Genomic DNA, 51,570 nt, shown 5'->3' with positions numbered 1-51,570 from the left:
CGGGCCGCTCCCAAGGCAGGCCCAGCCCCCTCGGGGGGCAGCGACCCGCGCAGCGACGGAGCGTGGGGGCCACAGGGCCAGCCGCCGGGCCGCTCCCATGGCAGGCCCAGCCCCCTCGGGGGGCAGCGACTCGCGCAGCGGCGGAGCGTGGGGGCTTTTCCTACATTCCAGCGTAGTTGGGGCCGCCGCCACCTTCCGGGGTCACCCAGACGATGTTCTGCGTGGGGTCCTTGATGTCGCAGGTCTTGCAGTGCACGCAATTCTGCGCGTTGATCTGCAGCCGGTCCTGTCCTGCCTCGGTCTTCACGTACTCGTATACGCCGGCCGGGCAGTAGCGGCTCTCGGGCCCGGCGTATTTCGCGAGGTTGATGCTCACCGGCACGCTGGCGTCTTTGAGCGTGAGGTGCGCCGGCTGCTGCTCTTCGTGGTTGGTGTTGGAGACGAACACACTGGAGAGCCGGTCGAAAGTGAGCTTGCCGTCGGGCTTGGGGTAGCTGATCTGCGGCATGTCAGCGGCTGGGCGCAGCATGGTGTGATCCGCTTGCGTGCGGTGAATGGTCCAGGGCGGTGTGCTCACGCCGATCTTGGGCAGGAACCACTGCTCGATGCCGGTCATGAGTGCGCCCATGGTGGCACCCTTCTTGAACCACTGCTTGAAGTTGCGCGACTGGTGCAATTCGGTGTGCAGCCAGCTTTTTTCGAACGCGGTGGGGAAGGCACTGAGTTCGTCGCTGCTGCGTCCGACCGCCAGTGCGTCGAATGCGGCTTCGGCCACCAGCATGCCGCTCTTGATCGCGGCGTGGCTGCCCTTGATGCGGGCCGCGTTGAGAAAGCCCGCATCGCAGCCCACCAAGGCACCACCCGGGAACACCGTCTTGGGCAACGAAAGCAGGCCACCGGCGGTGATCGCGCGCGCGCCATAGCCTAGGCGCTTGCCGCCTTCGATATGCGCCTTGATGGCGGGGTGGGTTTTCCAGCGCTGCATCTCTTCGAACGGCGAGAGCCAGGGGTTCTTGTAGTCCAGACCGGTGACGAAGCCCAGCGTGACCTTGTTGTCTTCCAGGTGGTAGAGGAAACCGCCGCCGTAGGTGTCGCTGTCCATCGGCCAGCCAGCGGTGTGAACCACCTTGCCGGGTTGCGCCTTGTCGGTTGGTACTTCCCACAGTTCCTTGATGCCAATGGCGTAGCTTTGCGGGTCCTTGCCTTCGTCGAGCTTGAACTTCGCGATCAGCTGCTTGCCGAGGTGGCCGCGTGCGCCTTCGGCGAACACGGTGTACTTGGCGTGCAGCTCCATGCCGAGCTGGAAGTTCTCGGTCGGTTCGCCGTCTTTTCCGACGCCGAGGTTGCCGGTGGCGACGCCTTTGACCGCACCCTTCTCGTCGTACAACACCTCGGCTGCTGCGAAGCCTGGAAAGATCTCCACGCCCGCGGCCTCGGCCTGCTCGCCCAGCCACTTGGTGACCGCACCCAGGCTGATGACATAGTTGCCATGGTTGTGAAAATTGCGCGGCACCAGAAAGTCGGGCGTGCGCTTCTGGCCAGATTCGGAGAGGAACAGCACATCGTCGCTGGTCACCGGCTGGTTCAGGGGCGCTCCACGTTCTTTCCAGTCAGGGAACAGCTCGGTCAGCGCTTGCGGGTCCATCACCGCGCCGCTCAGGATGTGAGCGCCGGGTTCCGAACCTTTTTCCAGCACGCACACGTTGCACTCGCTGCCCTTCTCGGAGGCGAGTTGCTTGAGGCGGATGGCGGTGGCCAGTCCTGCGGGACCACCACCGATCACGACCACGTCGTACTCCATGGCTTCGCGGGGCCCGTGGGCGGCGAGGATCTCGTCTTGCGTCATGCTGTGTGCTTTCTCTCTGGGTGCGGGACTGGTGGCAACCCACCGTGGCTTGTTGCGCGCAGACCCGCAGGTTCATCGTGCCTTGCAGGCAGGCTGTGTCTGGCTCGAGACCGATTCTAGAGGTGAAGCAGGCACAATCGTTGTCACTCAGGGCGTGTCACCGGACACGCCTGCCGTCTTTTGAGGAGTCTCTCTAATGGCATACAGCCTGGATCTGTCGGGGCGCGTGGCGCTGATCACTGGGGCATCGGGTGGCTTGGGCGAGCAGTTCGCCAAAACGCTGGCCAAGGCGGGCGCGGCCGTCGTGCTGGCGAGTCGGCGCACCGATCGCCTCATGGCCTTGCGCGCGCACATCGAAGCCGAGGGTGGCGACGCGCACGTGGTGGCACTCGACGTGACCAATCTTGCATCGATCCGATCGGCGGTGGCCCATGCCGAGACCGAGGTCGGCGCGATCGATATCCTGATCAACAACTCGGGCGTGAGCACCACGCAGCGATTGCAGGATGTGACCGAAGAAGACTACGACTTCATCTTCAACACCAACACCAAAGGCGCTTTTTTTGTGGCGCAGGAAGTGGCCAAGCGCATGCTGGCCCGGGCCAAGGGCGCTGCGCCCGGCACCTACGTGGGTGGACGCATCATCAACATCGCGTCGATGGCCGGCTTGAAGGTGTTGCCACAAATCGGTGTGTACTGCATGAGCAAGGCAGCGGTGGTCCAGATGACGAAGGCCATGGCAGTGGAGTGGGGCCGTTTCGGCATCAACGTCAATGCGATCTGCCCGGGCTACATCGACACCGAGATCAACCACCACCACTGGACCACCGAGCAGGGACAGAAGCTCATCAGCATGCTGCCGCGCAAGCGGGTGGGCCAGCCGAGCGATCTGGATGCCCTGCTGGTGATGCTGTGTGCCAGTGAAAGCCATTTCATCAATGGCGCGGTGATTGCAGCCGATGATGGCTTTGGGGCTTGAGGATCCCCCCGCGCCGCCTGCGGCGTCACCCCCCAGGTGGTGGCGCTGGCCGACTGGCGAAGCCAGGTCGGCGGCGCCCTGAAACAGACCTCTCTCGCCGCAAGCGCCTTCACTCAAAGCTTTTCCGCTTCGCCTGCGGTGCTCAGATTTGACGCTTTTACACGCTTGAATTGATTTGAACTCCTCCACGGTTTCGATAACGCCAGGCCTGCCCACAGGCATGACCGCCGGCGTGCTCGCCGGTCTGGGTGCGGGGGCGTTCTGGGGCATGGCTTTTGTGGCGCCGCTGATGGCGCCGGGCTTCAGCGCGGTCGATATCACGGTGGGGCGTTACCTGGCCTGCGCGGCCTTGTCGATCGTGCTCATGGGGTGGGCGGCACTGCGCGGCGCGGGGCTGGTGCCGACCTGGCGCCAGGCGGCGGCTGCGCTGGGCCTCAGTGTGCTGGGCTACACGGGCTACTACTTGTTGCTCGCGATGGCCATCCAGACTGCGGGCGCCACGCTGCCGGTACTGGTGATCGGCACCATCCCACTGTGGATGATGCTGCTGGGCAAGCCGGCGCACCTGCGCTGGGCCTCCCTGTTGCCCGGCCTTCTGCTGACCGCCGCCGGCATGGGGCTGATGATGCAAGCCACGGCACAGGGACTGGGTGCGCTGCCCGGCGGGCCACAGGTCTGGCTGGGCGTGTTCTACGCGGCGCTGGCGACCGCGTCCTGGGTTTTGTTTGGCCTGCTCAATGCACGCTGGTTGGCCCATCACCCGGAGGTGAACTCCACCCAGTGGGCCAACTGGCTGGGTGTAGCCGCTGGGCTCGGCGCCTTGCTGATCTGGGCCGTGGCCGGCACCGATCTGGCCACGCTGTCTCAGCAGCCTGGCTTCGGTAGCTTTGTGCTGGTCTGCGTGGTCACCGGGATTGGCGCGGCCTGGGTCGCGTCGGTGCTGTGGAACATGGCCAGTCGCCGCTTGAGTGGCAGCCTGGCGGGGCAGCTCATCGTGAGCGAGACCGTGTTTGGGCTGCTCTATGGCTTCCTCTGGTTTGCCCACTGGCCGGCGCTGGTTCAGTGGCTGGCTTGTGGTTTGTTCCTGGCCGGGCTGCTGGCCTCCATGCGCGCGCATCGATGAAACTCGAACTCCCTGTTCACAAGAAGCTGGTCTTCAGCATGACCCTGCCCATTCGCTGGGGCGACATGGACGCCATGGGTCACGTCAACAACACGGTGTACTTCCGCTATCTGGAAATCGTGCGCATCGAGTGGATGCGCGCCATCGGCTGCGAGCCCGATCCACGCGGCGAAGGGCCGGTGATCGTCAATGCCTTCTGCAACTTCCACAAGCAGCTGGAGTACCCGGGCGATGTGCTGGCCACGCTGTTCGTGAGTGATCCGGGCCGCAGCAGCTTCGAGAGCTGGTGCACGCTCTCGCGCAGCGACGACCCCGACACCTTGTACGCCTCGGGTGGCGCGACCACCGTATGGGTCAACTTTCCGTTGCAGAAATCTGCGCCCCTTCCTGATCACATGCGCACGCTGCTCACCTGAGCTCACCAATGCTTGCCCCGGCTTGACGCGCTAGGTCCCGTCACATCTTTCAGGCGTTGGAGTCTTCAGCGCACTTGCTGCAGCGCTGATCATGAGCGGCTGGCTCCTGGGCTGCGGGGGGACGTCGACTCCGCAGCGCCAGCTGATGGTAGCTGCCCAACCAGCGCCCGTGCAGCGCGCCTTTGTGCCCAATCTGGGCGCCGTGAGCACTTCCAAGTTCACCAGTGGTCTGGCCAGCCCCTGGTGCCTGGCGTTCCTGCCCGATGGCCGTATGCTGGTGACGCGAAAAGCTGGGCAATTGCTGCTGCTCAGCGCCAGCGGATTGCCGGCAGTGGGCGGGGTAGGGCAGGGGAGCTTGCCGGACGCTGTCGTTGATCGGGCGTTCGCCCGCAACCGGCGCATCTGCTTCAGCTTTTCCGAAGCCAATGCGGGCAGCGCCGCGCTCAACGGCACAGCGGTGGCACGCGCCGAGCTTGATGCCGCCGCGCTGCGGCTGGTGAATCTGAGCGTGATCTGCCGCCAGAGGCCGAAGGTCGGGAGCAGCGGCCATCGAGGTTACCGTCTGGTTTTCGACGGTCATCGTGAGGTCGGGCGTGAGCGCCTGCGGTGCAGCCTGGGCCAGCGCATCCGCGATGTGCGCCAGGGACCAGACGACCAGCTCTACCTGCTGAGCGATGACGCCAGCAATGCCCGATTGCTCCGCGTGAGCGTGGTCAGCCCCGAGGCGTCTCAGCGCGTGTTGCGGGCCGCCAGGCTGGCAACCGCTTGCAGTCGGCCCATTGCGGTCGCTCTCAACGCCTTCACCCGCCGGTTGACCAGCCGGGCACCGAACATCCAGCTCAGTCGCCCGCGCAGGCCCAGGCGCTCACGCTGCTGGGGCACCTGGCTGTAGAACTGGTAGGGGTCATCGAACGGCCCCCAGTCATGCACCGGCAAGCTGGCGGGGTGGTCGGCCACAAAGGGTGCAAACGCTTGCTGCTGGCCATCCCAGTCGGTCGCACCCCGGCGGTGCATGCCATAGCCGAGATCCCGGTTCTCTTCATCCAGGCGTGCCAGGGCCGCGCGTGCCAGCAGCGGGTCCATCACGTGGCTGTCGACCGCGATCCATCGGCCCTCGATCAGCACCTCGACGCAGCAGTGTTCGATCGGCAGCGCACCCAGATCGATCACACCCCGCAGGAAATCGGCTCGCAGCGTGACGAAGCGCAGTCGAGAAGGGATCTGGATGGCGCGCAGCAGCGCCACCAGCAGGGTTGACTTGGTGTGGCAGTCGCCCCTGCCGCGCCGCAGCACGGTCAGGGCCGAGACGCTGTTGCCGTCGGGCAGACAGGCAAACGGCAGCTCGCGCACATGCTCAAAAAGGGCCAGCGCCTTGTGTCGATCTCCCTGTTGCAGCTGAGTGAGGCGAAGCGCCAGCAGCCGAATCTTGGGATGCTCGATGTCAAGCAGCGGTGTGTTGACCAGCCATCGCCCGGGTGAGTCTTGATCCCGTGCGCTCTGCTGCGCGTCGGGCTGGTGGCTGAGCAAACCGGAACGATTCATGACTGCGTTTGTACCGCTGCCGACAGCTGTTGCGGACGGAGGCCAGCGGATATTCCCGGGAAGTGGGACTTATTTCTGCTTCGCCACACGCCCCATCAGGTAGAACTCCGGGTTGGGCATCATGCTGCTGAAGCTCGCCATGCGGTTCGACAAGCCAAAGAAGGCGGTGATGGCCGCGATGTCCCAGGCGTCCTCGTCGTTGAAGCCATGGGCGTACAGCGCCTCGAAATCGCCGTCGTCGATCTGATGCGACGCCAGGCAGACCTTCATGGCGAAGTCGAGCATGGCGCGCTGGCGTGGGGTGATGTCGGCCTTGCGGTGGTTCACCGCCACCTGGTCCGCCACCAGCGGCTTTTTCTCGTAGATGCGCAGAATCGCGCCGTGGGCCACCACACAGTAGAGGCAATGGTTGGCGGCACTGGTGGTCGTGACGATCATCTCGCGATCGCCCTTGCTCAAGCCCGATGTGCGACCCACGGCCTCGGGCGTCATCAGCGCGTCGTGGTAGGCAAAGAAGGCGCGCCACTCGGCGGGGCGGCGCGCAAAGGCCAGGAAAACATTCGGCACAAAGCCCGCCTTTTCCTGCACCTCCATCACCTTGGCGCGGATGTCATCTGGCAAGGTGTTCAGGTCAGGCAAGGGATAGCGTTCTTGGCTCATGAGGTGTCTCCAGGGCTGGTTCGAAAATATGTCAAAGAAGTTTATCCTTCAGGCCCAACACCACCCACCTCAGGGAGTCGCGCATGCAAGACGAGCAGTATCACAAGGGGCTGGCCACGCGCCGCCAGGTCATGGGCGATCCATTCGTGGACCGGGCGCTGGGCAGCGCCACCGATTTCACGCAGCCGATCCAGGACCACATTTCGCGCAACGCGTGGGGCGACGTCTGGCAGCGCGAAGGCCTGGACCGCAAAACGCGCAGCCTGGTCACGGTGGCCATGCTCACCGCGCTGGGCAAGCAGCACGAGCTGCGTGGCCATGTGCGCGGCGCGCTCAACAACGGTGCTACCGTGCAAGAGATCCAGGAGGTGTTGCTGCACGCCGCCGTCTACTGCGGCATTCCGACCTCGGTCGACGCGTTTCGCACGGCAGCCGAGGTGGTGGACGCGCCCGCGCCCTGATTCGTTGTTCCCCATCATTTGGTTTTTCCACGAAGCTGTACTTGGCAGCTTGATGGAAAACCGCAAGTCCGGCGGACTGCGCGTGGTCGCCGTCATGGGTACCCTGCGCCAGCTGGCCGAGAGCGAACGCACCTATGCGAACGTGTGGACGAAGATCATTGAGGAAAGCGGATTGCGGCCGCAGTGACGGTGGGCAGTTGTCTCAAACAGCCGCAGGTGGGTCGCTATCGCCCCCACACCCGTCGCCCTGGGCCAGCTTCTCGCGCAGGCGCCCTTGACCGAGGCGAAACGCTTCGCCGTCTCCGTGTGCAAAGAATTCCGGGTATTGCCTGGGGGACACACCAGGGGGCGCGCGTGCTTGATGGGACACCAGTATTGCTCGGTGCGCGCCGCCACTTCGCGCGCGTAGGACACCACCCCGTTGCCATAGGAGCAGTAGAAGCAGTTGAACTTCTCGACCAAGTTGAGGTACGGGAGACCTGAGCGGTCAAAAACCAGGTGCGCAAGGCGACGCACACGCGGGATGCCGTAGATGGGAAAACACACCGCCTGATAGAGGCTGATGAAGGCATTGAGAAGGGCAAATACCGGCAAGCCGGCGTAAATCAAGGATGCAGTGAGCACCACCGGCCAGCGGCTGTGTCGCAAATACCGCCAGAGCCCCACCCTCTGGCTCTGCTGCAACTCCAGAAATCGCTCCGCCATCGCTGCGCGCTGGCTCGTCCCTCGTCTGTTTGTATTCGCGCTCCAGAACGTCTTTGAACGAACGGATGCGCGCCAGCAGTTCTTCAATGGTGGAAGACATGGGGCTGGCCTGATTGGGGGGTAGGTCAGCCTAACCTGCAATGAGCTTGTGCACCAGATCCACCGAACTGGAGGCCTGGTACTTGCGCATCAACCGCGCCCGGTGGATCTCCACGGTGCGGTGGCTGATGGCCAGGGCCTTGCCGATTTGTTTGCTGGTCAGGCCGTCCATCAGCAGCGCGGCCACTTCACGTTCGCGCGGCGTGAGCTCGGCGCGCACCGCGCGGCGCGAGCTCAGGTCTTCAAAGCTCCAGATGCCGGCCTCGTGGGGCGCGGAGCGTTCCAGGGCGCGCCCGGTCACGTGGCACCAGAACGTCTCGCCCTTGAAGCGGCCATCCACCCGCTTCATGATCCGGTCGTCGGCGTAGGTGCCGTTGCGCCCGATGATGGGCGCGATGCGCGCGCCGGTGCGCTCGTACTCGGCGGCGCTGGGGTAGAGCAGCTGAAAGCTCTGTCCCAGCAACTGGTTGCGCGTGGCCCCGAACATGTCGCACAGCGCCTGGTTGCAGTCCACCATGATGCGCTGGCGCGACAGCGCCATGCCCAGCGGCGCCAGCTCGAAGGCGAGACGGTAGTCGATATCCGGCGCCACTGGTTGGAGCGCTGGGTTCGGGTTAGCCATTAGGTCAAACTACGTATGCTGTTACGTAGTATCGTAGCTGTTGTTGTTTTTACCCTTGGAGCAAACGACGTGAACAAGATTTACCCCAGCGCCGCCGAAGCGCTCAAAGGCGTGGTGGCCGACGGTCAGCTCATCGCCGTGGGTGGCTTTGGACTGTGCGGCATTCCCGAAGCCCTGATCGACGCGTTGCGCGATTCGGGCGCAAAGAACCTGACCGCCATCTCGAACAACGCCGGCGTGGACGACTTTGGTCTGGGCAAGCTGCTTCAGACGCGCCAGATCAAGAAGATGATCTCCAGCTACGTGGGCGAAAACAAGGAGTTTGAACGCCAGTACCTGGCCGGTGAACTCGAACTCGAATTCACGCCGCAGGGCACGCTGGCCGAGAAGTTGCGGGCTGGTGGCGCCGGTATTCCAGCTTTCTTCACCAAGACTGGCGTGGGCACGCTGGTGGCCGACGGCAAGGAGCTGCGAGAGTTCGACGGCGAGACTTACGTGATGGAGCGCGCCCTGCTGCCCGATGTGGCCCTGATCAAGGCCGATGTGGCCGACCGCTCGGGCAACCTGCGCTTCAACATGACGGCGCGCAACTTCAACCCGGCCGCCGCCACCGCGGGCAAGGTCTGCATCGTGGAGGTTGAGCGCATCGTGGCCACCGGCGAGATCGCCCCCGACGACGTGCACCTGCCCGGCATCTACGTGCACCGCATCGTGCTCAACCCCACGCCCGAAAAGCGCATCGAGAAGCGCACCACCCGCGACCGCAAAGTCTGATTTTTTGCGGGACAGATCTTCAGCTCTGTCCCCAACACGAAAGGAAACGAACATGCCTTGGACCCAAGACCAGATGGCCGCGCGCGCGGCCGAAGAACTGCAAGACGGTTTTTACGTGAACCTCGGCATCGGCATCCCGACGCTGGTGGCCAACCACGTGCCCGACCACGTTGAGGTGTGGCTGCAGAGCGAAAACGGCATGCTCGGCATCGGCCCCTTTCCCTACGAGGACGAGGTGGACGCTGACCTCATCAACGCCGGCAAGCAGACCGTGACGACCATCAAAGGTTCGGCGATTTTTGGCAGCGATCAGTCGTTTGCCATGATCCGCGGCGGCAAGATCAACCTGTCCATCCTGGGCGCCATGCAGGTGACCCACGAGGGCGACCTGGCCAACTGGATGATTCCCGGCAAGATGGTCAAGGGCATGGGCGGCGCCATGGATCTCGTGGCCGGCGTCAAGCGGGTGATCGTGCTGATGGAGCACGTGGCCAAGAAGAAGGACGGTACCGAAGACCTGAAGATCCTGCCAGCATGCACCCTGCCGCTCACGGGCAAGGGCGTGGTGGATCGCCTCATCACCGACCTGGGTGTGATGGACGTGACGCCCGAGGGACTGAAGCTGGTGGAAATGGCGCCCGGCGTCACCCGAGAGCAGATCCAGTCCAAGACCGGCGTGCCCCTGATATGAGCGAATGAGTCTGGTGAACTTCAAGACAAACGGCCCAGAGGGGCCGTTTGCGCTGTTTGGAGGTCAAGAACATCTGAGGCTATGAGGCGTCTGATCTCCGCAGACACTTGGGCGCTCAATAGGACAAGCTGTGCTTCACGCTCAAGCGAATCAGCGGAAAATTGCCTCCAAGTCTGCTTCGCCAATACCCGGCTCCAGCTTCAAGCTGCCCTCAATGTGCTGAAGGTGATCCAGCATCAGTGCCTGGGCTTTGGAGAGGTCGCGATGGGCTATTGCTTCAACGATTTCACTGTGCTCGTCAGCCCGGCAGCTGGTTGCCGTTGGCGCGTCATAGAGGAAGATGATCAGGCACGTCAGCGACGACAGCTCTCGCATCTGTCTCGCCAGTGCGGAGTTGCCTGCCAATTCAGCCAGCAATGTGTGAAATTCCCCTGACAGACGAACGATGGCGCGTTTGTCCTCGCGGCGGCGCGCGTCTTGCTCCAGCGCTGTGTGCTGGCGCAGTCTCGTGATGCGCTCTGGCGTCAGGGCTTCGATCAGCCTGCGCAAGACAGCTGGTTCGATTAAACGACGCGCCTCAAACACGTCGATCGCCTGATCGATCGTCGGCTTCGCTACGTAGGCGCCGCGCTGCGGAATGATGTCCACCACCTGCTCATGCGCCAGCCGAACCAAAACTTCGCGCACTCGCGCCCGGCTGACGCTGAAGATGTCTGCTAGCCGCTCTTCGACGAGTTTGGTGCCCGGATGGAGTCGATGCTCCAAGATCGCGGTGTAAATCTTTTCGTAGATTTCATCGTGCAGGTTTTCGCGCTCCAGTCGCGCGTGCACGGGTGACTTTCGAGGACGTACGATGGCCATGGTGGCAGGATTGTAGAGACTGGCCAGCGCGGTCCCCTCAGCGCAGCGCGAACAGGCTGCCCCAACCCTTGATCTGTGCTGGGTCTGCGTCGACTGCGCGCAGGGCGCCCCAAACGGTGGTGCTCACAGTGTCCAGCAACGGAATGCCAAGCTCGGTCTCCACGCGTGCGGCCAGAGGCGCGGCGCGCAGATTGGTGCAGTACGTACTGATCGCCTGTGGCCGAGCATGGTCTGTACCCAACGAGACCTCCCGCATGAGGCCAAGCAGCGTGTCCGGCTCGACGAGAGCGAAATCGTGGTTCACGCTGATGCGCAGGTGGCGTTCAGCGACCACGGAGATGCCCTCTCGCGCGTAGTTCTCGACGATGCGCTGTTGTACGTCCTCGGTGTATGGGGTTACCAGGGCCAGTTGTTGTACGCCCATGATCTTCAGCAACTCATTGAGCGCGAGCACGGCGGTGGTGGCAGCGATGCCGGTTCGAGCGTGAATGCGCTCACACAGCCGCCGGTCGCTGTCGAATCCCATCCAGCCAGCAGCGGTACCGCTCCAGGCAATCACGTCTACCTTCGCATCAGCCAGCAGTTCTGCGGCCGCCAGGATTTTGGAGTCGTCAAACTGACCCAGCGCACGGTTGCTGAGCGAGATCTCGGTCACGCTGAAACGAGAAAAATGCGCGCTGCAGCCCAGCACCTTTGCCGCCAGCGCGCTGGTCAGTGGCTCAAGTGCCGTATTGGACGAAGGCGTCAGAACACCGAGGCGGACGGACTTGTTCATGGTTGGATCCTGGGTATTCGGGCGAGACGCTGTGGTCGCCACGCATGTTGTCCACATTATTGTTGGCAATTGGATCAACAATAATGTCGGGCACGCATTTTGCGTACTTGGCTGTCATGAAATCCAAGCAGCTTCTGCGCCAGTGCATTCCCGGTTCGAAGGGTGTTCGCGCACCAGACTTGTGCGTTCTTGAGGCCGCGGCGCGCAAAGTGCCTTCCGCTGGTGCGTTTCGGTGGAAGCGATGAGCACGCCAGCGTTCGATGTCGTCGTGCGCAACGCCCGGGTGGCGACCGCGAGCGATGTGTTTGTTTCAGACATCGGCATCACCAATGGAAAGATTGCGGTTCTGGGCCGGGGCTTGGCGTCAGGCAAGGTAGAGATGGATGCTGCGGGCCGAGTGGTCACTCCGGGAGGTGTAGACGCTCATTGCCACCTCGACCAGCCCATGGATCCGCCGGTGCGCATGGCTGACGGCTTCGAAAGTGGCACGCGCTCTGCAGCCTGCGGCGGTACGACCACCGTGATTCCCTTCGCTGCTCAGCAAAAGGGCGAGTCGCTGCGCGCGGCCGTGGATGACTACCATCGACGCGCCGATGGCCAGGCGCATGTGGACTATGCCTTTCACCTGATCGTGAGTGACCCGACTCCGGAGGTGCTCACTCAGGAACTGCCGGCGCTGATTGCAGAGGGCTACACCTCGTTCAAGCTTTACATGACCTACGACGCGCTCAAGCTCAACGATGCGCAGGTTCTGGACGTGCTGGCGGTGGCCCGCGAGCATGGCGCGATGGCGATGGTTCATGCGGAAAATGCCGATGCGATCGAGTGGCTGACCCGCCGGCTGGAGGCGGCTGGGCGAACGGCACCGCGCTGGCATGCGCACGCCCGTCCGATGCTGGTCGAGCGTGAAGCCACGCACCGTGCGATTGCGCTGTCCCAACTGGTGGACGTGCCGATCCTGATCGTGCACGTGTCCGGTCGAGAGGCCGTCGAGCAGATCCGTTGGGCGCGCAGCCACGGCCTGCAAATCTTTGCGGAGACCTGTCCGCAGTACCTCTTCCTGACCGCTGAAGACCTCGGTATTGATGACAGCTACAAGGGTGCGCGGTGTGTATGCAGTCCGCCACCCCGCGACAAGGCCAATCAGCAGGTGATTTGGGATGGCTTGGCCGATGGGCTGTTCACACTGATTTCGTCAGACCACGCGCCGTTTCGTTTTGATGCGCCCGAGGGCAAGCGCCCGGGCGGGCAAGAGGTGCCGTTTCGCCACATCCCGAATGGCATTCCTGGCCTGGAGACGCGCTTGCCGCTGCTGTATTCAGAAGGTGTACTCGGTGGCCGGATCACTTTGGAGAAGTTTGTCGAACTCACGGCAACGAATCCGGCCAAGGCCTATGGACTTCATCCGCGCAAGGGCACCATCGCGCCAGGTTCCGACGCCGACCTCGTGATTTGGGACGAAGGCGAATTCGTCGTCGACAACAAGCTGCTGCACCACAACGTGGACTACACCCCCTACGCCGGTATGACGCTGCGCGCATGGCCTGCAGTCACGCTCGCCTCGGGCCAGGTGGTCTGGGACGGTCACGAGTTCTTTCCCCGCCAAGGCCAGGGCCAGTTCCTGCGCTGCGGTCCACCCACGCTGCGGCCTCGGCTGCGCTGAATCCCGTCAGTCACACACCACTAGGAGAATCCCATGAACCACGCCGCTCCCTGGCTCCGCACTCTGGCCGCATTGGCTGTCACTTCCAGCTTGGCTTTTTCCGTCAGCGCACAGGACCGAATCACCTACAAGGTGATCGGGCAGCCTGCTGCCACCGGGAAGGTGCAAGCGAACAAGGAAAAGCCGTTCTTCGACGAGTTTGCCAAGCGCACCGGCCTTCCGATCGACGCCGACTACAAGTCCAACGACCAGCTTGGCTTGAAAGACACTGAGCAGCTGCGCATCATGAAGGCGGGACTGTTCGACATCGTTTCGCTTCGGGTGTCGCAGAACTCTCGCGACGAGCCGACGCTGCTGGGCCTGGACCTGGTGGGGGCTGCACCCAACTACGGCACCGCGCGCAAGGTCTATGACGCCTGGCTTGACACCCTCGACAAGCGGCTTCAGGGACAGTTCCAGATCAAGTTGCTGGGCGCATGGCCGTTCGGTCCACAGATTCTTTTCTGCAAGAAACCGATTACGCAGCTGGCCGACCTCAAGGGTCTGAAGGTGCGCGTGTACGACCAGAATCTTGCCAAGTTCATTGAGTCGGTGGGCGGCACGCCCGTACCGTTGAGCTTCGTCGAGGTGCATCAGGCCTTGTCGCTTGGAGTCGTCGATTGCGCGGTCACGGGCCCGAGCTCTGCCAATTCGTCCAACTGGCCTGAGGTGACGACACACCAGTATCCACTGGGCTTCCAGATGGCATTCAATGGCTATGCGATCTCTTTGAAGGCATGGAACAGGCTCACGCCCGAGCAGCAGGGCAAGATGGCCGCAGCCTTCAAGACCCTTGTTGACGACATCTGGGTGTACAGCGAGGAGCTGACACAGGACTCTCTGAACTGCAACACCGGCAAGGAGCCCTGCACCACGGGCAAGAAGTTCAACCTCACCAATGTGCCGGTGACTCCGACAGACATTGCCACCGTGCGCAACGCCGTCAGCAAGGTTTCGCTGCCGACCTGGGCCGAAATCTGCGACAAGTCCAACCCGGGCTGTTCCGACACCTGGAAGCAGACGGTCGGCAAGGCCATCGGCGTGCAGTGACCCGGCGATGAAAGCGCGCCTTGAACAGCTGCTCGGCACGGCCTTCGGCCTTGTGTTCCTTGGCTTGGCGGTGGTGGTCACTGTGGAAACGGTGGCTCGCAAGCTGTTCAACGTCTCGTTGCAGGGCGCCGATGAACTTGGCGGCTACGCGCTTGCCGTGGGCGCGACCTTGGGCTTCAGCATCGCGCTGCTGGGTCGCACCCACATTCGGGTTGATGTCATCCACGATCGACTGCCTGTTTGGTTGCAGGGGGGACTGAACTGGCTGTCGGCCGTCAGCTTGGCCGCGCTGGCGCTGCTGATGGCCTATCTGGCATGGTTCGTCATCCAGGATACGCGGGCCTACAAGAGCGTGGCCCAGACACCCTGGGCCACACCTTTGGTCATCCCTCAGACGGTGTGGTTGATCGGTTTGATCATCTTTGCTGCCATTGCACTTGGCAGCGCGCTGCAGGCGACCAGACTGTTGCTGCGTGGCCGCTTCCAACTGCTCGATCGCGATTACGGACCCCGATCGACCAAGGATGAGGTGGACGAAGAACTGGACGACATACGCGCCCGAGATGCCGCACGGCAGGAGATCGTGCCATGAGCGTTGAGTATGTGCTGGCAGGCTTTGGCGTCATGCTGGCGTTGATGCTGGTGGGGTTACCGATCGCGGTGGCGATGGCTGCGGTGGGAATTCTCGGCGGGATGTTTGCTTACGGCCTGCCATTCATGAACTCCATCGCCCCGGTGGTATGGGGTGTGCACAACGACAGCCTGCTCACGGCCATTCCGATGTTCGTTCTGATGGGTGAGCTGCTGCTGCGCAGCGGCATTGCCGACCGCATGTTCGGGGCGCTGGCCGCGTGGCTGGGTCGGTTGCCAGGCGGTCTGTTGCACACGGGTGTAGGCTGCAGCGCGCTGTTTGCTGCCACATCGGGCTCTTCGGTGGCTACGGCAGCCACCATTGGTACCGTTGCGCTGCCATCACTGCACCAGCGTGGTTACCCGATGCATCTGTCACTGGGTTCGATCGCCGCGGGTGGAACGCTGGGCATTCTGATACCGCCTTCGGTCAACATGATCGTTTATGGATCGATCACAGACACTTCGATTGGGCAGCTGTTCATAGCCGGCATCATCCCCGGGCTGCTGCTCACAGGCTGTTTCATGATCTTCATTGCCGCCTATTCGTTGTTGACCGGCAGCGCTCAGCGTGAGGACGCGGTATCGCTGGCATTGCGCCTGCGATTGCTCAAGGATCTCGTGCCCCCGGCGGTTGTGTTTCTCGTTGTGATGGGCAGCCTGTACGGCGGAATTGCTACCACCACCGAATCCGCCGCACTGGGCGTGATGGTTTCGATATTCTTTGCCTGGCGCAGCGGTCGGCTTCGCTGGGCACTGCTGCAGCACTGCTTCGTGCAGACCGCCAAAACCAGCGGCATGATCCTGCTCATCATCACCACCGCTTTCGTGCTCAATCTGACGATCAGTCTGACCGGAATCGCTGATGTCATGACGCAGTGGGTCACTTCGTTCGGCCTGTCTCTGGTGGAAATGCTTCTGGTGCTGATGGTGTTCTATTTCATTCTGGGTATGTTCATGGATGTGCTGTCGATGATGGTGGCGACGATCCCGATCACCTTCCCCATCGTGAGCCACATGGGCGTCGACCCAGTTTGGTTTGGCATCTTCATCGTACTGATGTGCGAGCTGGGCCTGATCACACCGCCGGTGGGCATGAACCTTTTTGTGGTGCACGGCATCCGTCCTGACAAAGGCAGTATCAGCGACGCCATGTGGGGGGCGGTGCCCTACGTGCTGATCATGCTGGCTTTCACCCTGCTGCTCATTGCGGTGCCTGGAATTGCCACCTGGTTGCCGGCCCAGATGAAAGCGGGATGACTGCGCCTTGGCAACTCGGCGCGACCGAGATGGTCGCCGCCTTTCAGGCTGGCACGCTCACGCCGCTGCAGGCGCTGCAAGCATGTCTGGCGCGCATCGAGACGGTGAACCCTGCACTCAACGCCTTCGTTGCCATGCGAACCGATGGCGCATTGGCCGACGCACAGGCCAGTACTGAGCGATATGCCCGCTCGGCACCGCTGTCGCCGCTGGATGGCGTGCCGATCGGAATCAAGGACAACCTACCCACCAGCGACTTACCCACCACATGGGGCAGCATTGCAGGGCATAAGTACCTGGCGGCGCAGGACGAACTCGCCGTGGCACGCGCGCGTACCGCCGGATTGGTGATCGTTGGCAAGACCAATGTCCCCGAATTCACGCTGGAGGGGTACACGCACAACACACTGTTTGGCACCACGCGCAACCCGTGGAACCCCCGGCTGACGCCGGGCGGCAGCAGCGGCGGCTCCGTGGCTGCAGTCGCGGCAGGTATGGTGCCGCTGGCGCTGGGTACTGACGGCGGAGGCAGTACGCGACGACCAGCGGGCTATACCGGGCTCGTTGGCTTCAAGCCCTCGATCGGTGCCATTGCGCGGGAGGACAACCTACCGCCCCTCTTGCTGGATTTCGAGGTGGTGGGCCCGATCGCACGACGCATGGTTGACCTTCAGCGCCTCTTTGAGGTGGTGGCTGGTCCACATGCGGCCGATCCTGGTTCTTTTGCGGCCTTGGGTGCTGCGCGCGAAATGCCCAAGCGGTTGCGGGTGCTGTACGTGGCGACCCTGGGCGAATCGCCGGTGGACCCCGCCATCGCCGCAGCCTGCGAAGTTGGCGCACGGCGGCTTGAAGCCTTGGGTCATTCCGTCTCTGCGGGTGCACTGCCACTGGTTCTGAAGACACTGATCGCCACCTGGCCCCACATCGGACAGATCGGTCTGGCATGGCTGCTGGCGAAATACCCGCGATGGCGGGAGGGTGCGGGAGAGCGCTACCTGGAAATGGCCAGTCAAGGTGCTGCATGGCCTGCCACGATGCTGTGGCAAACCATGGAAACGGCGGAACAACTTCGGCGTGATGCGGCCCACCTCTTTGAGGGAGTCGACCTGATCGCCATGCCCAGCTCGGCGGCGATGCCTTGGCTCGCAGAAGAGACACACCCTCCAATCATTGCAGGCCATGCAGTTGGTACGCGTGGACACGCCATCTTCACAGGTTGGGTCAATGCGGCTGGCCTGCCTGCGCTCAATGTGCCGGTAGAGCCCGCCGGCGGCCTGCCCATTGGATTGCAGCTGATCGGACCGTTTGGTAGCGATGCTGCGCTGTTGGCGCTGGGTGAGGCGTTCGAAACACAAGGCGGTTCACCCTGGACTTGGCCCTCTCTGCTTCCCGAGCCAACCGGGGTGGGGCGTGCATGATGATCCGGTCAACGCATCGGCCCGCGGAAGCGAGGAGTCCATGAAATCCGCTAGGCAGATGTTGAGGCAACAGCAGCGTCAGCGCTGTACCGACGGCCCACTGTCCGTTCTGGGGCTGCTGCCCACGGTGACGCGAGTGTCAGACAGACACCATCGAGCATGACTTACCGATACCTGCTGATCAATCCGAACAGCTCATCTCACATCACGACCCGCCTTGCCGCCTCTGCGCGGGCCGCGCTGGAAAGTGGTGAGACGCTCTCAGCCGTCAACGCTACCGGAGAACCCGCCGTTGTGCGCGACGCCGCGACGCTGGCCATGGCCGATCACCATGCCGAGTTGCTCTGTGATGCGCATGGCGCCGAGGTTGACGCTGTGCTGCTGGGTATCTCGCTCGACGGTGCCGTCGAACACCTGCGACATCGCCTTCCTGGACGACCGGTGGTCGGCATGACCGAGGCCGCGCTGATGAGCGCCTGCCTGCGCGTGCGCAGTGTTGGCGTTTTGACGCTGGGCCCTGCAATGGTGCCGCTCTACCAGCAGCGCATGGTCCAAATTGGGCTTGCCGGCAGGGTGGTCGGCATTGAGGCGCCTGAGGCGCCAGCAGCCTTCCTGCCGGCCACCGCCGGTGTTGACAAAGCTGTGCTGGCAGCACTGGACGCTGCCAGCGCCCGCTTGCAGGCAGCAGGCGCCGAGGCGCTCGTCCTTGCCGGCGCTGTGTTGTGTGGCTATGCGCCTGCGCTATCGGCTCGACGGGCTGTACCGGTATTCGACGGAATGGCCTGCGCCGTGATGCAGGCTCGCACCTTGCTTCGCTGCAGAACATGAACCATCGCGACTTTCTTGGCTATGGCTTGAATCCTCCCTCAGTGCGCTGGCCTGGTGGGGCCGGGCTGGCTGTGTCTCTGGTACTCAATGTCGAGGAGGGCGCTGAACTGTCGCTGGCCGATGGCGACGAAGGCAACGAATCGGTTCACGAGGTGACCCAGGCTGTGCTGGGTGCGCCCGACCTTTGTTTGGCCTCTCACTTTGAGTACGGCACACGCGTGGGCTATGGGCGCATCGCCAGCGTCGTGGCTGAATCCGGTGTGCCGATGACGCTGAATGCCTGCGCCCGATCATTGATTGGTGTTCCCTGGCTCGCACAGCACGCGGTGGCACAGGGTCATGAAATCTGTTCGCACGGTTGGCGTTGGGAGTCTCATGCGGGCATGGACGAGGCGTACGAACGCTCTCTGATCGCCCGGGCACATGCCGAGATCACTCGCGTGGCTGGCGTTGCGCCTGTGGGCTGGCACACCAAAAGCAGCGCGTCGGTCAATACGCGACGATTGCTGGTCGAACATGGGGGCTTCTTGTACGACAGCGATGCCTACAACGATGACCTGCCCTATTACCTGCCGGTGGCAGGCCGTCCCCATCTGGTTCTTCCCTATGCGTTCGACACCAACGACATGCGTTTCTTCGGCACCCAGAGCTTTGTGCGTGGGGGAGACTTCGCCGACTACCTGATTGACGCGTTCGACTGGCTGCTGCATGAATCAGCTCACGGCGCCAAGATGCTTTCCATCGGTCTGCATCTGCGCATCATCGGTCGTGCTGCCCGCATTGGTGGACTGCAGACTGCACTGAAACACATGCGTCAATCAGGCGGAGAAGGCGTGTGGTTCGCGCGACGCGATGCCATTGCGCACCATTGGCTGCGAGAGGTGCCGCCTGCTTGATCAGTCGGTGTGGTTGAAGCGTGCAGACAGTGCGATCGGCTGGCCGACGCTTTGCTTGGCCGGTGGCCTCGCGAAACTCCCAGCGTGTGCGCCGCGTGGTTCGAGTCGAAACATGGCTTCAGCCTGCGTCACCGCCGCGCTGATGGGGTCCACCAGGGCAGCGGGCGCGTCTGTGTAGCGTTGCGCCAGGCCAGCCAATGGCGCACCGCCCAGGATCACGACGTCGGCGCCATCCTCGACCACCGCTTTCTGGACGAGCACGCGCAGCACATCAAACAGCTCCTCCTGCACCGTCGCAACCGACTGGAAGCCCACCTCGGGCGTGCGGACCCCCGCAAACCGGCTCTGCAATCCGGCTTGGGCGACCGACTGCTCGTACCAGGGCTGCATGTGACGGGAGAAGGTGACAAATGAAAAGCGCTGACCCATGAGCAGGGCGCTGACCATGGCCGCCTCAGCCATCCCGACCACCGGCAGATCAAACAGCTCGCGTGCAGCCAGCAGGCCAGGGTCGCCGAAAGCGGCGATGACCACGGCATCCACCTTGTTGCGGTGTTGCGCAATCATGTCAAGGACAATGGCGCCGGCCACCTGCGCTTCGGCCCGCGATGAGATGTAGGGAAACCCCGATTCAGCTGTGAAGGGCAGCAGGGTACTCCCGGGGCTCAGCACTCCTTTGGCCACGTGCGCCATGGACTCGGTCATGCCCACGGTCATGTTGGGGTTGAGCAGCATCAATCTCATGCTCAATGCACCATGCGGTTCAGGCCGACGCTGCGTGAGCCCACGGCCAGAACGATCAGAGCCAGCACGATCAGCCCGGTAGAGATGGCGGCCAGCGTGGGATCAGGCTGCTCCTCCAGATACTGCAGCATCTTGATCGGCAGTGTCTTGTTGCGTGCGTCCGTGAGAAAGATGGAAATCGGGTAGTTGTCCATCGATGCCAGGAAGGCGAAGAGACCCGATGTCAAAAAGGCTGGCGCCAGTCCTGGCGCCAGCACCTTCAGCACCGCCTGGGGGTAGCTCAGACCCAGCGTGCGTGCTGCGTCTAGCAAGGTGAAGTCAAAGCGTTCAAGCGCCGCCAGCAGCGTGCGCACCACGAACGGCAGCGTGATGATCACGTGCGCGAGGATCAGGCTCGTCCAGGCGTCACGAAAGCCGACACCGCGAAAGGCCTGAAGCAGTGCAACGCCGACCACCAGGCCAGGCATCATCAAAGGGCTGACCGCGAAGGTGGCGATCGCCTCTCGTCCGGCAAAGCGGCCACGCACCACAGCGATGGCAGCCATCGTCCCCAGCACCAACGCCAGCGCAGTGGATAGCAGCGCAATTTGCACCGACAGCCAAACCGCCTCCGCAAGCCCCGATTTCTGCGACAGCGAGGTGTACCAGCGAAGCGACCATTCCGGCGGCGGCAGGGTATAGATCGAGGAGGAAGTGAAGGACACCACCACCGTCACGATCAGCGGCCCCAGCAGGAATATCACCACTGCGCCCGCAACAATCCAGCTGGCGAAACGAGCCGCCCTTTCGACCGCGGTCATGTGCGTCCTCCACCCAGACGGCGTATCAGCGCGCTGCTACCGAGCACCACTGCAACCGCGATCAGCAGAAGAATGGCCGACATCGAGGAACCGAGTTGCTCGTCACGCAAGAAGAGGTACGAACGGGCGATGAGCATGGCCAGGGTCTGGCTGCGCTCGCCAACAATCAGACTCGGAATCACATACATCGATACAGCCATCGAGAACACAAAGGCGGTGCCAGCCACCACGCCGGGCAGTGTCAATGGAACGACCACGCGAAAGAAGCCGTGCAGTGGTGTGGCGCCTAGGGTGGCGGAAGCCTCGACCAGGCGAGGGTCGAGCTGTCTCACAACAGCGTAAATGGGGAGCACCATGAAGGGCAGGAAGATGTTGGCTGCAGCAATCACGAGCGCGGTCTCCGTGAACAACATGCGAACCGGCTCGTCGGCAATCCCCAGCCCGGTCAGCATCTTGTTCAACAGCCCGTCACTGCGGAACAGAATAGACCAGGCAAAGGTCTTGACCACCACCCCCACCGCCAGTGGTAGCACCATCGCGACCAGAATGACGGTTTGCAGTGCACCACGCGCCCGCGCCAACACGAAGGCGGTGGGATACGCCAGCAACAGCGACAGTCCAGTGACGAGCAGCGCCACGCGCAACGTGCGCCACAGAATGTTCAAGTGGAACTCATCGCCAAAGAACTCCGCATAACCGGCAAAGGATGGAAAGGAGCCTGCTGAGCTGAGGCTCTTGAAAAGCAGCAGCGCCAGGGGAATCGCATACAGCAAACCCAGGTACACCAGTGCAGGTGCTGCCAGCCAGGCAAAGCCGTCAATGCGACGAATCGCTGTCATACCGAGGCGGGGTAGACCAGCGTGTCTGACACTGGCCAGTGCAGCGTGACCCTGTCACCAGGCTGGGTCTCACTGGTGTCGGCCGTGCCGGGGAGTTCGCACAGCAAGCGATCACCGTCGGCCGCCTGAAAGTACAGATGGGTGCGTGCCCCGAGCGGCACCACGTCGGTCACCGGAGCCTGCAGCGTGTTGTCTTCAGCTCCCCCGGCACCGAGCCGGATGCGCTCAGGCCGTACGCCCAGCAAGACCTTCGAGCCTCGCGAGAATTTTGCATTGGCTCGCAGTTCCCCTGTCGCTGTTGAGATCGTGATGTACCCATCTGCGAGCTGTGTCACTTGACCGGTGAGTCGAGTCGAGAGACCAACGAAGTCCAGGGCAAACGCAGTGGCGGGCTTCGCGTAAAGGGTGCCAGGGTCAGCGAATTGTTCGATGCGCCCCGCATTCATCACGGCGATGCGGTCAGAAACCGTCAGGGCTTCGTCCTGGTCGTGGGTGACGAAAACGGCGGTCATTCCACGCGACTTGAGCAGCGCCTTGAGTTCAATCTGCATGGTTTCCCGGAGCTTGCGATCCAGCGCCGAGAAGGGTTCATCCAGCAACAACAAGTCGGGCTGTACAACCAGCGCTCGTGCGACTGCAACGCGTTGTTGCTGTCCACCAGACAGCTGCGTCACAGGACCGTCTGCGAACGCCTGCATGCGAACCAAGGCCAGCACGTCTTCGACTCGCGTGGCTGCCTCCGATGCCGCCACACCGCGCGCTCGAAGCCCGAAAGCCACGTTCTCGCGCACGCTCAGATGCGGGAACAACGCGTAGCTCTGGAACACCACGGACACGTTTCGACGATGGGCTGGCACTTCGGCCAGTTCTCGCCCGGCGAGGGCGATGCGGCCCCCGTCAGCGTGCACCAACCCCGCGATCATTCGGAGCAGGGTGGTCTTGCCACAGCCCGAAGGGCCGAGCAAGGACACCAACTCGCCACGCTCGACAGCAAAGTCCAGTCCGTCGACTACCGTTTGATTCCCGAAGCGTTTGATGACGCCATTGACCTGCAGGTGAGCCATGGAAGCGCGCTCAGGCCGCCATCAGCTTGTCAAAGCGGGTGATCCACTCCTTGCGGTTCTTGGCGACGAATGCCCAGTCAGGCGAAAAGATCTCCACGCCCTTGGGGGTGGATGCCGTGGCTGCCACCTCGGTGTTAGCGGGTAGCGACGAAGAGAACTCGGCGATCTTGGCCTGCAGTTCTGCACCGAGCATTTCGTTGACATAGGCTTTGGCCAGTCCGGGATTCGGCCCGCCTTTGACCAGGCAGATGCCCGAGGGCATCGCGAAGATGCCCTCCTTGGGCGCCGCCAGGTCCACCGGTGCGCCGGCGACCTTGCGCGGCAGCGTGTAGCTGCTGAAGTTGCCAGCAAGCATCGAGATCTCGCCCTGCTCGAGCAGATTGAACGACTGCGACATCACCGAATAGACGTTGAGCACCTGTCCCTTGAGGCCCTTGAGCTTGTCGAATGCGGCATCGATTTCGTACTGAGCCTTGGCAAGTGGCATGCCCGTGCCCAGGTGAGCGGCCATGAACAGCGTCCACATGCCCTCGGTGTTTTGTAGCGAAGGAATGATGATCTTGCCCTTGGCGGCCGGCGCCCACAGGTCTGCCCAGCTGCTGACGCCTTTGAGCGCCTTGCTGTTGTAAGCCACACCAGCCCATGGCTGTACGTAGTTGGCCCACATGCCATCCATGTGCACGGCGCCAGCTCGCAGTTTGGCCACATTCGGGACGTCGGTCTTGGTGATGGGTGCAAGGAGACCCTCGCCGACTGCCTGGATCATCACAGGGTCGTCCATCTGAACCACCGACAGGTATGGCTTGCTTTTGTTCGATGACATCTTTTCCAGGTTGACACTGGATTTGGTGCCTTCGATCAGGATCGAGGCACCGATCTTGGCCTTCATGTGTGGCGCCACCAGCTTCTCCATCCAGCTGGTGTGGCTGCCGGCGCAACCGATCACGATCTCGTTGGTGGCGGCGCGCAGCAGCCCTGGAGCCGCCAGAGAGGCTGCAGCAAGTGTCCCTGTGTTGCGGATGAAACGCCGGCGAGCAGCGCTGGCAAGTTGAGTGGTGCTTGGCATGTTGAGGCCCTCAGGATGCAGTTGAAGAAGACTGTTGACAATGACTGTCGACAGTCTGGTACGCAAAATGCGTGCCTGCAATCCAAGGACCTCACGTCCTGTTTTTTGCCCTCGCATGGTGCGTGATGCCCCACAAAGGAGTCTGCGATGACCGAAGCATTGCTGATCGATGATGTTCACTTGGTGAGTCCAGGGCAGCCGATACGCCGCCATGCGGCGCTGCGAATCGAATCTGGGCGTATCGCCTGGATCGGGCCGCGGGAGATGGCCGTACCAGCGGAGCGAACCCTGAGTGGCCGCGGCGCGCTGTGCCTGCCGGGCTTTGTCAACACGCACAATCACACGCCGCTGATGATCGTGCGAGGCATGGTCGAGGACCTGGGATTTGCTCCGGCCTACACGCCAGGGATCCCCCAGGGGCACTGGCTGTCGAACGAGGAGACTTTTCTTTTGGCCCGGCTGGGTCAAACGGAACTGCTGATGGCGGGTTGCACAACCGTGGTCGACTACTACCGTGCGCCAGATGCGCTCGCCCGCGCCGCGATGGAGACTGGACTGCGAGCCTTTATCGGCGGACGGGTCATGGATGCCGACTCTGCCGCGCTGGCCGAAGGGCGTTTCGAAACCGATAAGGCCCTGGGTGAAAGCACGCTTCGCGATAGCCTCGACCTGATCGCGCGATGGGACGGTGCCGACGGGGGCCGCATTCGCGCTGTGCATGCGCCACATGCGCCCGATACGTGCTCGCGCGGCCTGCTGAACGAGGTTTCTCACCTGGCTGACGCCGACAAGCGACCTGTCCATACACACTTGACGCAGTCTCGCCTGGAGGTCGAACAGGTGCGAGCCCGCGAGGGCATGAGCCCAGTGGAGCTGCTGGACGAGGTCGGGCTGTTGAACCCGGGATTGTTTGCAGCGCACGGCATCTACATGGACCAAGTCGACATTGCGCGCGCTGGCAGTGCACACATCCATTTGTGCCACGCCCCCATTGGCAACGCTGCCTTCGGAGCAGCCGCACCGGTTTTGGCCATGCGGGAGGCTGGTGTGGGCGTGACGCTCTGCACCGATACCAAGTCGGCGGACATGTTCGAGACCATGCGCATGGCGATCGTCGCGGCGAGGGTACGGGCGCAAGAATTTGTGTTGGACGCAGCGACCGTTTTTGGCTGGGCCACCGAGGGTGGCGCGCTGGCACTCGGTTTGTCTGACCTGGGTCGTCTGGAGGTCGGTTATCGCGCCGATCTGGTGATGCTGGATCCGGCGGCGCCAAACCTTGTGCCTGTTGTTGATGGCTGCGGCATCCTGGTACACGCTGGAAGCGCCACCAATGTGCGCCATGTGTTTCGCGATGGCCAGCATCTGGTGGCAGATGGCCGACCGACGCAGCTGGATCTGGAAGCCGTATTGCGCGACGCGCAGGCCGTTGCTGATCGGCTGTGGGCTCGGGCACGAGCTGTCTGACTTGCTCACAATCAGTGCCATGAAATCCGCTGTCCCCGCGGTCTCCCGCACCACCAACCTGCTGTTGGCGGCGCGTCTTACCGGAAAGTCACAGCCTGCCTCGACCCTGCCCAGTTTGGCCAGCGCCTATGCCGTGCAAGCAGCCGTTGGCGAGGCGCTCGGCTGGTTCAAGGACGGCCCGCCTCGGTATTGGAAGACAGGTGGCGCAAGCCGCGATGCGGTGCTGACCCATGCTCCACTGCCTTCGTCTGGCATTCACGTCAGCCCCGCCGACCTGCGTCGGGAGCCCTTTCATTTTCGAGGCATCGAGGCTGAAATCGCATTGCGCATCGGCGAACCCATCGACGCAGCGCGCGCGGCCATGGATCGGTCGCCTTTGGTGGACGCCATGTGCGTGGCCATCGAAGTGGTCGATTCACGTTGGAGCGCTGGGATGAAGGCGGCTCCGCGGATCAAGTTGGCAGACCTGCAGTCTCATGGTGCTTTGGTGCTCGGAGAATGGATCCCGTACGCGGTGCGCGACTGGGCGGTGCAGTGTGGGCGGGTCGAAATCGGATCGAGGGTGCAAGCGTTCCATGGAACGCATGCCCTGGGTGATCCAGCGTGGGGACTTACGACCTGGGTACGGCACGCGGTGAGCCAGGGCTATTTGATCCCAGCCGGGACCGTGGTGACCACAGGCACCTGGTGCGGGCTGCTCATGGCTGAGCCTGGAGATTCAGTGCGTGTGTTGTTCGATGGCATCGGCGAAGTCAGCGTGCGCTTCTAGCGCCGCGGCAGTTCAGCGTATGCCTAATCCAATGAACGAATCTTCCCGCTCCAGGCAATGACATCTGAAGTTATGCATGGTCCTGATTCGTCATTGTCTCGCGGGCGAACAATCGGGGTGCCAAAATCCGGCGAACTGCCACCCGCATGCTGGTGGTGGGCCTTTCGAGATGTGGAAGCTGCGCAGTCAGCAGTTCTTCGTTTTTCCTCTGTGGCAAGACCGCAGAGCACTTGACCATCAAAAGACCGCCGACCGAAACCATGACAGCTCATTCAGCACACCGCCTGACCTCCAAGGTCATCAACAGCGAAGAGCAGCTGCGCGCGCTCATCGGGACTCCAGCCGAGCTGACTTGCGCCAAGATCAGCAATCGGCTGAACCCGATGACTCGATTGTTCGTTGAGCGCTCGCCGTTCCTTTGTGTAGCCACCAGTGACCTTCATGGCCACTGTGACCTGAGCCCACGGGGCGATCCTGTCGGATTTGTTCGCATTCTGGACGACCGCACCTTGCTGGTTCCCGAGCGCCCGGGCAATCGGCTCGCAGATTCCCTGAGGAACATTCTGGTGAACCCGCATGTCGGCCTGCTTTTCATTGTGCCCGGCGTGACCGAAACGTTTCGTGTGAATGGTCGCGCAACGATAACGGTCGACGCCGAGTTGCTCGCTCCCTGCGCCGTCGAGGGCAAGCCGCCAGCGCTGGGTGTGCTGGTCGATATCGATGAGGCCTACACGCAGTGCTCAAAGGCATTCCTGCGCTCACATCTCTGGGATCCGAAGCACTTTGTTGACCCTTCCACAATGCCCACGGGTGGGCAAGTTCGCCGTGCAATTCAGGGTGAAGGGTTTGACGCAGAGGCGTTCGACCGGGAGCGAGAGGAACGCTACGGACGGCGCGTTGGCTTTTATTGAATGAGAATGGCGCGGCCCCGTTCGTGCCATCCTCAGCGCCGCGGTCCAAATGTGCCCGAGTACCCGTCAAAAACAGGCGGTGATGGGGGGTTGCGATGGTGGTTGGCAATCGGCGTGAGCCGATTTCGGTCAGGCACGGCCTCAGGGTTGAGCGGGTTCTGTTCCCCCGATTGCTCCCCCGCTTCACTCTGTATGTCAATGTTTGTTCTTGTACGTCGCTGACAGGAAAAATGTTGATTTACCAATGAAAAAGGCCGTCAGGTGTATGTCCTTGACGGCCTTTGGCGACTCATGTGGAGCGGGTGAAGGGAATCGAACCCTCGTATGAAGCTTGGGAAGCTGCCGTTCTGCCATTGAACTACACCCGCGAAGAGCGCGATTTTACGCGATCAGACCCTGCCTTCACGCGTGAGCGGTGGCCTCCAGCAGCACTTCGGGCAGTCCAGCCAGCGTCAGCCCTGCAGTGGCGATGGCGCCGCGCAGGCGGCGCGCGTTGTCCACCGCGCCCGGCGTGTCGCCGTGCACGCAGATGCTGTGGATGACCGTGGGAAGCCGCTTGCCGCTCTGGGACACGATGGCGCCCGAATCGAGCATGCGCATGACGTGGGCGACGACTTCGTCGGGGTCGTGGATCACCGCACCAGGCTGGCTGCGCGGCACCAGGTTGGCCGAATCGTTGTAGGCGCGGTCGGCAAAGATCTCGGCGGCCACAGCCAGGCCGGCACGTTGGCCGGCGGTGATCAGTTCGGACCGCGCGGGCGCCAGCAGGATGAGTTCGCGGTCGATCGCACGCACCGCACGCGCCACGGTGGCGGCCAGCGTGGCGTCTTCACAGGCCTGGTTGTTCAGGGCGCCGTGGGGCTTGACGTGGGTCAGTTTGCCGCCCTCGGCGGCCGCCATGCCGGCCAAAGCACCGATCTGGTAGATCAGCGCGGCCTCCAGTTCGGCTGGCGCCATCTTCATCGGCCGGCGGCCAAAGCCTTGCAGGTCGGGGTAGGCTGGGTGGGCGCCCAGGCCCACGTTGGCAGCCAGCGCGATGCGCACGGTGTTGCGCATCACCAGCGGGTCGCCGGCATGAAAGCCGCAGGCGATGTTGGCGGAGCTCACCACCTGCAGCAAGGCCTCGTCTTCGCCCATGGTCCAGGCGCCGAAGGATTCGCCGAGGTCGGCGTTGAGGTTGATCTTCATCGCAGTATCCGATTGGCAGGGTCGTTACAGGGCAGGTTCGGCGTGGGTCAGCGGGCGATACTCGGCGCCGAGGGCGTCAATGAAACCGGTCACCAGGTTGGCCTCGAACATCGCTGCCAAGTCGATGCCACCGAGCAGGAGCGGCCGCAGGCTGGCGATCAGTGCGCGGGTCTCGGCCTCGGCGGCGCGGGCCATGCGTTCACCGGCCTCGGCGTCAACCAACAGGAAACGCAGGGTTTCGCCGGGGCGCGCAGCCGCCACGCGGGCCAGGTCGGTGCTGATCACCGTGGCGATTTTCGGGTATCCACCGGCGGTTTGCGCATCGGCCAGCAACACGATGGGCTGACCGTTGCCCGGCACCTGGATGGAGCCGGGCACGGTGGCGTCGGACACGATTTCCCGCGCGCCCCGGTGTTGCAGCGGCGGACCTTCCAGTCGCACGCCCATGCGGTCGGCTTCGGTGGTGACGCGAAAGGCAGTATCGACCAGGCTGGCCATGGCCGATTCGGAAAAATGGTCGGCCTGTGGCCCGGCGACGATGCGGATCGGTCCAGCGTCCACGTCGGGAGGTGCCGGCAACATGCTTTCGGCGCGGTCGGCTGCCTGGGTGGTGGGCAAGAAGACGCCGGGGGTGAGTGCCCGGCCGTCGATGCCGCCCAGCGCGGCGCGCGCATAGGTCGACGCACTGCCCAGCACGTTGGGCAAGGCCAGGCCTTCGATGGCGACCACCGCCACCCGGCCGTGCTCCAGCCGCCGCAAGCGCAGCAGGTCGCCATCGGCCAGGGTCAGCGAGCGCCAAGCGCCCAGTACGTGGCGCTCGCCCGCGCTCTCGGTTTCAATCACGGCGTGGCCCGCCACCGCGACGCGTACCGGACCGCCGCGCGCGGCCAGCTGCAAGCCGCCATCGAAGCACTCGATCACTGGCGTGCCCTCGGCATTGCCCACCAAGGCATTGGCGATGCGCATCAGTCGCCAATCCAGCGCGCCTGCCCAGGGCACACCCACTCGGCGCAAGCCTCGGCGTCCTGCGTCCTGCACCGATGCGTAGGCGCCTGGAGACAGCACTTCGATGCGCGCCGCGGCCGTCATACGCCTACCCGCGCATCCGCATCGGTCGGTTCGTTGGCCAACCAGCGCGTCGGGTCGATTTCGCCGGACTGGCAGGCGGCTTCGATGTCCTGGCACTCTGCTTGCGACACCGGCACAAAGCGCACCCGATCACCGGCAGCCAGCAGCGAGGGCGCCTCGGCTCTCTTGGCGTCGAACAGCGGGACCGGGCAGCGGCCCAGCAGGTGCCAGCCGCCCGGGCTCTCCCAGGGGTAGATCGCGGTCAGACCGCCCGCGATGGCCACGCTGCCTGCGGGCACACGCACGCGCGGCTCGGTGCGCCGCGGCAGCTTCAGTCGCTCGTGCACGTCACCCATGAACGGGAAGCCCGGCAGAAAGCCCAGCATGTAGACGCACACCTCGGTGCCGGTGTGCAGCGCGATCACCTCGTCGGGGGTGGCGCCGATCGTCTGAGCGATGGTGTCCAGGTCCATGCCGGACTCGCCGCCGTAGCAGACCGGCAGGCGCCAGCGGCGGCTTTGCACCAGTGCGCTGGGATCTTCGGCGTCAGCGAGCATCGGCTTCAGCATGCTCAGCAGCGCCTGCCGACCAGTGATCAGCGGGTCGTAGAACACGGTGAGCGAGCGGAAGGTTGGCATGGTTTCGATCAGGCCGGGCAGCTCGCCTGCGCGGTGCGCACGGGCGATGGCCTGGTCCAGCGCCTGCACCGCGGCCAGCAGGGTGACGTCGATCCGGTTGCCGAATTCCACCGTGAACGCGGCGTCGCCCGCGTCGAGCAGCCGCACGCTCATGGCGCTTTGGCGCGCGAGGGGCGGTGTGCAGGGACAGCAATCATCGGCTCAGGCTCACATGCGGTTGGGCAACCAGAGGATCAGGTCCTGCAGGAAGTAGGTCAGCATGGCAGCGAAGAGCATCAGCAGGAACATCGGCGCCGCAGCCCGCGCGATGTAGGTGAGCGGGTGCTTGGTCAGTCCCTGCAGCACGAACAGGTTCAGACCCACCGGGGGCGTGATCTGCGCCAGCTCCACCAGCAACACGGTGAACACACCGAACCACACCAGATCAAACCCGGCCGCTTGTACCGTGGGCAACAGCACACCGATGGTGAGCACCACCATGGAGATGCCGTCCAGAAAGCAGCCAAGGATGAGGTAGAACACGGTGAGCGCCATCACCAGCGCAAACGGCGACAGGTTCTGGGCGGTGATGAATTCGGCCAGGTGGCGCGGCAGGCCGACAAAGCCCATGGCCAGCGTGAGAAAGGCTGCGCCGGCAAGGATCAGTCCGATCATGCAGTACACCCGGCAGGCGGCGCCCACGCCGCTGGTGAAGGTCTTCCAGCTCATGCTGCCTTCCACCGTGGCCAGCACCAGCGAACCCAGCACGCCGATGGCCGCGGCTTCGGTGGCAGTGGCCACGCCAGAGTAGATCGAGCCCAGCACCACACCGATGAGCATCACCACCGGGATCAGATGGCGCGAGGCGTAGAGCTTGTTTTTCAGGCTCATGCCCAGTTCGGCGGCCGGTACCTTGCTCGGGTTGAGCAGCGCCCACACGACGATGTAGCCCATGAACAGCGAGGCCAGCAGGATGCCGGGCACGATGCCGGCAATGAACAGCTTGGCAATCGAGACATCGGCCGCCACACCGTAGACGATCATGATGATCGAGGGCGGGATGAGCAGGCCGAGCGTGGCCGCACCGGCCAGCGTGCCCACCGCCAGCGACTCGGGGTAGCCGCGTTCGCGCAGCTCGGGCAGTGCGATGCGACCGATGGTGGCGCAGGTGGCCGCCGACGATCCGGACACCGCGGCAAAGATGGTGCTGCCGATCACGTTGACATGCAGCAACCGGCCTGGCAGGCGGTTGAGCCACGGCGCCAGGCCCTTGAACATGTCTTCGCTGAGCTTGGTGCGGAACAGGATCTCACCCATCCAGAGGAACAGCGGCAGCGCGGTCAGCGTCCAGCTGGAAGTGGAACCCCAGATGGTCAGGACCATGCTGTCGCCCACCGGGCGGCTGGTGGCGAACTCCATCGCCACCAGGCCCACCGCCAGCAAGGCCATGCCGATCCACAGGCCAGAGCCCAGGGCGATGAAGAGCAGCACGATGAGTGCCGTGGCAAGCAGGATGTCCATGGTGGGGTCTGGTGCGTTGGGGCGGTTCAGTCCGCGTGGGAGGCTTCTTCAGAGGCCTCGGCGAAAAACGGGGTGCCCGACAGGCGGGCCCACAGGGCCTGCGCAAACGCCATGGCAAAGCCGATGCAGCCCAGCGCCATGCTCAGCTGCGGAATCCACATGGGCGTGGCGTCGCCGGTGTAGGCCACGTCGTGCAGCGTGTACGACACCCACACCAGGCGCACCGCGAACCACGCGAGAAAAAAGGAAATGCCGACCCCGAGCAACAGCGCGATCAGTTCCATGACGTTGCGCTTGCCCGCACTCACACGGTCCAGCACCAGGGTAGCCCGGATGTGTTCGTTGTTCTGCAGGGTGGAAGGCAGCGCCAGGAACAGCGCGGCGGCGATGGTGTAGCCAGCGTAACCGTCCAGCCCCGGGATGTTCCACAAAAAGATGCGGGCAAGGATGTTGAGCATGATCGCCACAAACGCACCGATCAAGGCCACGCCGGCGAGGATCAGCAGGAGCCTGTAAAAGCCCATGGTCAAGCGTTGGAACATCGTGTTCTCCCGAACCGGGTTGGTGGGCAGCGCACCGACCGTCTGGGGTCGGTGCGCCGCTGTGGGCTTGCGAGGCGGCCCGCTTACTTCTTGCGGTAGGCGTCGATGATGGCCTTGCCGTCAGGTCCCGCCGATGCCAGCCACTCGTTGGTCATGGTCTCGCCGATCTTCTGCAGCGCAGCTTTCACGCTGTCCGACGGTGGGGCGATCGTCACGCCATTGGCTTTCAGGATGGCGATGGAATCGCTGTCCACCTTTTCGCTGGCTGCCCAGCCTCGCACCTCGGCCTCAGCCGCAGCCTTGAGCACAGCGTCCTGCGTGGGTTTATCCAGCGCATCAAAGGCCTTCTGGCTGACCGCCGTCACGTTGCGCGGCAACCAGGCGTTGACCGGGTAGAAGTACTTCACCTGCTCGTACAGCTTGCCGTCGGCGCCGCTGGCGCTGGAGGTCAGGAAGTTGTTGGCAGCGCCGGTAGCCAGGGCCTGGCTCAGCTCAGGCAGCTGGATGGTCACGGGTGCAGCGCCCAGCATCTGCGCAATCTTGGTGGTGGCCGGGTTGTAGGCGCGCATCTTGGTGCCCTTGAAGTCATCCGCGCTGTTGATCGGCTTGACCGAATACAGCGACTGGCCAGGCCATGGCACCGAGAACAGCATCTTGATGCCCTGGCTCGCCAGCACTTTGGCCTGCACCGGCTTGGTGGCGTCGTACAGGCGCTTGGCGTCGGCGTAGCTGGTGGCCAGGAAGGGGATGGAATCAGCGCCGAACAGCGGGTTCTCGTTGGCCAAGCCGGAGATGATGAACTCGCCCGCCGGGGCCAGACCGGTCTGGATGGCGCGCTTGATCTCGGGCTGCTTGAACAGCGAAGCACCGGAGTGCACCGTGATTTCGAGCTTGCCGCCGGTCGCGGCCTTGACGTCGGCGGCGAACTGTTCCAGGTTCTTGGTCTGGAAGGTGTTGGCCCCGTAGCCGCTGGGCAGGTCCCACTTGGTCTGGGCGCTGACTGCGCTGGCGAGGCCGATGGCGGTGAGGCCGAGGATGATCGATTTCATGGGAATCTCCTGTGGGAATGCCAATCAGTTGCTGGCGAGTTGGTGGTTCAGAAGGTCGGTGATCAGCATCGAACCCGGGGCATGGGTGATGCAGAACGCCGGTCGAGCCCTCTTCAATGCCGCCTGCGGCGTGACGCCACAGGCCCAGAAGACAGGCAGCTCATGCGGCAGCACGTTGACCGCGTCGCCGTAATCGGGCTGGCTCAGATCGCTGATGCCGATCTGGGCCGGGTCGCCGATGTGGATCGGGGCGCCATGCACCGCCGGGAATCGAGAAGTGATCTGCACCGCGCGGATCGCATCGGCCGCCACCAGCGGGCGCATCGAGACGACCATCGGGCCACCAAAGGCGCCGGCCGGATGCGTTTCGATCGATGTGCGGTACATGGACACATTACGGTCCTCCTCGACGTGGCGCACGGAAATGCCTTCGGTGCGCATGGCCCATTCGAACGAGAAGGAGCAGCCGATCACGAACGAGACCAGATCCTGGCGCCAGACGGCGCTCACGTCTTCACATTCGTCTACCAGTTCACCGTCGCGCCAGACGCGGTAGCGCGGCAGGTCGGTGCGCAGGTCGATGTTGTTTCCCAGCAGGGGTAAGGAGGGGTCCCCGACTTCACCCACGCTGATCACCGGGCAGGGCTTGGGATTGCGCTGGCAGTACAGCAGGAAGTCGTGTGCATCGGCCGCTGGAAGAACAACCAGATTGCCTTGCACGAGGTCATCGGCCAGGCCGCTGGTGTGGCGCTTCAGCTCACCGCTGCGGATGCGGGCGCGCAACTCTTTTCCACGTCGCGCAGCGTCTGCGTTGAAGTTGAATGCGGTGCCGTGCATGGGGTTCCTTCTGGATTGCTGAGACGAGTCCGAGACCTGATCCCGGTGGCATGAACGCATCTTGCTGGCGATCTGAAAGCAGATCAAACAAAACTTTTCTCGCTCAGTTCATCGATTTATTCGATGTCTAGGGTTTACCCCAAGATGGTTCAGTACGCTGTCGATCAGCGTTTTCTGGGCCATCAATGTGGGGTCGATCCGCCAGCTCAGGTGGGTCGGCAGTGCCGGCAGGGAAAGGTCGCAGGTCAAGGCCTTGAGCGGCATGCGGCGGCGCAGCCGTTGCAGTACCTGGGCGGGCAGTGTGGCCACGCCCAGCCCGTCTTCCACCAGCTGCGACATCGCGCTGATGGAGGACACGGTGTGCACGCGCGAGGGTTCCACGCCGGCACGCTTGAGCATGTCGAGCAGCGCGATATGGGGCTGCGAGCCGCGCTGGAACGTGATCAGTTCCACCTCCGCGAGCTGCGCCGGTGACCAGCTTCGACGGCGGTGCAGCTCGGCGTGGCCGACAAACTTCATGTCCATCGAGGGCAATGCCAATGAACGAACGCTGTTGCCGGTCGCGGGCAGGGCGGCGATGGCCAGATCCAGTGCGCCGCGCGAGAGCAGGTCAACGAGCACCGGCGAGGTCTCTACCGTCAGCTCCAGTGCCAGCATGGGATTGGCCTTGTGCAGTGATCGCACCCAGTCCATCAGCCAGGAGTGCGAGGCCGATTCAAATGCGCCCACCTTGAGCACCACAGGCTGGATCGAAGCCGTGCCCATTTCCGACTTGATCTCGCGCTGCAGATCCAGCAGGCGCTCGGCGTGCACAAAAAAGCGCTGACCGGCCTGGGTGATGCGGAACTGCTTGTCGCGCCGGTCCAGCAGCTGCACGCCCAGCTCCTGCTCCAGCATGGCAATGCGGCTCGACATGGCCGACTGAGTCAGATGCAGCTTCTCGGCAGCGCGGGTGACGCTGCGCAGCATCACCACCCAGTAGAACGACTCGACGGATCGCAGGTTCACGGTGTGTTTCCTGATGACGTTGCGGGCGCAAGGGTCGCGGTGAAACAGAGCTGACCAGGGCAGGCGCCAGGTTCGACAGGCCTGTGGCTTGGAGCGGAACATGCCAGTCGAGCGAAGCCAGTGCGCTCAGCCGCCAGCCGCGCCAGGCGTCGACGAAGCGTTCGAGTCTAGCGGGCTTCGCTCTTGGCCTCCAGGATTCACAGTGCCTCTCAGAAAGGCAGCGTGAAAATGGAAGCGCCAATGTGGTGCTCCATTGACTCGGATCAAGATAACTCCCTCGGGTATCAATAAGCTGAGGTGGTTTTCAACCGAAATCAACCGAAAGAAAGGGGATCCGACATGATCACACATCGCACCCTGCTGGCCATTCCGCTGGTGGCCCTGGCACTGGCCGGCTGCAGCACGCCGCCGACCCAGGAGCAGACTGGCATGGTGGTGGGCGGCATTCTGGGCGGAGTCATCGGCAACCAGGTGGGCAGAGGGTCCGGGCGCACCGTGGCGACGATTTTGGGCACCATTGTGGGCGCCAGCATCGGCGGCAACGTGGGCCTTTCCATGGACGAGACCGACCGCCTCAAGACTGCGCATGCGCTGGAGTCGGTGCGCACCTCGGTGCCTTCCACCTGGGTCAATCCCGACACCCGCAACCAGTACACCGTGACGCCAACGCGCACCTACGAGTCTGCGGTGGGGCCTTGTCGTGAATACTCGGTGAAGGCGCTGATTGGTGGGCAGCCCGAAACGGTTTACGGCACCGCCTGTCGGCAGGCCGATGGCAGCTGGAAGGTGATCAACTGACTCGGAGTGCCTTCAGCGCATGCCCTCGGGCAGCTTGAACTCGCCTTCCGAGCTGAAGCGCGTATTCCGCCACTGCGGGCCTGAGAGCTTGCCGCTGATGACGTAGCCGATGCTGCTGGTGTCACCCTGAGCCATGCCCAACGCCTGGCGCAGCATCGCCACTGCCGGGACGCTGACCGGCACGCTGAGCACGGCCTCGCCAAAGCGTGGCACCGCGCCTCGCATGTCACTCACGCCGCTGGCGAAGCGCTTGCCGCGCACATCCATTTCCAGATAGACGCCGTCGTACTCGATGGGCGTGTCGTTGGGGTTGATCACGCGCAGCTTCACCAGCATGCGCAGCTCCATGCCCTGGCCCTGCAGCGGTTGAACACCCACCACGTCAACCTGAGGCGGATCACCCGGAGCGAAGCTGGCGCAGGCGCAGAGAGCCAGGGTCACCGCCAGCAGCAGCGCGCGGCGCACCGCGTTCATTTCAGGATGTCCCCGAGGCAGAGGTACTTGATTTCCACGTAGTCGTCCATGCCGTGGTGCGAGCCTTCGCGCCCGAGGCCGGACTGTTTCACGCCGCCAAAGGGCACGTGTTCGGTCGCCAGGATGCCGACGTTGATGCCGACCATGCCGTATTCCAGTGCTTCGGCCATGCGGTAGATGCGGCCGATGTCGCGGCTGTAGAAGTAGCTGGCGAGGCCAAACTCGGTGTTGTTGGCCGCGTCGATGGCTTCCTGCTCCTGCTCGAACTTGAACACGGGCGCGAACGGGCCAAAGGTCTCCTCCCTGGCGCAGAGCATGTCGGCGGTGGCGTCGGCCACCACGGTGGGCTCGAAGAACTGGCCCGCCAGGCGCTTGCCACCGGCGAGCACGCGGGCGCCCTTGGCCACGGCGTCATCCACATGGCGCTGCACCTTTTGCAGCGCCGCTTCCTCGATCAGCGGGCCCTGGTTCACGCCCTCTTCAAAACCGTTGCCGACCTTGGCGGTCTTCACCTTGGCGGCGAACTTCTGCACGAACTCGTCGTACACGCCACTCTGCACATACAGGCGGTTGGAGCAGACGCAGGTCTGGCCGGCGTTGCGGTACTTGCTGGCGAAAGCGCCTTCCACTGCGCTGTCGATGTCGGCGTCGTTGAATACGATGAAGGGCGCGTTGCCACCCAGTTCCAGCGACATTTTCTTGACCGTGGGCGCGCTCTGTGCCATCAGGATGCGGCCCACCTCGGTGGAGCCGGTGAAGGAGATGTGGCGCACCACGTCGCTGGCGCACAGCACCTTGCCCACGGCAATCGAGTTGTCGGCGTCAGCCGTGATCATGTTGAGCACGCCGGCCGGGATGCCGGCACGGATCGCCAGCTCGGCAGCGGCCAGCGCGGTCAGTGGCGTGAGTTCAGCCGGCTTGATGATGACCGGGCAGCCGGCCGCCAGCGCGGGCGCGACCTTGCGCGTGATCATGGCCAGCGGGAAATTCCAGGGCGTGATGGCGGCGCACACGCCGATGGGCTGCTTGAGCACCATCAGGCGGCGGTTGTTGTCGAACTGCGGCAGGGTTTCGCCGTTGACGCGCTTGGCCTCTTCGGCGAACCACTCCACAAAGCTGGCGCCGTACGCCACCTCGCCCTTGGCCTCGGGCAAGGGCTTGCCTTGCTCGGCGGTCATGATGCGGCCCAGGTCGTCCTGGTTGGCCATGAGCAGGTCGTACCACCTGCGCAGGATGATGCTGCGCTCTTTGGCGGTCTTGCCTTTCCAAGCGGGCCAGGCGGAGTTGGCGGCGGCAATCGCCGCTTCGGTGTCTGCCGGGCCCAGGTTGGCCACGTCGGCCAGCTTGTGGCCTGTCGCCGGGTCGAGCACGTCGAATCGGCTCGCGCCTTTGAGCCACTGGCCGTTGACCAGGGCGTCGGTCTTGAGCAGGGTCGGGTCCTTGAGCTGGGCCAGGGGTGAGGTCTTCATGTCCATGCGGTGTCTCCGGTCAGAAAGGGGTGTGGCGAGGGCTTGGGGCAGGCCCGCTCGCGCGCCATCCATGAGCATAGCCCTTTGGCGCCGGGGCTGCAGTGCCGCCAGCGACCGGTTCGATGGGACCAGCCAGTCGGCAAACGCAGCCGGGCGCCACCCCGCGGGGCGACGCGGAAGTGTTGGAAAATAGCGGGTTTGTTGCACCGCCTCCTGTGCACCATATCCCGACCGACCCGAACCCACCCAAGGCCACCATGACCCGCCCCGCCACTGCTGTTGCCTCCGTTGCCGACATCCGCAAGACCTTTTTGGACTTCTTTGCTTCCAAGGGCCACACGGTGGTGCCCTCCAGCGGGCTGGTGCCGGGCAACGACCCCACGCTGATGTTCACCAACTCGGGCATGGTCCAGTTCAAGGACGTGTTCCTCGGCACCGACAAGCGCCCCTACGTGCGCGCGGCCTCGGTGCAGGCCTGCCTGCGCGCTGGCGGCAAGCACAACGACCTGGAAAACGTGGGCTACACCGCGCGCCACCACACCTTCTTCGAGATGCTGGGCAACTGGAGCTTTGGCGACTATTTCAAGCGCGAATCGCTGAAATGGGCCTGGGAGCTGCTGACCGAGGTCTACAAGCTGCCGCCCGAGCGCCTGCTGGCGACCGTCTACGCCGAGGACGACGAGGCCTACGACATCTGGACGAAAGAAATCGGCTTGCCGCCCGAGCGTGTGATCCGCATCGGCGACAACAAAGGGGGGCGCTACAAGAGCGACAACTTCTGGATGATGGCCGACACCGGCCCGTGTGGGCCGTGCTCGGAGATCTTCTACGACCATGGCCCGGAAATCCCCGGTGGCCCGCCCGGTAGCCCCGACGAAGACGGCGACCGCTTCATCGAGATCTGGAACAACGTGTTCATGCAGTTCGACATGGCCGAAGACGGCTCGGTCAAGCCACTGCCTGCGCCCTGCGTGGACACCGGCATGGGCCTGGAGCGCCTGGCGGCAATCCTGCAGCATGTGCACAGCAATTATGAGATCGACATCTTCGACCAACTGATCCAGGCCGCTGCGCGCGAGACCGGCATCTCCGACCTGGCCAACCCCTCGCTCAAGGTGATCGCCGACCACATCCGCGCCACGGCATTCCTGGTGAGCGACGGCGTGATCCCGAGCAACGAAGGCCGAGGGTACGTACAGCGCCGCATCGTGCGCCGCGCGATCCGCCATGGCTACAAGCTGGGCAAGAAAACACCGTTTTTCCACAAGCTGGTGGCCGATCTGGTCAGGCTCATGGGCGAGGCCTACCCCAGCCTGGCGAGCCAGGAGCTGCGCATCACCGAGGTGCTCAAGACCGAAGAAGAGCGATTCTTCGAGACTTTGGCCACGGGGATGGAGATCCTCGATGGTGCCCTGGCCGGCGGCGTGAAGCAGTTGCCGGGCGATGTGGCCTTCAAGCTGCACGATACCTACGGATTCCCGCTCGACCTGAGCGCCGATGTGTGCCGGGAACGTGGTCTTTCGGTGGACGAGGCCGGTTTCCACGCCGCCATGGCCAAGCAGAAAGCTGCCGGCCGCGCCGCGGGCAAGTTCAAGATGGACAAGGCGCTGGAGTATGCCGGCGCGGGCAATGCGTTCGTGGGCTACGAGCAGTTGCAAGCGCCAGCCAAGGTGGTGGCACTGTACTTCGAAGGCACAGCGGTGGCCGAGCTCAAGGCGGGTCAGAACGGTGTGGTCGTGCTGGATACGACGCCGTTCTATGCCGAGAGCGGGGGCCAGGTGGGCGACGAAGGCGTGATCACCAGCGGCGAGAAAGCCACGCTGGCCAGCTTTGCGGTGGCCGACACGCAGAAGATCAAGGCCGACGTGTTCGGACACCACGGCACGCTGGAGCTGGGCACGCTCGCCGTGGGCGACAGCGTGAACGCGCAGGTGAACACAGCGCAGCGCGCCGCCACCATGCGCAACCACTCGGTCACCCACCTGATGCACAAGGCCTTGCGCGAGGTGCTGGGCGGCCATGTGCAGCAAAAAGGCAGTCTGGTCGATGCCGACAAGACCCGTTTTGACTTCACCCACAACGCGCCGGTGACCGATGCGCAGATCCGCGACATCGAGCAGCGCGTTAACGCCGAGATCGTGGCCAACGCGGGCACGCAGGCGCGCGTGATGGACATCGAAGCCGCCCAGAAGACCGGCGCGGTGATGCTGTTTGGTGAGAAGTACGGCGAGACAGTGCGCGTGCTCGACATTGGCAGCAGCCGCGAGCTGTGTGGCGGCACCCACGTGGCGCGCACCGGCGACATCGGCTTCTTCACCATCACCGCCGAAGGCGGTGTGGCTGCGGGCGTGCGCCGTGTCGAGGCGGTGACCGGCCTGAACGCGCTGGCCTACGTGCAGGGCATGGAGGCCACGCTGGGCGGTGTGGCGGGCACGCTCAAAGTGGCGCCAGGCGAGGTGCCGGCGCGGGTGAGTGGCCTGCTGGACCAGATGCGTGATCTGGAAAAAGAGATGGGCGCGCTCAAAGGTCGTCTGGCCTCGGCTCAGGGCGACGAGCTGGTGAGCCAGGCGGTGGACGTGAAGGGCGTGAAAGTGCTGGCTGCGGTGCTGCCTGGAGCGGACGCCAAGAGCCTGCGCGAGACCCTGGACAAGCTCAAGGACAAGCTCAAGACCGCCGCCATCGTGCTCGCTGCGGTGGATGGCGACAAGGTGCAACTGGCCGCTGGCGTCACCGCCGACAGCACGGGCAAGGTCAAGGCCGGTGAGCTGGTGAACTTCGTGGCCCAGCAGGTGGGTGGCAAGGGCGGCGGCAAGGCCGACATGGCCATGGCCGGCGGTACCGATGCCTCGGGCCTGCCCAAGGCGCTGGCGTCGGTGCAGGCCTGGGTGGCCGAGCGGGTCTGAACGACCGGATCGTCGGCCCGGTCTGATCGGGTCGACGGTCAGCCAGGCGGTCTCCGCCTGAGTTCAACTTGCCTCAGCTCGGCAGAGGCGAAGGCTCCGCCACCGCGCCCGCGGCCACCAGGGCATTGATCTCGCTGTCCGCCAGGCCATACTCGCGCAGGATTTCGCGCGAGTGCTGTCCCAGCAGCGGTGCGGGAGCTCCGGTGTCAGTGGGGGTGGCCGAAAAATGGATCGGGCAGCCGATGGCCTGCGTCGTACCGGCCTGCGGGTGCTGCAGTTCCACCACCATGCCGCGCGCCAGCGTCTGCGGGTGAGACAGCGCTTCTCCGATGGTGTGCACCGGGCCGGCCGGCACACCGGCGGCGTCGAAGTCGGCCTGCCAGGCCTCGCGCGTACGCTGGCGCACCACGCCGTTCATCAATGCCACCAGGGTGTCGCGGTTTGCCATGCGGTCGCGGTTGGTGGCGAAGCGCGGGTCTTCGCGCCACTCGGGGTGGCCCAGCACCGTGCAGATGCGCTCCCAGTTGGCCTGGTTGGCGCCGCCGATGTTGATCCAGCCGTCGCTGGCCTCGAAGGCCTGGTAGGGCGCGGTGAGGATGTGCGCCGAACCGGTGGGTTCGGGCGACTGGCGGGTGGCGAACCACACCGCGGCATGCCAGTAGGTTTGCTGCAACGCCGCGTCGGCCAGCGAGGTGTCGACCAGCTGGCCTTCGCCGGTCTTGAGCTTGTGGATGTAAGCGGCGAGGATGCCGAGCGCGCCCAGGATGCCGGCGTTCATGTCGGACACCGCATTGCCGCTCTTGGCCGGTGGTCGACCGGGCTCGCCAGTGACCGACATCAGGCCGGCAAAGCCTTGTGCGATCAGGTCGAAGCCGCCTTTGTCGGCGTAGGGCCCGGTGCGGCCGTAGCCGCTGATGGCGCAGAAGATCAGGCCCGGGTTGTCGGCGCGCAGGGTCTCAAAGCCCAGGCCGAGCTTGTCCATGGTGCCACCGCGAAAATTCTCCACCAGCACGTCGGCCTGCTTCGCCATGCGCCGAAGCAGGGCGCGACCCTCCGGGTGCTTGAGGTCGAGCGCCAGACCGCGCTTGTTGCGGTTCATCATCATGAACGGAGCCGACACACCGCCCACCTGGGGGTCGCGGTAGCCGCGCGCATCGTCGCCGCCTTCGAGTTTTTCGATCTTGATCACGTCCGCGCCCATGTCGGCCAGCAGCAGGCCACAGGTCGGGCCAGACATGATCTGGGTGATCTCCAGCACCCGCAGTCCGGCCAGCGGTCCGGTGGATGTTTTCATTGGCCGCTCCAGACGGGGCTGCGTTTGGCCACGAAGGCAGCCACGCCTTCGTGAAAGTCGTCGCTGCCATAAGCGGTGCGGATCAGGTCGTCAGATGCCGCAAGATCGTGCGTGGCCAGGCGCTCTATGGCTGCCTTGCTCACGCGCTGGGTGACGGGTGCCAGCGCACCGAGCCGTTGCGTCAGAGCGGTGGCTGCTGCGCCGATGTTGTCGGGCGTGTCAATGGCATGCAGGTAGCCGCAGGCCAGCGCCTCGTCGGCATCGATGAATTCGGCCAGCATCAGCATGCGCTTGCAGCGCTGAGCGCCGAAGGCCGCGCGCAGACGCGCCACGTTCTGGATCGACAGGCAGTTGCCCAGGGTCTTGGCGATGGGCACGCCGAACTTGGCGCCCGGCGTCGCCAGGCGGAAGTCGCAGGCCGTGGCGATGGCCAGGCCACCACCCACGCACCAGCCCTCCACCACCGCCACGGTGGGCATGTGCAGGCCACACAGCAGCTCGATGCAGGCTTCGATCTGCCGTTCGTAGGCCACGCCGTCCTCGCCGGTCCGGAAGGCGGTGAACTGCTCGATGTCGGTGCCCGCCACAAAGGCCTGGCCGCCAGCGCCGCGAAACACCGCCGCGCGCACGTCGCGCTCGGCACTCAACTGCCGGCTGATGGACACGAGCTGCTCGTACATTGCCCAGGTCATGGCATTGCGCGCCTGCGGGCGGTTGAACACCACCTGCGCCACGCCGGCTTCGACAGCCAGGGTCACTTCACCGGAATCTGAACTCATGAAACTTGCTCCTCAATGCTGAAGGACCATTCGGCGTACGAAGGGAAGTGGGCTCAGGGCACCGCAGGACTGGCTATGTCAGATCGCCAGTGCCGCTCCCTTGGGGGCTGAGGGCCGCGACTCAAAGCCTGCCTGCGCAGGCTTGGACAGCCCGAAGAGTCGGTGGCTCTGGCACCGACGCGGTCTGCAAGACAAGGCGAAGCCGGCGCGGGGGGCTACCTGTAAAAATACTCCACCAGGAACATCGGGATTGCCGGGATGTAGGTCACCATGAGGAGCAGCGCCACCAGGATGCCGATGAAGGGCAGGTTGACCTGGGTCACCTTCCACATGTCGGCCTTGGCGATGGAGCAGGCGGTGGCGAGCACGCTGGCCACGGGAGGCGTTTGCTGGCCGATGCCCAGGTTCAGCGTGACGATCAGACCGAAGTGCACGGGATCAATGCCCACCGCCTTCACCAGCGGCATCACGATCGGCACCACCAGGATGATGGCCGCCGCGGAATGCAGGAACAGACCCACCATCAGGAAGAAGATGTTGAGGATGGCCAGCACCGCGTACTTGTTCTGCGTCAGCGACGAGATCCAGTTCGCCAGCTGCTGCGGCATCTGCTGCTCGGTCAGCAGGTGGCCGAGCAGGGCGGAAGAGGCCACCAGCAGCATCACCACGGCCGTCTGCACCGCGCCTTCGACCATGCATTCGTACAGGTGCTTGAAGTTCAGCTCGCGGTAGATCACACCGCCGATGAACAAGGCTGCCAGCACGGCCAGCGCCGCGCCTTCGGTGGCGGTGACAATGCCGCCGAAGATGCCGCCCAGGATGATCATGGGCAACAGGAATGCCCAGGCTGCATCCTTGAAAGTGGTCCACAGCCGCTTGCCGCTGAACACCTCTTCCACCGGGTAGTTGTAGCGTTTGGCGTACCAGTAGGCCAGCGCCATCATGCCGCCGCCGCCCAGAATGCCGGGCACGATACCGGCCACAAAAATCTGCACCACCGAGGCTTCCGCCATCACCGCATAAAGAATCATCGGGATAGACGGCGGGATGATGATGGCCAGCGTCGCAGATGACGAGGTCACGGCGGCCGCGAACTCCTTGGGGTAGCCCTTTTTCTTCATCGCCGGGATCAGGATCGAGCCCATGGCGGCCACGTCGGCCACGGCGGATCCCGAGATTTCGGCGAAGAACAGCGAGGTGCCGATGTTCACCATGGCCAGGCCGCCCTTGATGAATCCGAACAGGGCCGAGGCAAAGGCAATCAGCCGTCGCGACAAGCTGGACGAGTTCATGATGGCACCCGCCAGGATGAACAGGGGGATCGCCAGCAGCGGGAAGCTGGTGGCACCCGAGAACATCGTGATGGCAGCGCTCAGCAGGTCGTCTGGACTGCCCAGCAGCACCATGGCCACCATGGCCACCACGCCCAGGGCCACGCCAATCGGCACGTTGATCAGGATCAGGGCCAGCAGGCCCAGGAACATCAGGACGGAAATCATTTTTGCATCGCCTTCTGAAGGTCTTTTTCTGCTTTCTGGAGTTCTTTCTCCATCTCCATCCGCTCCGCATCAACCACGCCTGCGCCGCGCGCCTGCGCCAGCAACTCGGGCAGGCTGAGCAGCTGGGCCAGGATGAACAGCACCGCCCCGATCGGTATTACCGACTGGGTGAACCGCGTGGGCACCCAGGGCAGGCTCACCATGGCATCGCCCTCCAGGATCACCAGCACCTGGTAGCCATACCAGGCCAGCACCGCAAAGAAAGTGATCACCACCGCCTCGGCAAACAGCACGGCGGCCACGCGAAGGGCGGGTGGCATGGCGTTGACCAGACCCGGAAATCCGATGTGCGCCCGCTTGAGCGCGGCGAGTGCAGCGCCGTAGTACGTCAACCAGGCCAGGGCGATGGAGGCGACCTCGTCGTACCAGACCATGGGAATCCCCAGCTTGCGGTAGACCACCCCCATCAGCACGATGACGGCCAGCGACGTCAGCAGCAGGATGACGAAAGCCGTCAGCGCGCGATCAAACGCAGTTCTCAAAGTGAAGAACACAGTGGATCATCCTTGGGCAAAACGAGAACAAAGAGGCGCCCATGCGCCGGACCCGGGCGCATGGGCTGGGGGTAGAAGCAGTGCTTAGAGACCAGCGCCGAGGGCCACGGCTTTGCTGACCAGGTCCGAGCCGCCAGGTACTTCCTTGCCGAATTCCTCGTACACCGCCTTGCTGGCCGCGATGAACGCGTTCTTGTCGGGTTCGTTCACCGCGGTGCCCGCAGCCTTGATCTTGGCGATCAGCTCGCCGTCGAGCTCGGCCGCGGTCTTGTACACATAGGGCTGCACATCGCGCGCGGTCTTCTCCAGAATCTCACGCACATCGGCTGGCAGCGAGTTGAACTTGCGAGCGCCCGCCGTGAGGTAGGCCGGGGTATAGACGTGCCCGGTGGTCGAGAGGAACTTTTGCACTTCCTGGAACTTGGATGAGTAGATCTGCGTGAGCGGGTTTTCCTGCCCGTCCATCACGCCCGTCTGCAGCGCCACGAACACTTCAGACAAGGCCATGGGCGAGGGGTTGGCACCGTAGGCCTGGAACATCTTCACCCGCCACACACCCTGCGGCACGCGCAGCTTCATGCCCTTGAGGTCTTCGGGCTTGACCACCGGGCGCACGTTGTTCGTCACGTGCCGAAAGCCGTTTTCCCACACGCCCAGGATCTTGTAGCCCTTCTCTTCGGCCATCGGCAGCAGCGTCGGGCGCAGCACTTCGGCCTCGATCTTCTTCATATGGTCGCGGTTCTTGACCAGGTACGGCATCTCGAACATGCCGAATGCCGGCACCGTGGACGACATCACGGTGGAGGGCAGCGCCATCTCCAGCGTGCCCAGGCGCAGCTTCTGCATCATCTCGGCATCGCTGCCAAGCTGGCTGGAGCCGAACACCACCACCTTGCCCTTGCTGCCCAGACGCTCGTTGGCCAGGCGCGCGAATTCGTTGGCCGAGCGCTCGAACAGCGAGCCTGGGCCACCCACGTGGCCGAGTTTGATCTCGACCTGGGCATGGGCCATGCTCGTGCCCAGCAGCAGCGTGCTGGCACCCAGGATGGCGGCAGCGGCGACCTGTCGCAGCGGGCCGGTGAAGGTCGGGAACTTGAGGGTATGGGTCGGCATGTCTGTCTCCTTGGTCGTTGAGTCCGCTGAAAAAGATGCACCCCCTGCACGGACGACACGGGGCACGGAAAGGCAGAAAGGTTCAGGGCTTGGCGAGGCCGCCGGGGTGGCTGCTGAAATGGTCCATGATGGCCTGCACGCCCGAGCCGGCCAGCTTCACGCCGGCCAGCTTCAGACCCATTTCGCAGCCAGCGACCGTGGCCACCAGTGTCAGGTCGTTGCTGTCGCCGAGGTGGCCGATGCGGAACATGCGTCCCTTGACCTTGCCTAGGCCGGTGCCCAGCGAGCAGTCGAAGCGCTCATAGATCACTTTGCGCACCGCGTCGGCGTCCACCCCTTCGGGTGTCATCACGCCGGTGAGGATGGGCGAGTAGACCGCCGGGTCGGCGCACTGGATGGCCAGGCCCCAGGCGGTGACCGCGGCGCGCACGCCCGCAGCCCAGCGCTGGTGGCGGGCGAAGACGTTGTCGAGTCCGTCGGCCAGCAGCATGTCGCAGGCTTCGCTCAGGCCGTAGAGCAGGTTGGTGTTGGGGGTAGAGGGCCAGTAGCCGGTCTTGTTCATTTCCAGCATTTCGCCCCAGCCCCAGTAGCTGCGCGGCGTCTTGCAGGCCTTGCTGGCCTCGATCGCCTTGGGCGAGAGGGCGTTGAAACTGATGCCGGGAGGCAGCATCAGGCCCTTCTGCGAGCCGCTGATGGACACATCGATGCCCCAGGCATCGTGCTGGAAATCGGCGCCAGCCAGGCCCGAGATCGTGTCGACCAGCAGCAGGGCCGGGTGTTTGGCTGCGTCGATGGCGCGCCGCACGGCAGCGATGTCGCTGGTCACGCCGGTCGAGGTTTCGTTGTGCACCACACACACCGCCTTGATGCTGTGGCCGCTGTCGGCCTTCAGGCGCTGCTCGATCAGGTCGGCCTGCACGCCATTTCGCCAGCCTTCCAGGCCGGGCAGACTGAGCACCTCGGTCTTCAGCCCCAGTTGTGTGGCCAGTCGGTTCCAGAGGAAAGCGAAATGCCCGGTTTCGTACATCAGCACGTGGTCACCCGCGTTGAGCGTGTTGACCAGCGCTGCTTCCCAGGCGCCGGTGCCCGAGGCCGGGTAAATCATCACAGGATGCTGGGTCTTGAAGATGGCCTGCATGTCGGCCAGCACCTTGAGACCCAGACGGCCAAACTCCGGGCCTCGGTGGTCGATGGTGGGCGAGCTGATGGCCCGCAGGATGCGGTCAGGCACCGGCGAGGGGCCGGGGATTTGCAGGAAGTGTCGGCCGGTCGGGTGGGCGTTCGTCGTCAGCATGCAGAGCAACCTTTCGTGAGTGCCCTCATTTTTGTATTCAAAATACAAATGTCAAGGGGAAACACCCTAGAATGGTCCCGAACGCGATTCTTTTTTGCATACAGAACCGATTGCATGTCCGCTGATATCTTGTCGATCGAGCGCCCGGTGTTGCACGAGCAGGTGGCGCGCCGGCTGCGCCAGATGCTGGTCGAGGGTCGCATCGCGCCTGGCGCCAAGCTCAACGAGCGCACCCTGTGCGAGGAGTTGCGCATCTCGCGCACACCGCTGCGCGAGGCGATCAAGATGCTGGCGGCCGAGGGTCTGGTCGAGCTGCTGCCCAACCGCGGTTCGGTAGCGGTGCAGCTGAGCGAAGCCTCGGTGCGCGACACCTTCGAGGTGATGGCCGGGTTGGAGGCGCTGTCAGGCGAGCTGGCGGCGCAGCGCGTGACCGACGCCGAGCTGGCGGAAATCAAGGCCCTGCACTACGAAATGATGGCCGCCTACACGCGGCGCGACCTCTCCGCCTATTACCAGCTCAACGCCGCCATCCACCACCGCATGAACCTGGCGGCCAAGAACCCGGTGCTCACCAACACCTACAACCAGGTCAACGCCCGCCTGCAGGCCCTGCGTTTTCGCTCCAACCAGGATGGCGAAAAGTGGAGTCGCGCTGTGCGTGAACACGAAGCCATGATCCAGGCGCTGGAAGCCCGCGACAGTGCTGCGCTGAGCCGTGTGCTGCTGAATCATCTGAACAACAAGCGCGATGTGGTCATGGAGCAGCTTCGCTCGGTGAACGCCGCGACCGAGGCCGCTCAAGGAAACGCCCCATGAATGCTCCCCTGCCGCTCCACGTGACCCGCGAAGCGCCAGATAAGTTGTACGACCGGGTGGCTGCTGTGAGCAACGAGGTCGCGGGCAAACTGGCCAAACGCCTGTCGGTGCAGACCCGCGGCGAGGTCTTGTTCGGCCCCGCAGACCGGGGCCGCTACGCCACCGATGCCTCGATCTACCAGCAGATGCCCGTGGGCGTGTTCGTGCCCACCGACGCAGCCGATGTGCGTCTGGCCATCGACATTTGCCGCGACCTGGCCGTGCCCATCGTGCCGCGCGGGGGAGGTACCAGCCAGTGCGGTCAGACGGTGGGCGCCGGGCTGGTGATCGACCACAGCAAACACATGCGCCGCGTGCTCGATGTCGACGTGGCCGAGCGCACCGCGACGGTGGAGCCTGGCCTGGTGCTTGACCACCTCAACGCCCGGCTCAAACCGCATGGCCTGTGGTATCCGGTGGACGTGTCAACCAGCGCGCAGGCCACGCTGGGCGGCATGGCAGGCAACAACTCCTGTGGCAGCCGCTCCATCGCCTACGGCAACATGGTGCACAACGTGCTCGGTGCCGAAGCCTGGATGGCAGACGGCAGCCTGGTCGACTTCGGCGCCTACGAGCAGGCGGGCCCTGAAGCCCGGGTCATCGGCGACTTCGTGCGCGACCTGGCGATGGAGCACGCGGACGAGATCGATGCACGCTGGCCCAAGGTGCTGCGCCGCGTGGCGGGCTACAACCTCGACATCTTCCGCAATCAGAATCAGAAGCCGTACACGGCGGATGGCTCGGTCAACCTCGCCCATCTGCTGGTGGGCAGCGAAGGCACGCTGGGCGTCACGCGCTCGCTGCGGCTTCGGCTGAGCGAACTCCCGCGCGCCAAGGTACTGGGTGTGGTGAACTTCCCCAGCTTCTACCAGGCAATGGACAGCGCGCAGCACATTGTCAAGCTCGGTGAAGGGATGGCGGTGGGGCAGCTGACGGCGGTGGAGCTGGTCGATCGCACCATGATCGAGCTCTCGCTCAAGAACCCGGCGTTTGCGCCCACCATCCGCACTGCGTTGTCGCCCCACATCAACGGCGGCAAACCCCAAGCGGTGCTGCTGGTGGAGTTTTCCGGTCCGAGCAAGGCGGACATTGCGCACAAGCTGCGCGAGCTGATCGACCTCATGGGCGAGCTGGGTCTGCCCGGAAGCGTGGTCGAGATGGTGGACGACGCGCCGCAGAAAAACCTGTGGGAGGTGCGAAAGGCCGGCCTCAACATCATGATGAGCCTGCGCGGCGACGGCAAGCCGGTGAGTTTCATCGAAGACTGCGCGGTGCCGCTGGTGCACCTGGCCGAGTACACCGATGCGTTGACCCAGGTGTTTCGCAAGCACGGCAGCCGCGGCACCTGGTACGCACATGCCTCGGTCGGCACGCTGCACGTGCGGCCCATTCTCGACATGCGCCGCGAGGGCGCGAGCAAGATGCGCGCGATCGCCGAAGAAGCCAGCGAGCTGGTGCGCCAATACAAGGGTGCCTACAGCGGCGAGCACGGCGATGGCTTGTGTCGCGGCGAGTGGATCGAATGGCAGTTTGGTCCGCGCATCAACGAGGCGTTTTCGCGCATCAAGACCCGGCTGGACCCGGACGGCCTGTTCTCCCCCAACCGCATCATTGACCCGCCGAAGATGGACGACGCGAGCCTGATGCGCTTCCCGCCCGCGTACAAGGTCGTGCCGATCCAACCGGTGATGGACTGGCGGGCCTGGGATGTACAGAACGATCCGGTCACCGAGCAGACCACTGAGCCAGGCACAGGCGGCGACCCAGCACGCGGGCTGGCCAAGGCGGTGGAGATGTGCAACAACAACGGCCATTGCCGAAAATTCGACGCCGGCACCATGTGCCCGAGCTACCGCGTGACGCGCGACGAACAGCACCTCACGCGTGGCCGCGCCAACACCTTGCGCCTGGCCCTCAGCGGTCAGATCGAGGGCCTGGCGGGCGAGGACGCACTCACCAGCGAGGTGGTGAGGGATGCGATGGACTTGTGCGTGGGTTGCAAGGGCTGCAAGCGCGACTGCCCCACGGGCGTGGACATGGCCAAGATGAAGGTCGAGTTCCTGCACCATTACAAGGCGAAGCACGGCCACACACTGAAGGACCGGCTGGTTGCGCAACTGCCCGACTACGCTCGCACTGCGGCCCGCCTGGCGCCGCTGCTCAACCTGCGCAACCGCGTGCCGCTGCTGGCCAGCCTGGCGGAAAAGCTGCTCGGTTTCTCGGCGCAGCGCAGCCTGCCCGAGTGGCAGAGCCGTCACTTCTTCAACCAGACCAGCCAGACCGCGACCCGTGAACAGGTGCTGGCCGCCGAGCGCGGCGTGGTGCTGTTCGTCGATACCTTCAATGGCTACTTCGAGGCCGACAACGCGCAGGCCGCCGTCAAGGTCTTGCAGGCCGCGGGCTACACAGTGCACGTGGCGACCAAGCTGAAGCCAGACGGCCAGCATCTGTGTTGCGGGCGCACCTACCTGGCCTCGGGCATGGTGGAGCGGGCGCGCGAAAAGGCGCGTGAAGTGGTGCACAGCTTGCTGCCATTTGCCGAGCGCGGCATCGCCATCGTCGGTCTGGAGCCGTCGTGCCTGCTGACGCTGCGAGACGAGCTGCTGGTGATGGGTCTGGGTTCAGGTCCACAGCAGATCGCCGCGCAAGCGCTGCTGTTCGAGGAGTTCCTGGCGCGCGAAGACCGCGCCGGGCGACTGGAGGTGCTCAAGGCCCAGCTGAAGCCGGTGAGTCAGCCGGTGCTGCTGCACGGGCATTGTCACCAGAAGGCGTTTGACGCGGTCTCGCCCATCCTCACCGTCCTGGGCTGGATTCCCGGCGCCGAGCCGCAACTGATCGAGAGCAGCTGTTGCGGCATGGCGGGCAGCTTCGGCTATGAGGCTTCGCACCACGCGGTCTCGATGCAGATGGCCGAGCTCAGTCTGCTGCCCGTGGTGCGCGCCGCACCCGACGCCATCGTGGTGGCCGACGGCACCAGCTGCCGGCACCAGATCCACGACGGTGCGCAGCGCGACGCGGTGCATGTGAGCCGGCTGCTGGCGGATTTGCTGCCAGCTTGACGGGATTTCAGAAAAAGCCGAAAGCACCCTGAAAGATGGTGCCCATCAAGAGCACCCACCATCCCGCCAGGGCCCAGCCGACCCAGCGCCGGGGGACCCAGACCACCAAGGGCAACAGCGCCATGCAGATGAGCACGAAACCCATCGACACGGCCTGATCGCCCTGCAGCGTCACGTAGCCCTTGAACCGGGCGTAACCGCTGTGGGTTTCTGTCACGATGGCCAGTAGGCCCAGCCCTGCGAGGAATGCCGCGGCCAGGGTGCAGAGCACGCGTGCCAAAACAGATGTTTTGCCGGGCGCCTGGGTCAAGGATGGTCTCGTCACGTCTCTTTTTTCGTTCATGCGCTTTCGCTTTCTTGCCTTGGGCTGTCTGCCAGACCTGCTGAGGGTTGGGTTGTCGGGGCGAGGGGCGGTAAGGCGCACTGTCGTGCGCACCTCGGTTGGTTAGGGTTCGGGCCAGGTCAATGCCAGACCGCTCTCGAAGCGCCGCGCCCATCCCGTGACCGGGTCGGTGAACGCGATGGCCTGGGCCAGCAGACACAGCGGGCGCTCGAAGTTTTCTTGATCGTCGGGTCCGTGCAGCACCTGCGGGTAGAGCTGGTCACCCGCGATCGGCAAGCCCAGGGCCATCATGTGCACCCTGAGCTGGTGGC

General features: G+C 64.0%; 51 protein-coding genes, 1 tRNA gene and 1 pseudogene (1 of these 53 only partly in view). 22 read left to right on the top strand and 31 right to left on the bottom strand.

The annotated features are described in order from the left end of the window. Positions 1–160: 160 nt before the first annotated feature. A complete protein-coding gene (locus tag QUV25_RS10170) occupies positions 161–1,846 on the bottom strand; it encodes an electron transfer flavoprotein-ubiquinone oxidoreductase (protein ID WP_300863553.1) in 1,686 nt (561 codons plus the stop codon). A gap of 196 nt (positions 1,847–2,042) precedes the next feature. Here QUV25_RS10170 and QUV25_RS10165 point away from each other — a divergent pair, with 196 nt between their 5' ends. From QUV25_RS10165 to QUV25_RS10150, 4 genes and pseudogenes are all read left to right on the top strand, one after another. Further along, complete coding sequence (locus QUV25_RS10165) at positions 2,043–2,825, top strand: SDR family oxidoreductase (protein ID WP_300863552.1); 783 nt, start codon at positions 2,043–2,045, stop codon at positions 2,823–2,825. A gap of 175 nt (positions 2,826–3,000) precedes the next feature. After that, positions 3,001–3,948 carry a DMT family transporter gene (locus tag QUV25_RS10160; RefSeq protein WP_366945652.1) on the top strand — a complete coding sequence of 316 codons (948 nt, stop codon included), beginning with the start codon at positions 3,001–3,003 and terminating at the stop codon, positions 3,946–3,948. Beyond that, on the top strand, positions 3,945–4,364 hold the full coding sequence (locus QUV25_RS10155) for a thioesterase family protein (RefSeq protein WP_300863551.1): 420 nt from the start codon (positions 3,945–3,947) through the stop codon (positions 4,362–4,364). The genes QUV25_RS10160 and QUV25_RS10155 overlap by 4 nt, the downstream gene beginning before the upstream one ends. 91 nt (positions 4,365–4,455) lie before the next feature. Then, a pseudogene (locus QUV25_RS10150) lies at positions 4,456–5,055 on the top strand (PQQ-dependent sugar dehydrogenase); the annotation flags it as partial. Positions 5,056–5,093: 38 nt separating this feature from the next. On the opposite strand, the gene QUV25_RS10145 reads toward QUV25_RS10150, so the two are convergent. Both QUV25_RS10145 and QUV25_RS10140 read right to left on the bottom strand, forming a co-directional pair. Next, on the bottom strand, positions 5,094–5,906 hold the full coding sequence (locus tag QUV25_RS10145) for a transglutaminase family protein (RefSeq protein ID WP_300863550.1): 813 nt from the start codon (positions 5,904–5,906) through the stop codon (positions 5,094–5,096). 69 nt (positions 5,907–5,975) lie between these two features. Continuing rightward, a complete protein-coding gene (locus QUV25_RS10140) occupies positions 5,976–6,566 on the bottom strand; it encodes a peroxidase-related enzyme (protein ID WP_300863548.1) in 591 nt (196 codons plus the stop codon). An 83-nt stretch (positions 6,567–6,649) separates the two neighbouring features. Between QUV25_RS10140 and pcaC the strand changes: the two genes are divergently transcribed. Both pcaC and QUV25_RS10130 read left to right on the top strand, forming a co-directional pair. After that, positions 6,650–7,027, top strand: a complete 378-nt coding sequence (gene pcaC, locus QUV25_RS10135) for a 4-carboxymuconolactone decarboxylase (RefSeq protein WP_300863547.1) — start codon at positions 6,650–6,652, stop codon at positions 7,025–7,027. 52 nt (positions 7,028–7,079) lie between these two features. Next, entirely contained in the window at positions 7,080–7,214 is a 135-nt protein-coding gene (locus tag QUV25_RS10130) for a hypothetical protein (protein WP_300863545.1), read from the top strand. A gap of 300 nt (positions 7,215–7,514) precedes the next feature. On the opposite strand, the gene QUV25_RS10125 is transcribed toward QUV25_RS10130, so the two are convergent. Together QUV25_RS10125 and QUV25_RS10120 are read right to left on the bottom strand one after the other, a co-directional pair. Further along, a complete protein-coding gene (locus QUV25_RS10125) occupies positions 7,515–7,832 on the bottom strand; it encodes a hypothetical protein (RefSeq protein ID WP_300863544.1) in 318 nt (105 codons plus the stop codon). Between the two features lie 30 nt (positions 7,833–7,862). Continuing rightward, complete coding sequence (locus tag QUV25_RS10120) at positions 7,863–8,453, bottom strand: LuxR C-terminal-related transcriptional regulator (RefSeq protein ID WP_300863542.1); 591 nt, start codon at positions 8,451–8,453, stop codon at positions 7,863–7,865. Positions 8,454–8,522: 69 nt separating this feature from the next. On the opposite strand from QUV25_RS10120, the gene QUV25_RS10115 reads away from it, so the two are divergent. Together QUV25_RS10115 and QUV25_RS10110 are read left to right on the top strand one after the other, a co-directional pair. Continuing rightward, entirely contained in the window at positions 8,523–9,227 is a 705-nt protein-coding gene (locus QUV25_RS10115; RefSeq protein ID WP_300863540.1) for a CoA transferase subunit A, read from the top strand. Positions 9,228–9,279: 52 nt separating this feature from the next. Further along, the gene (locus QUV25_RS10110) at positions 9,280–9,918 is read left to right on the top strand and encodes a 3-oxoacid CoA-transferase subunit B (RefSeq protein ID WP_300863538.1); all 639 of its coding nucleotides are present in this window, start codon (positions 9,280–9,282) and stop codon (positions 9,916–9,918) included. Between the two features lie 150 nt (positions 9,919–10,068). Here QUV25_RS10110 and QUV25_RS10105 read toward each other — a convergent pair whose 3' ends face one another. Both QUV25_RS10105 and QUV25_RS10100 read right to left on the bottom strand, forming a co-directional pair. Next, positions 10,069–10,779, bottom strand: a complete 711-nt coding sequence (locus tag QUV25_RS10105) for a GntR family transcriptional regulator (RefSeq protein WP_300863537.1) — start codon at positions 10,777–10,779, stop codon at positions 10,069–10,071. 37 nt (positions 10,780–10,816) lie between these two features. After that, positions 10,817–11,554, bottom strand: coding sequence for an Asp/Glu/hydantoin racemase (locus tag QUV25_RS10100; RefSeq protein ID WP_300863536.1), 738 nt, complete (start codon positions 11,552–11,554; stop codon positions 10,817–10,819). 241 nt (positions 11,555–11,795) lie between these two features. On the opposite strand from QUV25_RS10100, the gene hydA reads away from it, so the two are divergent. The 7 genes from hydA to QUV25_RS10065 all read left to right on the top strand — a co-directional run bounded on the left by hydA (position 11,796) and on the right by QUV25_RS10065 (position 19,338). Continuing rightward, on the top strand, positions 11,796–13,217 hold the full coding sequence (gene hydA / locus QUV25_RS10095; RefSeq protein WP_300863535.1) for a dihydropyrimidinase: 1,422 nt from the start codon (positions 11,796–11,798) through the stop codon (positions 13,215–13,217). 33 nt (positions 13,218–13,250) lie between these two features. Continuing rightward, positions 13,251–14,306 (top strand): TRAP transporter substrate-binding protein, encoded by a 1,056-nt coding sequence (locus QUV25_RS10090; protein WP_300863533.1) that lies wholly within the window; start codon positions 13,251–13,253, stop codon positions 14,304–14,306. A 7-nt stretch (positions 14,307–14,313) separates the two neighbouring features. Beyond that, positions 14,314–14,898, top strand: coding sequence for a TRAP transporter small permease subunit (locus tag QUV25_RS10085; protein ID WP_300863532.1), 585 nt, complete (start codon positions 14,314–14,316; stop codon positions 14,896–14,898). Then, a complete protein-coding gene (locus QUV25_RS10080; RefSeq protein ID WP_300863531.1) occupies positions 14,895–16,196 on the top strand; it encodes a TRAP transporter large permease in 1,302 nt (433 codons plus the stop codon). The genes QUV25_RS10085 and QUV25_RS10080 overlap by 4 nt, the downstream gene beginning before the upstream one ends. Then, positions 16,193–17,614: an amidase gene (locus tag QUV25_RS10075; protein ID WP_300863530.1), complete on the top strand. Its 1,422-nt coding sequence runs from the start codon at positions 16,193–16,195 to the stop codon at positions 17,612–17,614. The genes QUV25_RS10080 and QUV25_RS10075 overlap by 4 nt, the downstream gene beginning before the upstream one ends. Before the next feature lie 159 nt (positions 17,615–17,773). Beyond that, entirely contained in the window at positions 17,774–18,442 is a 669-nt protein-coding gene (locus tag QUV25_RS10070) for an aspartate/glutamate racemase family protein (protein ID WP_300863528.1), read from the top strand. After that, positions 18,439–19,338, top strand: a complete 900-nt coding sequence (locus tag QUV25_RS10065) for a polysaccharide deacetylase family protein (protein WP_300863526.1) — start codon at positions 18,439–18,441, stop codon at positions 19,336–19,338. The genes QUV25_RS10070 and QUV25_RS10065 overlap by 4 nt, the downstream gene beginning before the upstream one ends. On the opposite strand, the gene QUV25_RS10060 is transcribed toward QUV25_RS10065, so the two are convergent. The 5 genes from QUV25_RS10060 to QUV25_RS10040 are packed head-to-tail and all read right to left on the bottom strand — an operon-like array spanning position 19,339 to position 23,851. Next, on the bottom strand, positions 19,339–20,082 hold the full coding sequence (locus QUV25_RS10060; RefSeq protein ID WP_300863525.1) for an aspartate/glutamate racemase family protein: 744 nt from the start codon (positions 20,080–20,082) through the stop codon (positions 19,339–19,341). 2 nt (positions 20,083–20,084) lie between these two features. Beyond that, the gene (locus tag QUV25_RS10055; RefSeq protein ID WP_300863524.1) at positions 20,085–20,882 is read right to left on the bottom strand and encodes an ABC transporter permease; all 798 of its coding nucleotides are present in this window, start codon (positions 20,880–20,882) and stop codon (positions 20,085–20,087) included. Continuing rightward, positions 20,879–21,721, bottom strand: a complete 843-nt coding sequence (locus QUV25_RS10050) for an ABC transporter permease (protein WP_300863522.1) — start codon at positions 21,719–21,721, stop codon at positions 20,879–20,881. Before QUV25_RS10050 ends, QUV25_RS10055 begins: the two co-directional genes overlap by 4 nt. Beyond that, the gene (locus tag QUV25_RS10045; RefSeq protein WP_300863521.1) at positions 21,718–22,785 is read right to left on the bottom strand and encodes an ABC transporter ATP-binding protein; all 1,068 of its coding nucleotides are present in this window, start codon (positions 22,783–22,785) and stop codon (positions 21,718–21,720) included. The genes QUV25_RS10050 and QUV25_RS10045 overlap by 4 nt, the downstream gene beginning before the upstream one ends. A 10-nt stretch (positions 22,786–22,795) precedes the next feature. After that, positions 22,796–23,851, bottom strand: a complete 1,056-nt coding sequence (locus QUV25_RS10040; protein ID WP_300863519.1) for an extracellular solute-binding protein — start codon at positions 23,849–23,851, stop codon at positions 22,796–22,798. A 147-nt stretch (positions 23,852–23,998) separates the two neighbouring features. Between QUV25_RS10040 and QUV25_RS10035 the strand changes: the two genes are divergently transcribed. The 3 genes from QUV25_RS10035 to QUV25_RS10025 all read left to right on the top strand — a co-directional run bounded on the left by QUV25_RS10035 (position 23,999) and on the right by QUV25_RS10025 (position 26,995). After that, entirely contained in the window at positions 23,999–25,315 is a 1,317-nt protein-coding gene (locus QUV25_RS10035) for an amidohydrolase family protein (protein ID WP_300863517.1), read from the top strand. Then, positions 25,224–26,084, top strand: a complete 861-nt coding sequence (locus QUV25_RS10030; protein WP_300863515.1) for a fumarylacetoacetate hydrolase family protein — start codon at positions 25,224–25,226, stop codon at positions 26,082–26,084. The genes QUV25_RS10035 and QUV25_RS10030 overlap by 92 nt, the downstream gene beginning before the upstream one ends. Before the next feature lie 230 nt (positions 26,085–26,314). Beyond that, positions 26,315–26,995 (top strand): pyridoxamine 5'-phosphate oxidase family protein, encoded by a 681-nt coding sequence (locus tag QUV25_RS10025; protein ID WP_300863514.1) that lies wholly within the window; start codon positions 26,315–26,317, stop codon positions 26,993–26,995. A 294-nt stretch (positions 26,996–27,289) separates the two neighbouring features. Here the strand turns inward: QUV25_RS10025 and QUV25_RS10020 are convergent. The 9 genes from QUV25_RS10020 to QUV25_RS09980 form a co-directional block, all read right to left on the bottom strand. After that, positions 27,290–27,363: transfer RNA gene (locus QUV25_RS10020), tRNA-Gly, on the bottom strand. A 34-nt stretch (positions 27,364–27,397) separates the two neighbouring features. Further along, positions 27,398–28,183: a LamB/YcsF family protein gene (locus tag QUV25_RS10015; protein ID WP_300863513.1), complete on the bottom strand. Its 786-nt coding sequence runs from the start codon at positions 28,181–28,183 to the stop codon at positions 27,398–27,400. Between the two features lie 24 nt (positions 28,184–28,207). Next, positions 28,208–29,272, bottom strand: a complete 1,065-nt coding sequence (locus tag QUV25_RS10010) for a biotin-dependent carboxyltransferase family protein (protein ID WP_300863512.1) — start codon at positions 29,270–29,272, stop codon at positions 28,208–28,210. Continuing rightward, positions 29,269–30,042 (bottom strand): 5-oxoprolinase subunit PxpB, encoded by a 774-nt coding sequence (gene pxpB, locus QUV25_RS10005; protein WP_300863511.1) that lies wholly within the window; start codon positions 30,040–30,042, stop codon positions 29,269–29,271. Before pxpB ends, QUV25_RS10010 begins: the two co-directional genes overlap by 4 nt. Positions 30,043–30,096: 54 nt before the next feature. Continuing rightward, positions 30,097–31,389, bottom strand: coding sequence for a TRAP transporter large permease subunit (locus QUV25_RS10000; RefSeq protein ID WP_300863510.1), 1,293 nt, complete (start codon positions 31,387–31,389; stop codon positions 30,097–30,099). 26 nt (positions 31,390–31,415) lie between these two features. Next, positions 31,416–31,931, bottom strand: a complete 516-nt coding sequence (locus QUV25_RS09995; protein ID WP_300863508.1) for a TRAP transporter small permease subunit — start codon at positions 31,929–31,931, stop codon at positions 31,416–31,418. 83 nt (positions 31,932–32,014) lie between these two features. Beyond that, positions 32,015–32,980, bottom strand: coding sequence for a TRAP transporter substrate-binding protein (locus QUV25_RS09990; protein WP_300863507.1), 966 nt, complete (start codon positions 32,978–32,980; stop codon positions 32,015–32,017). Between the two features lie 24 nt (positions 32,981–33,004). Continuing rightward, a complete protein-coding gene (locus tag QUV25_RS09985) occupies positions 33,005–33,817 on the bottom strand; it encodes a putative hydro-lyase (RefSeq protein ID WP_300863505.1) in 813 nt (270 codons plus the stop codon). Between the two features lie 108 nt (positions 33,818–33,925). Continuing rightward, complete coding sequence (locus tag QUV25_RS09980) at positions 33,926–34,825, bottom strand: LysR family transcriptional regulator (RefSeq protein WP_300863503.1); 900 nt, start codon at positions 34,823–34,825, stop codon at positions 33,926–33,928. A gap of 339 nt (positions 34,826–35,164) precedes the next feature. Here QUV25_RS09980 and QUV25_RS09975 point away from each other — a divergent pair, with 339 nt between their 5' ends. Next, a complete protein-coding gene (locus QUV25_RS09975; protein WP_300863502.1) occupies positions 35,165–35,623 on the top strand; it encodes a glycine zipper 2TM domain-containing protein in 459 nt (152 codons plus the stop codon). A gap of 12 nt (positions 35,624–35,635) precedes the next feature. Here the strand turns inward: QUV25_RS09975 and QUV25_RS09970 are convergent, their stop codons facing one another. Together QUV25_RS09970 and QUV25_RS09965 are read right to left on the bottom strand one after the other, a co-directional pair. Beyond that, positions 35,636–36,097 (bottom strand): LEA type 2 family protein, encoded by a 462-nt coding sequence (locus QUV25_RS09970; protein ID WP_300863501.1) that lies wholly within the window; start codon positions 36,095–36,097, stop codon positions 35,636–35,638. Beyond that, entirely contained in the window at positions 36,094–37,572 is a 1,479-nt protein-coding gene (locus QUV25_RS09965; RefSeq protein ID WP_300863500.1) for an NAD-dependent succinate-semialdehyde dehydrogenase, read from the bottom strand. The genes QUV25_RS09970 and QUV25_RS09965 overlap by 4 nt, the downstream gene beginning before the upstream one ends. A gap of 251 nt (positions 37,573–37,823) precedes the next feature. On the opposite strand from QUV25_RS09965, the gene alaS reads away from it, so the two are divergent. Next, on the top strand, positions 37,824–40,469 hold the full coding sequence (gene alaS, locus QUV25_RS09960) for an alanine--tRNA ligase (RefSeq protein WP_300863499.1): 2,646 nt from the start codon (positions 37,824–37,826) through the stop codon (positions 40,467–40,469). A 73-nt stretch (positions 40,470–40,542) separates the two neighbouring features. Here alaS and QUV25_RS09955 read toward each other — a convergent pair whose 3' ends face one another. The 6 genes from QUV25_RS09955 to QUV25_RS09930 all read right to left on the bottom strand — a co-directional run bounded on the left by QUV25_RS09955 (position 40,543) and on the right by QUV25_RS09930 (position 47,002). After that, positions 40,543–41,763, bottom strand: coding sequence for a CoA transferase (locus QUV25_RS09955; protein WP_300863497.1), 1,221 nt, complete (start codon positions 41,761–41,763; stop codon positions 40,543–40,545). Further along, a complete protein-coding gene (locus QUV25_RS09950; protein WP_300863495.1) occupies positions 41,760–42,542 on the bottom strand; it encodes an enoyl-CoA hydratase/isomerase family protein in 783 nt (260 codons plus the stop codon). The genes QUV25_RS09955 and QUV25_RS09950 overlap by 4 nt, the downstream gene beginning before the upstream one ends. Before the next feature lie 215 nt (positions 42,543–42,757). Continuing rightward, positions 42,758–44,041 carry a TRAP transporter large permease gene (locus tag QUV25_RS09945; protein WP_300863494.1) on the bottom strand — a complete coding sequence of 428 codons (1,284 nt, stop codon included), beginning with the start codon at positions 44,039–44,041 and terminating at the stop codon, positions 42,758–42,760. After that, a complete protein-coding gene (locus tag QUV25_RS09940; protein ID WP_300863492.1) occupies positions 44,038–44,595 on the bottom strand; it encodes a TRAP transporter small permease in 558 nt (185 codons plus the stop codon). Before QUV25_RS09940 ends, QUV25_RS09945 begins: the two co-directional genes overlap by 4 nt. Positions 44,596–44,679: 84 nt before the next feature. After that, positions 44,680–45,708, bottom strand: a complete 1,029-nt coding sequence (locus QUV25_RS09935) for a TRAP transporter substrate-binding protein (RefSeq protein WP_300863491.1) — start codon at positions 45,706–45,708, stop codon at positions 44,680–44,682. 82 nt (positions 45,709–45,790) lie between these two features. Further along, positions 45,791–47,002: an aminotransferase class V-fold PLP-dependent enzyme gene (locus QUV25_RS09930; RefSeq protein ID WP_300863490.1), complete on the bottom strand. Its 1,212-nt coding sequence runs from the start codon at positions 47,000–47,002 to the stop codon at positions 45,791–45,793. Between the two features lie 114 nt (positions 47,003–47,116). On the opposite strand from QUV25_RS09930, the gene QUV25_RS09925 reads away from it, so the two are divergent. Beyond that, positions 47,117–47,818, top strand: coding sequence for a GntR family transcriptional regulator (locus QUV25_RS09925; protein WP_300863489.1), 702 nt, complete (start codon positions 47,117–47,119; stop codon positions 47,816–47,818). After that, a complete protein-coding gene (locus tag QUV25_RS09920; protein ID WP_300863488.1) occupies positions 47,815–50,916 on the top strand; it encodes an FAD-binding and (Fe-S)-binding domain-containing protein in 3,102 nt (1,033 codons plus the stop codon). The genes QUV25_RS09925 and QUV25_RS09920 overlap by 4 nt, the downstream gene beginning before the upstream one ends. Before the next feature lie 7 nt (positions 50,917–50,923). On the opposite strand, the gene QUV25_RS09915 is transcribed toward QUV25_RS09920, so the two are convergent. After that, the gene (locus tag QUV25_RS09915; RefSeq protein ID WP_300863487.1) at positions 50,924–51,241 is read right to left on the bottom strand and encodes a hypothetical protein; all 318 of its coding nucleotides are present in this window, start codon (positions 51,239–51,241) and stop codon (positions 50,924–50,926) included. Between the two features lie 120 nt (positions 51,242–51,361). Continuing rightward, positions 51,362–51,570: the end of a pseudouridine synthase gene (locus tag QUV25_RS09910; RefSeq protein WP_300863486.1), read on the bottom strand. It continues 727 nt past the right edge of the window; the window shows 209 of its 936 coding nt (coding positions 728–936); its start codon lies off the right edge, out of view; its stop codon occupies positions 51,362–51,364.

Source organism: Hydrogenophaga sp., from assembly GCF_030373245.1.
In the GTDB taxonomy this organism is placed as follows: domain Bacteria; phylum Pseudomonadota; class Gammaproteobacteria; order Burkholderiales; family Burkholderiaceae_C; genus Hydrogenophaga.
Note: the sequence above shows the minus strand (reverse complement) of the source record. Positions and strands in the feature narration are given on the sequence as shown.

What these genes read in the sequence shown, in the direction of transcription:
- QUV25_RS10170 (WP_300863553.1), bottom strand. Translation starts at nt 1,846, where the DNA reads ATGACGCAAGACGAGATCCTCGCCGCCCACGGGCCCCGCGAAGCCATG.
- QUV25_RS10165 (WP_300863552.1), top strand. Translation starts at nt 2,043, where the DNA reads ATGGCATACAGCCTGGATCTGTCGGGGCGCGTGGCGCTGATCACTGGG.
- QUV25_RS10155 (WP_300863551.1), top strand. Translation starts at nt 3,945, where the DNA reads ATGAAACTCGAACTCCCTGTTCACAAGAAGCTGGTCTTCAGCATGACC.
- QUV25_RS10145 (WP_300863550.1), bottom strand. Translation starts at nt 5,906, where the DNA reads ATGAATCGTTCCGGTTTGCTCAGCCACCAGCCCGACGCGCAGCAGAGC.
- QUV25_RS10140 (WP_300863548.1), bottom strand. Translation starts at nt 6,566, where the DNA reads ATGAGCCAAGAACGCTATCCCTTGCCTGACCTGAACACCTTGCCAGAT.
- pcaC (WP_300863547.1), top strand. Translation starts at nt 6,650, where the DNA reads ATGCAAGACGAGCAGTATCACAAGGGGCTGGCCACGCGCCGCCAGGTC.
- QUV25_RS10130 (WP_300863545.1), top strand. Translation starts at nt 7,080, where the DNA reads ATGGAAAACCGCAAGTCCGGCGGACTGCGCGTGGTCGCCGTCATGGGT.
- QUV25_RS10125 (WP_300863544.1), bottom strand. Translation starts at nt 7,832, where the DNA reads ATGTCTTCCACCATTGAAGAACTGCTGGCGCGCATCCGTTCGTTCAAA.
- QUV25_RS10120 (WP_300863542.1), bottom strand. Translation starts at nt 8,453, where the DNA reads ATGGCTAACCCGAACCCAGCGCTCCAACCAGTGGCGCCGGATATCGAC.
- QUV25_RS10110 (WP_300863538.1), top strand. Translation starts at nt 9,280, where the DNA reads ATGCCTTGGACCCAAGACCAGATGGCCGCGCGCGCGGCCGAAGAACTG.
- QUV25_RS10105 (WP_300863537.1), bottom strand. Translation starts at nt 10,779, where the DNA reads ATGGCCATCGTACGTCCTCGAAAGTCACCCGTGCACGCGCGACTGGAG.
- QUV25_RS10100 (WP_300863536.1), bottom strand. Translation starts at nt 11,554, where the DNA reads ATGAACAAGTCCGTCCGCCTCGGTGTTCTGACGCCTTCGTCCAATACG.
- hydA (WP_300863535.1), top strand. Translation starts at nt 11,796, where the DNA reads ATGAGCACGCCAGCGTTCGATGTCGTCGTGCGCAACGCCCGGGTGGCG.
- QUV25_RS10090 (WP_300863533.1), top strand. Translation starts at nt 13,251, where the DNA reads ATGAACCACGCCGCTCCCTGGCTCCGCACTCTGGCCGCATTGGCTGTC.
- QUV25_RS10085 (WP_300863532.1), top strand. Translation starts at nt 14,314, where the DNA reads ATGAAAGCGCGCCTTGAACAGCTGCTCGGCACGGCCTTCGGCCTTGTG.
- QUV25_RS10080 (WP_300863531.1), top strand. Translation starts at nt 14,895, where the DNA reads ATGAGCGTTGAGTATGTGCTGGCAGGCTTTGGCGTCATGCTGGCGTTG.
- QUV25_RS10075 (WP_300863530.1), top strand. Translation starts at nt 16,193, where the DNA reads ATGACTGCGCCTTGGCAACTCGGCGCGACCGAGATGGTCGCCGCCTTT.
- QUV25_RS10070 (WP_300863528.1), top strand. Translation starts at nt 17,774, where the DNA reads ATGACTTACCGATACCTGCTGATCAATCCGAACAGCTCATCTCACATC.
- QUV25_RS10065 (WP_300863526.1), top strand. Translation starts at nt 18,439, where the DNA reads ATGAACCATCGCGACTTTCTTGGCTATGGCTTGAATCCTCCCTCAGTG.
- QUV25_RS10060 (WP_300863525.1), bottom strand. Translation starts at nt 20,082, where the DNA reads ATGAGATTGATGCTGCTCAACCCCAACATGACCGTGGGCATGACCGAG.
- QUV25_RS10055 (WP_300863524.1), bottom strand. Translation starts at nt 20,882, where the DNA reads ATGACCGCGGTCGAAAGGGCGGCTCGTTTCGCCAGCTGGATTGTTGCG.
- QUV25_RS10050 (WP_300863522.1), bottom strand. Translation starts at nt 21,721, where the DNA reads ATGACAGCGATTCGTCGCATTGACGGCTTTGCCTGGCTGGCAGCACCT.
- QUV25_RS10045 (WP_300863521.1), bottom strand. Translation starts at nt 22,785, where the DNA reads ATGGCTCACCTGCAGGTCAATGGCGTCATCAAACGCTTCGGGAATCAA.
- QUV25_RS10040 (WP_300863519.1), bottom strand. Translation starts at nt 23,851, where the DNA reads ATGCCAAGCACCACTCAACTTGCCAGCGCTGCTCGCCGGCGTTTCATC.
- QUV25_RS10035 (WP_300863517.1), top strand. Translation starts at nt 23,999, where the DNA reads ATGACCGAAGCATTGCTGATCGATGATGTTCACTTGGTGAGTCCAGGG.
- QUV25_RS10030 (WP_300863515.1), top strand. Translation starts at nt 25,224, where the DNA reads ATGGCCGACCGACGCAGCTGGATCTGGAAGCCGTATTGCGCGACGCGC.
- QUV25_RS10015 (WP_300863513.1), bottom strand. Translation starts at nt 28,183, where the DNA reads ATGAAGATCAACCTCAACGCCGACCTCGGCGAATCCTTCGGCGCCTGG.
- QUV25_RS10010 (WP_300863512.1), bottom strand. Translation starts at nt 29,272, where the DNA reads ATGACGGCCGCGGCGCGCATCGAAGTGCTGTCTCCAGGCGCCTACGCA.
- pxpB (WP_300863511.1), bottom strand. Translation starts at nt 30,042, where the DNA reads ATGAGCGTGCGGCTGCTCGACGCGGGCGACGCCGCGTTCACGGTGGAA.
- QUV25_RS10000 (WP_300863510.1), bottom strand. Translation starts at nt 31,389, where the DNA reads ATGGACATCCTGCTTGCCACGGCACTCATCGTGCTGCTCTTCATCGCC.
- QUV25_RS09995 (WP_300863508.1), bottom strand. Translation starts at nt 31,931, where the DNA reads ATGTTCCAACGCTTGACCATGGGCTTTTACAGGCTCCTGCTGATCCTC.
- QUV25_RS09990 (WP_300863507.1), bottom strand. Translation starts at nt 32,980, where the DNA reads ATGAAATCGATCATCCTCGGCCTCACCGCCATCGGCCTCGCCAGCGCA.
- QUV25_RS09985 (WP_300863505.1), bottom strand. Translation starts at nt 33,817, where the DNA reads ATGCACGGCACCGCATTCAACTTCAACGCAGACGCTGCGCGACGTGGA.
- QUV25_RS09975 (WP_300863502.1), top strand. Translation starts at nt 35,165, where the DNA reads ATGATCACACATCGCACCCTGCTGGCCATTCCGCTGGTGGCCCTGGCA.
- QUV25_RS09970 (WP_300863501.1), bottom strand. Translation starts at nt 36,097, where the DNA reads ATGAACGCGGTGCGCCGCGCGCTGCTGCTGGCGGTGACCCTGGCTCTC.
- QUV25_RS09965 (WP_300863500.1), bottom strand. Translation starts at nt 37,572, where the DNA reads ATGGACATGAAGACCTCACCCCTGGCCCAGCTCAAGGACCCGACCCTG.
- alaS (WP_300863499.1), top strand. Translation starts at nt 37,824, where the DNA reads ATGACCCGCCCCGCCACTGCTGTTGCCTCCGTTGCCGACATCCGCAAG.
- QUV25_RS09955 (WP_300863497.1), bottom strand. Translation starts at nt 41,763, where the DNA reads ATGAAAACATCCACCGGACCGCTGGCCGGACTGCGGGTGCTGGAGATC.
- QUV25_RS09950 (WP_300863495.1), bottom strand. Translation starts at nt 42,542, where the DNA reads ATGAGTTCAGATTCCGGTGAAGTGACCCTGGCTGTCGAAGCCGGCGTG.
- QUV25_RS09945 (WP_300863494.1), bottom strand. Translation starts at nt 44,041, where the DNA reads ATGATTTCCGTCCTGATGTTCCTGGGCCTGCTGGCCCTGATCCTGATC.
- QUV25_RS09935 (WP_300863491.1), bottom strand. Translation starts at nt 45,708, where the DNA reads ATGCCGACCCATACCCTCAAGTTCCCGACCTTCACCGGCCCGCTGCGA.
- QUV25_RS09930 (WP_300863490.1), bottom strand. Translation starts at nt 47,002, where the DNA reads ATGCTGACGACGAACGCCCACCCGACCGGCCGACACTTCCTGCAAATC.
- QUV25_RS09925 (WP_300863489.1), top strand. Translation starts at nt 47,117, where the DNA reads ATGTCCGCTGATATCTTGTCGATCGAGCGCCCGGTGTTGCACGAGCAG.
- QUV25_RS09920 (WP_300863488.1), top strand. Translation starts at nt 47,815, where the DNA reads ATGAATGCTCCCCTGCCGCTCCACGTGACCCGCGAAGCGCCAGATAAG.